We start from the raw sequence: 57,671 nt of genomic DNA, 5'->3' as shown, positions 1-57,671 counted from the left end.
GCCCAAAAGCGGCACCACGTTGTTGTTCATTAGAAAGATATGAAACATAGGCATTTAAGATCACAGAAAGACCGCAAAAACCGAGTAAAATTCGCGCGAAAATAAACAGGTATAAATGCTGGGCGCTCGCCATGAGCAGTATTGAAATACAGAAACCTGCCAGAGAAAGTAACAAGGCTTTTTTATGGCCGAATGTGTCGGATAGGTGACCCACAATCGGTGCGGTAAATAAACTGCCAATAGCCGGAGCCGCGAGTGCCAAACCTGCCCAGATAGTGGGAGCACTCATATGCGCCGTCAGTTTTTCCATATAGAGCGGCATGATCGGAATCAGCACCATGAGCCCGAAAGTGGAAAAAAACTGACAGAGCAAAATAATGAAATGATCTAGGCGAGATGAGCGCATGATTTAGATATCCATGGTCTCATAGCTAGAAACAGATAAGCTGTGATAAGGATTTGGCGTACTTCCGATTTTACTTGGCATGCCTGTTGAGTCGCTTTCTTGCGCAAGTAAAGGCGTAAGTAGCTGTTTGAATGGCCAAGTCGTATTGTCAAAAAGATAGGTTTGAATTTGCGATTTTGTTTGTTCTGAAATGGGTTGGGTTTCTACAAAATCTTGAATAATGTCTTGAACCATCTCCCAAAAATCGCTTTCTGTACGATCCGTATATTTCAAGGTAGCTAAAGCAATCGGGTAGAGGTTAATTTGAATCCCTAAGGTAATGAAGTAATTAAATAAGTCTTCATTTTTAGTAAAGATAAGATTGTTCGGTGTGCTGGTATCGATGGTATAAATCGGAGGGGTAAAACCACTTTCTTCAATGGCTGTGGTACATATTCTTAAGGTATCGTGGTCACGTAAAATAAAGCATTTAAACTTATTATTTTCATAACACACCATGGTGTTTTGCCCGTGGCATTCAGGCATGATGCCTTTCGCCCAAAGCGTTAAGAATGTTTGAATAAAATGAACACTTAAGTCTTTTAGTAATGACCATTTGTCACCTTCAACGCCTAAAGCTTCCCAAGGGTCAACATAGGTACAGCTTAAAGCTGACATAGTGATTGGAGTAACGTTTTGGTCTCTGCAAATATCCGGTAAATGTCGGACTTGGCAACCGATTACACCTAAATTTTTTACAATCGGCTCTTGTTTACCGAGCACCCACCAATGTGTTTCATTACTCAAAAAGAGGCGATTTTTTATTAAAGCAGTTTCATTAATGACGTCATTTAGAAAATCATAAGCCGTATGTCCATTCATTAAATAACGGCCTGGCATAGAGCGGATTGCGCCTAATGTTTTGGCATTGGTTGAGAGTTTTAAATGTAGATTCGGGTTTGCGTTGTGAATAAGCGTTCTTAATGAAGAAGTCGGTAAACCAATTGTCGTGACATGGTTTAGGTCAATACCGTCGTACTTATTTTCATCAAACTTTAAATAGCGATGTTGAGTCTCTAACAAAGGTAGGGCTAAGTAATCATCTGAAAGCTGAGCCATTTTGTCAGAAATAAGACGTTCCTCAACTTCTGATAACAGAAGCTCTTTGTGAGGAATCGACTTCATATTGTTGATCACGTCATCTTTCTTAAATGCCCACCAATACACCTCAATTTCTTTTTGAGTTGTGAGTGGGGCAAGTTCACCTTTTGAGTGAGCGAACGGATGAAATGGACGATCAGCTACCAGTGATAGCAATTCACTGGTCATTAAAGGTGAAGAAAATGAAAGGGCTGACTGTAAAATTTGAGGAATTTTTTCAGCCGTTACTAAGTTATCTAGCCAATAATTAATCGCTTTTTGATGGTGTGGTGAAGGCCACCAAGTTGCTTGGGTTAAATAGTTAAAAACTTCAGAAATAGAAATTTTAGAAGTTGTATTGCTCAATAGGTTATGAAGCAAAACTTCGGGTTGGGTAACATAGAAAGGATTTACACCATCTACTTTTAAACAGCTGAAATAGAGTTCCAACTCATCATTGAGAGTAATTGCCAGATAAGGCTTTTTATAGGAAATATGATCTCTAAAATCTCCATAATTCTCCATGTAGAGTGCATCTATCGTTTTTTGTAGTTGTGCTGTGTAAATCCGATCTAACATTTTAGTTATTCCTATTCTTATAAAAGCGGTAGAACCGTGCCAACGTTTTGTTCTTGTGCAGCATTGAAGAACCATTTAGCGCAGACAATGTCATCAATCGCCATGCCCATTGGGTTGAGCAAAATGATTTCATCTTCGCGTTCGCGGCCGTTTTTATGACCAATAATGATGTCGCCAAGTTCAGCATGTAGTTTTTCACGGCTGAATAAGCCATCCTCTACCAGCACGTTGATGACTTTCTTCTCTCGGTTTGATTGGTCCCAGTCATCTACAATCACTTTGTCGACTTTTAAGAAGACTTCAGGCTCGATATCCATAATTGAAATATTTGAAACAAAGCAGCCTTTTTTAAGCCACTCAAATGGAATGTAAGGTTTATCTGAGACTGTGCAGGTAATAAGGACGTCAGCTTGCTGAATCGCAGACTTAGCACTGTCATGAATTTCAATTTCTAGATGTGGATATTCTGATAAGAACAATGCTTTGAGTTTTTCAGCTGCTTCAGGGTTTACATCAAATAAATGTACTTTTTTCACTTGAGCATATTGTTCAAGCACAGTTTTAATTTGCATTTGAGCAATTGGACCGCAGCCAATTACAGTAATGTCTGAAAAGTCTTTTTTCGCTAGATATTTAATCGAAACACCAGTAATTGCTGCAGTTCGCATGGCACTGATGAGGCTGCCTTCCATCACTGCAACTGGATAATTTGTTTCTGAGTCATTTAAAACAATCAGTGCGCTGGCACGCGGAATATTGAATTTTTTAGGGTTATGTTGTCTTGAACCAATCCATTTGATTCCAGCAATCGGGTCGTTGCCGCCTAAATAACAAGGCATTGCGATAATACGGTCGGCAATATGGTCTGCACCTTGCCAGCGAAGATAAGGTTTTAAAGGTTGAACAAACTGTTTATTTGCATGCAGAGTTAAACCTTCAGTAATCGCTTCAATAAATGAATTACTATGATTTGCGCCAAGATTTAATAAATCTGATTGACTTAAGTAGCGAAGGGTAGCCAAATTGCTCATGAATATTTCCTAAGGAGAAGGTTAAACAGCATTTTGTAAAGTAAGGTTTTCTTGACGTCGTACGTTTCGATTGAAGTGACGCTTCTTGATCATTTCGAACCATTCATCTTCATAAACAAGATCGAGATAACGATCGCCGCGATCGGGCAACAGTGTTAAGACGCACGATCCATCAGGAATGGTTGGAATCAGTTTTTTGATGGCTGAAATTGATGAGCCACTTGAACCGCCAGCAAAGATTCCTTCGTGTTCAAGAAGTTCTCTGCAACCGAGTGCCGACTCATAGTCATCTACATAAATGACATCATCAATTTCATCGGGGGAGAGTAGCGGTGGGACAGTACTTGCCCCAATCCCGGGAATTTCGCGTGGACCAGATGTACCACCGAACAACACAGAGCCGACGATATCGACTGCGATCACTTTTAATTCTGGAAATCTTTCTTTAAGGCGACGAGATACGCCCATAATCGTGCCAGAGGTACTTGCCCCAATCACGAGGTAGTCAATCTTGCGATCAATTTGATTTAGGATTTCTTCTGCTTCTCCAAAATAATGGCTTTTCCAGTTATTTGGGTTTGCATACTGATTAATCCAAACAGCATTTGGAAGCTGTTGGCAGAGTCGTTTTACAGTGTCAATTCTGGTTTTTAAATAACCGCCGTTTTGATCTTTTTCAGAGACCATTTCGATATTGGCCTTGTAGAGCTTCAACATTTGTAAGTTTGCTGAGGCAATTTTCGGGTCAATAACGGCAGTAAATTTTAATCCATATATTTTGCAAGCCATTGCAAGCGCAATCGCTAAGTTCCCTGATGAACTTTCAACAATATGACTATCTTTATTAATCACTCCAGATTTCAGGCCTTCCTGTAGCATGAATAATGCCGGACGGTCTTTAATACTTCCTCCTGGGTTTAACAATTCCATTTTCGCAATCACTGAGATCGATTGATGCGTGAATAGCCTTGATAATTGTAGTAGTGGCGTTTTACCTATGCAGTCGAGAATATTTTCATGGATCATGGTAGATCTTCTCAGGTTTTTATGTGGTGTGAATGATAATGATTATTAATTTAATTATTATTACCATTTGTGCCATGATTGTTGCGGTTTGTAACTAAAAACAGGAGGGACTTAGAGGATTTTTCACTAATTTTTTTTATCTAATTATTTGAATCGTAATATTTAAGTTTTACAAAAGGATTAATAAATAAATCTTTTTAAATATAATGACATAGGCAATAAATTACTTTAGAACTAAAAAAATTAATTTAATTAAGACAGATGCGAGAAATTCTTTTGAAGAAATAAAATGAAATTTATGACCTCATCCGCGTAATTGATGCATCACTATTCTGTCTTGAGCATGGGTAGATTTAAGGCTTAAAGAAGAGATAAATATTTAAAGACTGACTTAAGATGCTTTGAATAATGAACTGAAATTGATCAAGTGGCAGTTATTGATATGAAAATGTCTGAAAATGATACGCTTAGATAGATATGATCATTTCCATAAGCGCTATATTTTCAATGGATCAGTTGAGCCTAGAAAATATAGTAATGCGTGTTTCGCATTTTGTCTTATGGGTCTTTCAAGCTGTCTTTGTCATAAAAGACAGCTTTTTTTATGGCGATTTGATAAGTAGAAAAGTTATGAACGATAGCGTTGTTTAGCTTGTTCATAAGCCTCAAGATTAATGCATTGAGCACCCAAGCTTGTGATTTGTGCTTGGTCGAGTTGAAGTTCATCCCATTTTTGCATTTGCTCGAGCAGCCAATAAAAGTCTTCTACTTTTGGAAGTGCACTTTCTTTTACTAAATGACGGACAATATCCTGAATCATATAGTATTTGTCGACATGTACTTCTTCTGAACAATGGAAGCGCACAATTCCAAACTCAACTAATAATTTTAAAATTGGAGCAAAATCGTCTAACTCACTCAATTCTTGTTGGGCTTTCATAATTGCCGTGGTGAGTGCAACTAGTGTTTGTGGATGCTGTTCAGCCCATTCTTGAGTTACGGCTAGAACCTTATCAGCCACACGAGGAATAATGTTTTGACTTGAGCAAATCATTTTACTTAAGCCTAAAAGCTCGCCTTGAGTATTCCAAGGTTCTCCTACACAAAAACCATCAATCACATGTTTGTCCAATGCTTCGACCATATAAGGTGGCGGTAATGTTTTAAGCTGGATAGATTGTGCAAGTTCAGGGTTTGCTAAAGCGAGCCACTCTCTTAAACAATAATGGTGAATAGAATGCTTAAATACATGTGCTAAGGAAAGAGAATGTCCTTGTTCAAGATAGCTTGCCACTTTTTGCGCTGTTACTTGGGCCGTATCATTTTTTTGAATTGAAAGTTGATGAGTAAGTTTTTGACTTAAGCTAATGAAAGCACGGTTTTCACTTAAAACCAGTGATGTTTGCAGTGGCGTGCCAATTTGATCTGTGCCGACAGCCGCCGCAGGTAACATTGCAGATAAGCAATGCGCTGCATCTAATAGACCAAAAGCAAGACGGTCTCGAAGACTTGCCCAAGATGCTTCTTTAACTAAAGTGACATCTAAACCCACCTCTTCAAAGAAGCCTCTTTGTTTTGCCCAAAGCAATGCAAGACAATCAAGCAAAGGAATATAGCCGAGTTGTAATTGAGTCTTTTCTAATGTGCTCATTTATTCATCCTTTAGTTGATTGTTGAGTAATTTTTGGGCATCAAGTAACCGCCGTGCCATTTCTCCAATCGTTATACGGTGACTCATGGCATTTTTTCTGAGAAGTTGGAAAGCTGTATCTTCCGGCAGACCGTGGAGTTGCATGAGTAACACTTTGGCCTTTTCAACATCTTTACGATCAGCCAGTTTTGTTTGAGCCTCTTTTAAATCACCTTCGAGTTTTTTGTGTTTTTTATATTGCTCAATCGAGATTTCTAAAATGGTATGTAAGCGGGCAGGATCTATGCCATCTACAATATAAGCTGTTACTCCCGCATCGATGGCTTGTTTGATGGTGTCTTTATCTGAATTTTTAGTGAACAGGACAGTCGGTAGATCATAGCTACTCACACAACTTTCAATAATGTCACGATGAGGATGATCCATATCGAGCAAGATCACATCGGCTTGTAAATGCTCGAGACGAAAAATATTTAAATGGTCCAAAGTAAGGCAAGCGACCACTTCAAAATCATTTTCAAGCAGACTTTTTCTTATATAGTCTGCTCGCGCATGATCATCATCAATAAGGGCTATTTTGAGTTTTGGCATAAGTTCAGAAAATCAGGCTAAGAAAATGCGCCAATTCGACGCGTTTTTTGTTATGAGGTTTTAAGCAAGATTAGTGCCATCCAAAACTAAACAAAAAATCCAGTTTAAGTGGTATTTCAGCGAGCTAAAGAATTAATGTGGTCAGTCTTGGTGCAAAAACACGATTCATTTTGTGGCAAGACATATTTTTATCTTAACCATTTAAGTGTACAGCGATGGGGCAAATAGAATAAGACATTATTTTTATAAGATAGCTAGGTGAATTATATCTATTTGAAATTAAATATAAAAAAATTAATAAATTAAATTTATATAAGAATTGGCATGCAAAATGCTTACTTAATTACAGGTCGAAGACGACCATAAGTTTTAAAGACGGCCAACGATGTCCGTTCTGATCGAATTTGTGAGTGCAACTGTGCACACAAAGAATTTACGTTCAGTCGGAGTGAAGGCCATGTCTTTATTTTTATTGCATAAAAAAGTTACATCTGAATTATCTAATTTTTCAGTTCCAGCGATGCGAGCCTTCTCTATGAGGGGGCTCGCTTTTTTTATTTCTTTTTATGACTTTGCTGTGCATTGGGTGTCATTAATGAGTGGGAAAAATGGATTCCAAGCAGCTACATGCTTTGTGAGATTGATTCGCTTCTCTGTAGAACACAAGGCAAAAAAACAACGTCTATTTGAGAACGCAATAACGCAGCTTAAAAGCAACGTGATTTGAGGAGAAACACTATGAAATTGGTAATGATTGGTCATGGTATGGTGGGCCACAAATTCATCGAAGCCATTTTAGAAAAAGCAGATGATGAACTGGAAATCACGATTCTCGCGGAAGAACCTCGTATCGCGTATGACCGTGTACATTTGACAGAATATTTCTCTGGGAAATCAGCAAAAGATTTATCTTTAGCACGTTTTGACTTTGCTGATGCTCATGGCATTGACTTACGTCTAAATACAAAAGCAACTGCAATTGATACAGCTGCACAAACAGTCACAACCAATCATGGTGATGTCATCAGCTATGACAAATTGGTGTTGGCAACTGGTTCGTATGCATTCGTTCCACCAATTCCGGGTAATGACCGTGAAAACTGCTTCGTTTACCGTACGATTGAAGACTTAGACGCGATTCGTGCAGCGAGTCTTAATGCAAAAACAGGTGTAGTCATTGGTGGTGGTTTACTTGGACTTGAAGCTGCAAAAGCTTTACGTGATTTAGATCTAGAAACGCACGTTGTTGAGTTTGCGCCACGTTTAATGGCAGTTCAAATTGATGATTTGGGCGGTAAAGTTTTACGCCGTAAAATTGAAGACCTTGGTGTAAAAGTTCATACACAAAAAGCGACACAATCTATCGAATGTGGCAACAGCACTACACATGTAATGAAATTTGCAGATGGTAGCGAGCTTGAAGCAGATGTCATTTTATTCTCTGCGGGGATCCGTCCACGTGATGAACTTGCACGTAACAGTGGTCTCGCGATTGGTGAGCGTGGCGGTATTGTCATTAATGATTACTGCCAAACTTCAGATAACAATATTTATGCCATTGGTGAATGTGCGCTTTGGCAAAATAAAATTTATGGTTTGGTTGCACCGGGCTATGACATGGCGCGTATTGCAGCAAAACACATTTTAGATGAAGAGTGTAATTGCTTCGCTGGTGCAGACATGAGCACCAAGTTGAAGTTGATGGGGGTGGACGTTGCTTCTGTAGGTGATGCACATGCCATGACTCCGGGAGCATTAAGCTATTTCTATGCAGATGAGCATGCACTGGTTTATAAAAAGATTGTTGTAAATGCAGATAAAACCAAATTGCTGGGCGCGGTTTTGGTGGGCGATGCGAAAGAGTACAATGACCTTTTACAAATGATGTTAAACGGTCTGGCTTTACCTGAAGTACCTGAAAGCTTGATCATGCCGGGCTTTGAACAATCAGCAGGTAAGTCTGGTGGTAGCGGAGTCGATTTGCTGCCAGACAGCGCGACCATTTGTTCATGTAATAACGTATCAAAAGCGGACATCTGCCAAGCAATTAGCGATGGTTCGACCTCTTTAGGTGCATTAAAGAAATGCACCAAAGCAGCAACAGCATGTGGTGGCTGTGCACCATTAGTGACACAAGTGTTGAAGTCAGAGTTGCAACGTCAAGGTGTGACTGTAAATAACCACATTTGCGAACACTTCCCGTACTCGCGTCAAGAGTTGTATCACTTGGTTCGTGTCAATGAAATCAAAACTTTTGATGATTTGATTCATCAACATGGTCATGGTCTAGGATGCGATATATGTAAACCTGCTGCCGCAAATATTCTGGCATCTTGCTGGAATGATTTCGTACTTGAGCCAAGTCATGCAGGCTTACAAGACAGTAATGACTACTATTTGGGTAACATCCAAAAAGACGGTTCTTACTCGGTTGTACCGCGTATGGCAGGTGGTGAGGTGACTCCAGATGGTTTAATCGCGATTGGTCAAATTGCGAAGAAATATAACTTGTACACCAAAATTACTGGCGGTCAACGTGTTGACATGTTCGGGGCGCAAGTTCATGAGCTTCCATTCATTTGGGAAGAGCTGAATGCTGCTGGTTTCGAGTCTGGTCATGCTTACGGTAAATCATTGCGTACCGTGAAATCATGTGTGGGAAGTACTTGGTGCCGTTACGGTGTAGACAACTCGGTTGGTTTAGCGATTGAGCTTGAAAACCGCTACAAAGGTTTACGTTCACCACATAAATTAAAAATGGCAGTGTCTGGCTGTACTCGTGAGTGTGCGGAAGCGCAAGGTAAAGACGTGGGTATTATCGCGACCGAAAAAGGTTGGAACCTTTATGTCTGTGGTAACGGTGGTATGAAACCACGTCATGCAGAGTTACTTGCATCTGACCTTGATAAAGCAACGCTCATCCGTTACATCGACCGTTTCTATATGTTCTACATCCAAACAGCAGACCGTTTACAACGTACGAGTGTATGGCGCGACAACATGGAAGGCGGCTTAGATTACCTTAAATCTGTAGTGGTGGATGATTCACTTGGTTTGGCTGCCGAGCTTGAGCGCCGTATGGAACACATCATTGGCACATATCAAGACGAATGGCGTACTGCGGTGGAAAATCCTGAAGTTCGTAAACGCTTCCAAACGTATATCAATGCAGGAGCAAATGAACAGGCCGATCCACACATTCAATTTACAACTGAACGTGGTCAAATTCGCCCATTAACTGAAGCTGAACGTTCAGAAGACCGTATTCCAATGGTTGAAGCATAAAGGAGAGTTTCTATGAATATTGTACAAGACAAAAATATGCTTCCTGATGATCAATGGATTGATGTGTGTGCACTCGATGATTTAACCCCAAACACTGGCGCGGGTGCGCTAGTGGGTGGACAAGCGGTAGCAATTTTTCGTGTAGGACATGAAAAACGTGTTTACGTGCTGAGTAATAAAGATCCGTTTAGCCAAGCGAATGTGATGAGCCGCGGCATTATTGGAGATTTACAAGGCGAACGCGTCGTTGCATCGCCAATCTATAAACAACATTTTAGTTTGGCAACGGGCCGTTGTTTAGAAGATAAAGACCAAAAATTGGCGGTTTACCCGAGCAAAATTGTTGATGGCCGTGTTTGGGTCAATGCGGTGCCGCAAAAAACTTATATTACCAATACAGGTGTATCACAAGACAAACTTAAACTGGTGCTGATCGGAAATGGTTTGGCAGGGATGCGTTGTCTAGAAGATTTACTTGATATGGCGCCAGATCGTTATGAAGTTACGGTGATTGGTGAAGAACCATGGGGGAACTATAACCGTATTATGTTGTCTCCGGTTTTATCGGGTGAAAAAACCATTGAAGACATTATGTTGCATCCACCAAAGTGGTATGACGATAAAGGCATTAAATTTATTGCCGGTGATAAAGCCGTAAAAATTGATCGCCCACGTAAAGTGGTTTACACCGAAAAAGGTCAGACAGTTGATTATGATCGTTTGATTCTGGCAACAGGTTCGGCGCCATTTATTCCACCAGTTCAAGGTGTTGACTTAAAGGGTGTGTTAACTTTCCGCGATATTTATGACGTCAACACCATGATTGAATACTGCGATTCAAAAACCAATGCAGTGGTGATTGGTGGCGGTTTACTCGGTTTAGAAGCGGCGTATGGTTTAAAACAACGCGGTATGAATGTCACAGTATTGCATTTGATGGACCGTATTATGGAACGTCAACTTGATGGACGTGCGAGTCAATTACTTCGTCATAGCATTGAGCAAAAAGGCATTCATATTATTACCGAAGCCAATACAGAGGCGTTAATTGGTGATGAAAATGGTCATGTCAAACAAATCCGTTTGAAAGATGGCACGGTCTTAGATGCTGACCTTGTGGTATTTGCTGTGGGCATTCGTCCAAATATTGCTTTGGCACAAAGTGCTGGTTTACGTTGCAATCGCGGTGTATTGGTGAATGACACCATGCAAACGTTTGATCCAAGTATTTACGCGGTGGGTGAATGTATCGAACACCGTGGTCAAACTTTTGGTTTGGTTGAGCCACTATGGGGGCAAGCTTTTATTTGCGCGACCCATCTGGCTGAACACGGCAGCTTAACTTTTAAAGCACCCACTGTGCCGACTCAGTTAAAAGTCAGTGGTGTCGATGTATTCTCGGCTGGTAATTTTGAGCCGAAAGATGATTATGAAGACATTATCCTGAACGATGAAAAACGCCAGATTTATAAGCGTATTATCATTCAAAGCGATCGAGTAATCGGTGCAGTATTGTTTGGTGATACTGAAGATGGCATGTGGTATGCAGAGTTAATTGCAGACCAAACACCTGTTTCTTCATTTAGAAATAAGCTGCTATTTGGTCGAGATTTTGCATTAAAAAATGCAGGCTAAATAGGGAAAGGAGCAGTTATGAATAGTATTCCAAGCGTTGAAATCGATAGCTCCGACCATGTTGCAGTTGCAAAAAACACTAAAACAACATGTCCATATTGCGGTGTAGGTTGTGGTGTTAGCGTAAACGTCCAACAAAAACCGCAAGGACCTCTAGTACAAGTTGAGGGGGATGCCGAGCATCCTTCCAACTTTGGACGCTTATGTATTAAAGGTAGCCTACTCGCGGATACTTTAGGGTTAGAAACACGTGTTTTACAACCAATGATGGGGCGCAAAGCTGATCGGGTAGTAACGACATGGGATGCGGCAATCAATAAACTTGCCGATAAATTCCAATCTTGTATCGATCAATATGGTCGTGACAGCATTGCATTTTATGTTTCAGGTCAGCTTTTGACTGAAGACTATTATGTGGTGAATAAGTTTGTAAAAGGCTATTTAGGCACTGCAAATATCGATACCAACTCACGCCTTTGCATGTCATCTGCGGTGGCAGGTCACAAACGTAGTTTCGGTGAAGATATTGTGCCTGCAAGTTATGAAGATTTTGAACATGCAGACATGGTGGTTTTGGTTGGTTCCAATACCGCATGGTGCCATCCTGTGCTGTATCAGCGGATTATGCAGGCTAAAAGCCACAATCCCGATATGTTTGTTGTAGTGATTGATCCACGTTTTACCAGTACTTGTGAGCAAGCGGATTTACATTTACCGATTTTACCGGGCCAAGATGTCGCATTGTTTAACGGTCTATTCCAATATCTATATCAAAATGGTCATGCCGATCAGGCTTTTGTTGATGTTTATACCGAAGGTCTGCAAGATGTTTTGGCAAGCAGCCAGCCAGAAACTGATATTCAATATGTGGCAAAGCGTACGGGAATTGCACTCGATAAATTACAGCAGTTCTTTGAGAAATTTGCGCAGACTGAAAAGGTAATCACGCTATTTTCAATGGGTGTGAATCAATCAAGTCAGGGCGTAAATAAGGCCAACAGCATTATTAATTGTCACTTACTAACAGGCAAAATTGGTAAGCTCGGCGCCGCACCATTTTCAATGACAGGCCAACCCAATGCGATGGGTGGTCGAGAAGTGGGTGGCTTAGCCAATATGCTAGCGGCACACATGGACTTAGATAATCCATCACATCAAAAAGTAGTGCAAACTTTTTGGGATAGCCCATTTATTGCAAATCAAGCGGGCTTAAAAGCAGTTGATTTATTTAATGCGGTTGAAGCTGGAAAAATTAAAGCGATCTGGATTATGGCAACCAATCCGGTGGTGAGTTTGCCAGATGCCGATCAAGTTAAACGTGCTTTAGAGAAGTGCGAGTTAGTCGTCGTGTCAGATATCTGTGCCGATACCGATACTACAGCTTACGCCGATATTTTGCTTCCAGCTTTAGGTTGGGGTGAAAAAGATGGCACAGTGACGAACTCTGAGCGCCGTATTTCACGTCAACGTGCTTTCTTACCTGCACCGGGTGAAGCAAAGGCGGATTGGTGGTCAGTGAGTCAAGTTGCGAAAAAATTAGGCTTTAAAGGTTTTGACTTTGCGAGTGCAAGTGACATCTTCAATGAGCATGCTGCGCTATCTGCACAAGACAATGCAGACATGGATATGCGAGAAGAGAGTAATAATTTTCGTTATTTCAACCTGAAAGGTTTAATGAACCTAACTAATGCTGAGTACGATGCTCTACAACCAATGCAATGGCCAGTATGGGATAAAACCCAAGACGCTAAAGCCGTTCAACAACTGTTTGGCAATGGCCAGTTTAGTCATAAAAATGCCAAGGCAAAATTGATTCCGACTGTTGCGATTGATCCGGTACATGCAGTTTCAGAAGATTATCCGCTCATTTTGAACACGGGACGTATTCGTGATCAATGGCACACCATGACGCGTACTGGTTTGTCACCAAATTTGACCAGTCACCGCGCTGAACCATTCTGTGAGATTCATCCAAATGATGCCTTAAAGTTTGGTGTACGTGATCAAGGTTTAGTAGAAGTTCGTTCGAAATGGGGCAGTTGTGTACTACGTGTGACCTTCTCATCGGGTGTCCGTCGTGGGCAAATTTTTGCACCGATTCACTGGACTGAACAGGTTGCATCCGACGCCCGCATTGGTAAAGTCGTTAATCCAGAAGTTGATGCAATTTCAGGTGAACCTGAGTTCAAACATACGCCTGTAATCATTCAGCCGTTCTATACCACTTGGCAGGGCGTGCTCTATATTCGTGAAGGATATGATTCGCATATTCAAGAATCGCTACATCACTGTGCATGGTGGACCAAAGTCAAAATGGTGAAAACCAATCGTTATGAACTTGCAGACCGCCAAACTTTTCATGATACTCAAAAGAATCTGAAAAGCTTTTTACCATTTGCCGATGAAACCTTTGAATGGTTAAGCATAGAAGATATCTCTTCACAACTGAGCCATAGCGTTATTTTGAAAGATGGCATTGTAATTGCAAGTCTATATATTGCACCGCCAGATTTATTGCCAGACCGTGATTGGGTAGCGAGTCTGTTTAAACGAGAACGTTTGAGCGCCTTGCACCGAAAAGCTTTACTAGCGGGTATGCCAATGTCGGCTACTAATAATGATGGGCCTTTAGTGTGTAGTTGTTTTAAAGTAGGTAAGAATAAAATTATCGACGTCATAAAAACACAAAACATTACCCATGAAAAACAGGTTACTGCATGTTTAAAAGCAGGTGGGAACTGTGGTTCATGTTTACCTGAGATTCGTGGCTTGATTAAAGCTTGCCAACAAGAGGTGGAAGTGTGAATAAGGGATATCCCGTAACTGATCTGGTCATTTTGGCGGGTGGACAAGCCCGCCGTATGAATGGTTTAAATAAGCTGTTGCAGCAATTTGATGGCGATACGCAACTATCCAAAATTCATCAAAAACTAAAGTCATCTGTATCTGAAATTTGGGTAAATAGTCATCGTGATTATTCGATTTATCAAAGTATTGTGCCTGATATTAAGTGTTTTCAAGATGATGCTTCTGGTTTTTTCGGCCCGCTTATGGGTATGAAAAGCGCATGGTCACATGTAAAAGCAGATTATGTTTTGTGTGTTCCCTGTGATGTGACGTATATACCTACGCAAGTCGTTGCGAAATTACATAGCGCACTACGCAAAAATAAACAAGCTCAGGCAGCCTATGTTTCAATTAATGGAGATGCTTTATATCCATTTTGCTTATTAAAGCGTGAAAGCCTGATTACGGTACGAGAGCAAATTGACAAACAACGATTAAGTTTGAAAGAGTGCTTTAAACTTTTACATGCACAAGTCGCCGTATTTCAAAAACAAAACTTATTTTTTCATAGCATTAACTCTCTGGATGAGCTTCAACAATATAAACAAATCAATGCTTTTAAAGAGATATTTACCGCGAGTTAAACATTAGATTCTATTAATTTACAAACTAAAGTGATGTTATAAACAAATTTAAAATGATGCGTTCTTGACTATCTAATATATAAGTTCTATTTTGGAACCTGTTGTTTTAATTCTAGCTAGATGTATAAAAATAAACGGAGCCAGAAAAATGATGGACGCAGCTCAGCAAAGTAAAACAGATGTAACCGCATGTATCTTATGTTCTAGAAACTGCGGTTTGAGCGTAGAAATTAAAGATAATCAGTTTGTCAAAATTAAAGGCAATCCTGAACATCCATTTTCTCAAGGCTACATTTGCCAAAAAGCCGCAAGATTACAGCACTACCAGCAACACGCAGATCGTTTGACCACACCTTTAAAACGCCAACCAAATGGTTCATTTAAAGAAATTAGTTGGGATGTGGCGATACAAGAAATTGCTGATCGATTAGTGCAGATTAGAGATGATTTTGGCGGAACTGCTTTTGCTTCGGTTGGGGGCGGTGGTCAAGGCAATCATCTTGGTGCAGCGTATGGTCGACAACTTTTGCTGGCCATGAAAAGTTATTATGCATACAACTCACTTGCCCAAGAAAAAACGGGTGATTTCTGGCTGAATGGTCGTTTGTTCGGTAGTCAGGCTTGCCATACCACAGAAGATGTTGAACATGCCGACTATGTACTTTTCATTGGAACAAATCCTTTTCAGGCCCATGGCATTCCCAACGCCCGAGACACGCTAAAACATATTAAGAAAGATCCGAACCGAACTATGGTGGTGTTTGACCCGCGTGTTACCGAAACAGCCAAACAAGCAGATATCCATGTGCAATTAAAACCAGGGACAGATGCTTTTTTAATGTCAGCCATGATTGCGATCATTATTAAAGAAAAGCTTTATGACGAAGCATTTATTGAGCAGCATACGCACGGTTTTGAAGACGTAAAAACAGCATTTAGTCGAGTTCCAATTGAAGACTATATTGCTAAAGCTGATGTTCCAGTCGATTTGATTTACCAAGTCGTTCGAGATTTTGCCAAGGCGAAAAAAGGCTGTATACGTATTGATTTAGGCATTCAACATACTTTAAATACTACATTAAACGGATATTTAGAAAAACTACTGTACTTACTGACTGGAAACTTTGGAAAGCAAGGTACCAATAATCTGCATACTATGTTTATTCCAATCTTAAGCGATACAGATGAAAGAAAGCCGAAATATCGACGTAGTGTTTACCATAAAATGTTCCCGATTTCCGGGTTTTTCCCGCCTAATATTTTACCCGATGAAATCTTAAAAGCAGGGGAAAAGCGAATTCGCGCAGTTTTTGTAGATAGCTGTAATCCGTTATTAACTTATCCTGATACACCAGCTTATGAGGAAGCATTTAAAGCATTAGATTTGTTGGTGGTAGTTGATGTTGCGATGACAGAAACCGCGAGACTCGCCGACTATATTTTGCCTGCTCATACTCAGTTTGAAAAATGGGAATTTACTGGTTTTAACTTGGAATTTCCTAAGAATGGTTTTCACCTGCGTCATCCCGTATTGGCTGCTCAAGCAAACACTTTACCGGAAGCCGAAATTTATACTCGATTACTTGAAGCCATGCAGGTGATTCCAAAACGCTTTCCAATTTTAGAAAAAATAGTTTCAGTCGACTCGAAAAAAATAGCTTATTTACCGTATTTGTCGGCATTGGGACTCACTTTTGCACGACACAAAAAATATATTCCTTTTGCAGCTTCAATTATCTATCGTACTTTAGGTAAGCAGTTAGAAAAATCAGCTGGTTCAGTAGCTTTTTTATTGCCGCTGTCTATTCAATATGCTGTGTTACACACCAAAGCGGTACGTCGTGCAGGTTATAAGGGTAATCCGTTAACACAAGGTGTCAAACTATTTGAGCAAATATTAAAGCAACGTTCAGGTATGGTTTTATCGCAACATGAATATGACGAAGTCTGGAAACTGGTGGCTTATAAAGATAAGAAAATACGTCTAGCGATTCCCGAGATGTTAAGTGAGCTCGCAAGCTTGAAAAGCCATAACGTTAATATAGAAGAGTTTCCTTTTATCCTCTTATCAGGTGAGCGACGTAGTTATAACGCCAACCAAATTTACCGTGACCCAGCATGGCGAAAAGTAGATGCTGAAGGAGCTTTACGAATTCTTCCTGAAGATGCAGAAGCCTTAAGTGTAGCTGTGGGTGATCAAATCAAATGTATCTCACAACATGGAGAAATTCAGGTTACTGTAGATTTTGATGAGGGAATGCGAAAAGGAGTTGTTTCGCTTCCACATGGTTATGGCATGCGCTTTCAAGGTGGGGAACCTATTGGACCACAATTAAACATGCTCATTTCTGGTGAGCATTGTGACCCTTTATCTAAAACACCGTACCATAAATATGTACCCATCCGTTTAGAAAAGTGCTAGAAATAAAGTAGGGCATATAAAAGGTTGACGCCGCACTGATTTTGTAAAGCTTTAAAGTTTGAACTAAAACGATACGGCCGAAATTTCAAATACAACCCAAAAAGTTATGGATGATAAATAGAATTGGAACAAATTTTGCAATAAAGATCAAAGCACTACTAAGGCGCAATTTTAAAAGTTTAATTGCTCTTAATGAGTGCTTGCAATATTTGAACTGTTCTCGATATGAGTGCAAATAATGAAACAATATCACTCTGAAACTGCGCCAATGCTTTTGCAAGATCAATATGGGCGTATCAAGCGAAAGTTACGTATTTCAGTAACTGATCGCTGTAATTTTAAGTGTGTGTATTGCATGCCTGAACATCCTGAATGGCTAAATAAACAAGATTTGCTTAGTTTTGAGGCGCTCTTTCAGTTTTGCAGTTTTATGGTGCAACAAGGTATTGAAAGCATCCGTATTACGGGTGGTGAACCATTAATGCGTCAAGGTATTGTTCATTTCGTTCGCGATTTACAAGCTTTAAAAGCATTAGGTTTAAAACGTATTTCAATGACCACCAATGGACATTATCTTGCAAAATACGCTCAGCAATTAAAAGATGCTGGTCTAGATGATTTAAATATTAGTCTAGATAGCCTAGATCCGATTCAATTTAAAGAGCTCACTAAGAAAAAGTTAGAACCAGTTCTTGAGGGTATTCAAGCTGCAAAAGATGCAGGGCTACCTTTTAAAATTAACTGCGTGTTAATGAAAGATAAAAATGAGGATCAAATCCTACCGATGGTGAAATGGTCTATCGCCAATCATATTCCGCTACGTTTTATTGAATTCATGCCACTTGATGGTGATGCACTTTGGTCAAATAAAGATGTGGTGAGTGAAGCCGAAATTTTACAGGCGTTGCAACCACATTATTCAGTACAAGTGATTGAGCAGCAACATGAGCCAGCACGCCAATATCTACTTAACAATAGTTACGCGCTAGGCATCATTTCTACCATTACTCACTCATTTTGCCACCAATGTGACCGTATACGACTAACGGCACAAGGTGAACTCTATAACTGTCTCTTTGCCCCGCAGGGTTTAAATATTAAGCCACAGCTTCAAACGCTGGTAAGTAAACAACGTACACCGGAATACGACATGTATATCCAAAATTTAAAGAATTTGCTCCATCCTTATATTTGGCATAAAGCTAAAGGCTTTCATGCCTTACAACATCAACAAACCCGTAAAATCAGTATGCATATGCTTGGGGGATAAATGCAGCAATCTATCCAAATTAAAATCGAATCATTTGGTGCAATTGAAAAATTGCTTCCACAAAATCTTTCGTTAGTTTTCCCCACCGATATTTTAGTTAAAGATGTCTTAAATGAAATTGTTTCGTTGCATCCAGAATGTACACAGGCCATGGAAAAATGTGCATGCGCTATTGGCGATAATGTCATAACAAGACAATCGGCCTTAAGTGAGCCGTGTACTTTGGTTTTATTATCACCAGTTGCAGGAGGCTAAGCTATGCGAGATTTTGCACGTATTCAAGAGCAGGTTTTAAGCTTAGATACTTTTGATCCTATTGAATCTTTTCCAGAATGCGGTGGAATTGATATTTTTATGGGTACAGTTCGTAATCACCATGAAGGTAAAGCGGTTAAGGCGTTGAAATATACCTCTTATAAACCGCTTTCTGAAAAAATGATACGTGAAATTGAACTGGAAATTGAGAAAAAGTATCAGGTATCTTATGTGCGAGTGGTTCATCGGATTGGGCATCTAGATGTCGGTGAAACAGCAATCATTGCAATTGCTTATGCAGCCCATCGCCGTGAAGCTTTTCAAGCATGCGAAGAAGCGGTTGAGCGAGTAAAACATGAAGTGCCGGTGTTTAAAGAAGAGTTCTTTGCAGATGGTACGAGTCACTATGTAGAGGGTTGTTGTATTCGTAAGGATGCACCGCACGAACACAAACATCACCATCATGCCGGCCATGAACACTCACACTGAAATAAGCAAGACTAGGATAAATAATGAAAAACGTAGGAATGAAGCCGGAGAGTTATCGTGTTGCTGAAGCACAAGCAATTTTATATGCACCACCGCACTGTATTGAATTATTAAGACAGGGGAATACCGAAAAAGGGGATGCGTTAAAAACTGCACGTGTTGCAGGGATTTTGGCAGCAAAACGAACTGATGAGCTGATTCCTTTGTGTCATCCACTGCCGATTTATCGTGCAGATGTTGAATATGAACTAGAACATGATTTTGTAAAGATTATTACCGTGGTGGAAACCATTGGTCCAACTGGCGTAGAAATGGAAGCCTTAACGGCTGCAAGTCTTGCAGGGTTAACCATTTACGACATGTTAAAACCGCATTGTGAACCAGAAGAACTCTGGATGGATCAATGTAAATTGCTTAAGAAAAAAGGTGGCAAATCACACTTTAAGCGAGTTCTTCGTCAGCCTGTTTCGGCTGCGGTTATTGTGTTGTCGGACACCGTAGCAGCAGGTAGAAAGCCCGATACTGCCGGAAAATCTGTGGTTGAAACTTTAACAGAAGCAGGATTCGATCCAATCCATTACCAAATTTTGCCAGATGAAGCGGATACTTTAAAAAACTTAGTGCTTGAGTTGAGCAAATCATATGCTTGCATTATGACGGTTGGTGGGACAGGAATTGGTAAGCGTGACATTACAGTTGATACGCTAGAACCACTTTTAGAACGAAAGCTAGATGGCTTAATGGAAGCTGCTCGTTCATTTGGACAAAAACGCACGCCATACGCTGCAATGTCGCGTGGAGTAGCTGGTTTTATTGATCGTTCTTTAGTGGTGACTTTACCGGGAAGCCGTGGTGGAGCAAGCGAATCAATGGCTGCTATTTTACCTGCCTTAGTCCATATTTTTGATGTTTGCCGTGATCTACCACATCCGGGAGGCTATGAGTAATGACTGGTTGTGGTGCAGAACGTGGATTGATTAGCGTAGATGAAGCAATTGAGCTGATTAGTAACCGACCTAAAAAATTAGGTTCAATTCAGCAACCTCTTCAAAATAGCCTAAGTGGGTATCTTGCTAAAGAAATTTATTCAGAAATTAACCTACCAAGCTTTTCTCAAAGTGCTGTGGATGGCTATGCACTTTGTTGTCATGCCGAAGATTTAAATAATCAAAAGTTTCAGGTTACTGGTGAGATTCGTGCTGGAAGCGAAAGTCATGACATTTTGAGTGAAGGTCAAGCAATTCGTATATTTACGGGCGGCAAAATTCCTGAAGGGACAACGCATGTAGCTCGGCAAGAAATCGTATCGGTTGTTTCGCCTCAAGAAATTTCGTTAACTGAACATATTCGTCCTCAAGCTGATATTCGTTTTACTGGCGAAGAAATCCAGCAAGGGCAGTTACTTGCGCAAGTTGGACAATTTTTGAATATTGGAAGTTTGGCTGCCTTAAGTATGGCGGGTGTACAAACGGTTGACGTTTACCGTGCGCCGAAAGTAGCTGTTTTGATCACGGGTGATGAAGTTGCCGAAAAAGCAGAAGATCTAGCTGAAGGTAAAATCTTTGATGCAAATGGCCCATTACTAAAAGCTTGGTTTGAAGATTATGGTTTAGATATTGAACTCATTCATGTGGCAGATGAGGCAGAGCAAGTCACGCATTACTTTAATGAGTTAAAAGATAGCCATGATGTCATTATAACGACAGGTGGAGTCTCTGTAGGTGATTATGACTTTGTTCGGCCATGTGCTTTTGAAGTTGGTTTTGAACAGATTTTTTGGAAAGTAAAACAAAAGCCGGGCAAGCCACTTTTTTTTGCTGAATATTCTCATCCAGAAACAGATCACTACTGTTATTTACTGGGATTACCGGGTAATCCGGCTGCGGTCTATGTATCAATGCAAATTTACGGTAAAGCATTGCTTGATACTTTACAGGGAAACTCGGCAGGGCCGGAGTGGTTTAGTGCAATTTTAGATCATGATTTAAAAGAAGATGCGCGTGAACGTTTTCTAAGAATGCATGCTTATTTTGACAATGGACAACTTAAAGTTAAAAGTCTGACAAAACAGCAATCACACATGCTCAGTAATTTAATGCAGGCCAATTGTCTGGTGCGAATCCCAGCAAGTGTGAAACTAGAAGCAGGTCATATTTTGAAGGGTGTATTCATCTCAAATTAATGATGAATAATAATAGATATAACTCACTATACAATTGGGTGAGTTATATTTGTTAAGTGAATTTATATAATAGCTTTCTATTTTTTTATAATAAAAATTCTTTTATAAAGTTGATAAGAAGTTATTTTTATAATGAATCTTGCATAACTCGTAGTAAGTGGTTTAGGGTATAAACAATAGGGCCATTAGGCTAGGAAATATCGAGGAACGCATAAAGATGAAATGGGATGACATCGGTGATCAACCTTGTTCGGTTGCTCGTATGCTATCAGTGATTGGCGATCGATGGACGATGCTAATATTACGTAATGCTTTTATGGGAATACGCCGTTTTGACGATTTTCAAAAGTCATTAGGTGTCACTCGTCATGTCCTTTCGGATCGTTTAAAGCGGTTGGTTGAATATGAAATTTTAGTCAAATCTCCTTATTTTGATCGTCAGGAACGCTTTGAATATAAATTGACTGATAAAGGTTTTGAACTTTATCCAATTATTTTATCTATGGCGAATTGGGCTGATAAATGGATGGATCAAGGTTTAGGCAAACCTTTAGAATATCGTCATAAAACTTGTGGTCATAAATTTGAACCAGTCATGGTATGTTCGGTTTGCCGTGAACCTTTACATGCAAAACAAGTTCAGGTTTCAGCTGGGCCGGGCTACTTTGCATATATGCAGCAAAAACAGAAACAAGCTTAATTTCTCTTATTGCCAACTAAGGCTCTTGTTGAATTGCATCAGCCAGAGTCTTATAGATATGGTCATGATTTGACTGTGTTACATTAAAGCGTATGAATTGACCAGCATTGGAAGCTTGGCTAAACGCGTTTCCTGGCGCAAGAATAACCTGATGATTAATACAATATTTTGCAATTTCTGAAGCTTCAACTCCCTTTGGCAAATGACACCAAACAAAAATTCCAGCTTGAGGCTTAATCCATGGTTTTATACCCAAAGGTTCTAACTGAGTAATGGTATCGTGCATCGCTTTTGCTAATCGGACCTTTAATAATTCTATATGTTTACGATAAGAACCATCTGTTAAAGCACTTAATAAAACTTCAGCTGATACACCATTGTGAGAAAAGCTTGTGGCAATTTTCAGGTCGGTGAGCTGATCAATCCATTCTGGTTTAGCAATGATATAACCACAACGAATAGATGCCGATAAAGTTTTAGAAAAACTCCCAATAAAAATGACACGTGAAAGATTATCCAAAGCAGCAAGCCGAGGAGCAGGGCTATATTCAAAGTCTGAGAAAATATCATCCTCAACAACAATCAAATTTGATTGTTCAATAAGTTTTAATAATTGATGCGCCGTAGAAAGAGAAAGTACTGCACCAGTCGGATTATGAATTCCTGAGTTGGTGATATAAAGGCGTGGATTATAAGTTTCAATTGCTTCTTTAAATGCCTCTAAGTCAGGACCTGTTGGTGTGTAGGGAATACCAATAACTTTGACTTGATGGACTTTAAGTAATGCATGAAAGTTGAAATAACAAGGATCATCAATAAGAACGACATCATTCGGCTTTAATAAAAATCGGCAAACCAAATCAATTGCTTGAGTTCCAGAGTCTGTTAAAAGCACTTGATTAAGATTTGCATTGATACCTTTTGCTTGAGCACGTCTTGCCAGTAAATCACGTAGAGCTGGTAATCCTAATGGCGTTGAATAACCCATCAAACAATCATCTGGGCTTCTTGCAGCCGACCTTAATGCTTTACGAATACTATCTAATGGCATCCAGTCATCAGGTAACCAACCGCAGCCGGGTTTAAAAACATCTGATTTTGCTTCTAAAGATTGACGTGAAATCCATAATGGATCGACTGAGCGATCTAATTTAGGACCTAATTCGCTTAAAGAAAGAGGGGCAAGCGGACCAACAATATAAAAACCAGATCCAGTTCTTGATTCGATTTTGCCTAGAGCAATTAATCTTTCATAGGCTTCTACAACCGTTGATACAGAAAATCCAAGGTTATTTGCTAACTTACGAACGGAGGGTAAGCGTGCTCCAGGCATTAAAGACCGATTTTTTATTTGTTGCTCAATCTCAGAAATGACAATTTCAATTTTGGTTTTGTTCTGTTTCACTGGCTTACAATCCGAACTGTACTGGTTATTAATGCATTACAGTTCTTTTGAATTGTACTGCTTTGTATCTGGTTTATTCACCTTAGCACAGCTTAAATTCTTCGTATAGTGACGGAGAAAATTATGAATAGGTTTATGAATGGCTGGGTGAATGGTTTTATTGGCGTGGCTATTTTTGCGGGATCACTACCAGCAACACGTGTAGCCGTAATGGGGTTCGAACCGGGTTTTCTAACTGCGGCACGTGCGGCAATTGCAGGTATTTTAGGCCTTATTCTTATTTTGGTTTTAAAACAAAAAAAACCAGCCAAGCAAGATTGGTGGCCTCTTGCCATCGTCTCTTTAGGCGTGGTGATAGGTTTTCCTCTATTTACAGCGCTTGCTCTCCAATACATGAATGCGGCTCATTCAATCGTTTTTGTTAGCCTTTTACCTCTCGCAACTGCAATATTTGCTGTACTGAGAGGCGGAGAAAAACCCAATCAATTTTTCTGGATATTCGCAATCTTGGGGAGCGCGGTTGTATTTGCTTATATGTTCTTCATCTCTGGTGATACCTCACTTGGGATAGGAGACTTTTATATGTTGATGGCAATTATTTTATGTGGTTTTGGCTATGCAGAAGGCGGTGTACTTTCAAGAAAAATAGGGGGGTGGCAGGTCATTTGTTGGGCGCTAATTTTATCATTACCGTTTATGCTATTTCTGACAATTTTCTATATGCCGGCTTCATTTCAGAGCGTATCTACATCAGCTTTAGTAGGTCTTATTTATGTGTCTTTATTTAGTATGCTGATAGGTTTTTTCTTTTGGTACAAAGGGCTTGCTCAAGGAGGAATTGCTGCTATTAGCCAACTACAACTCTTACAACCTTTAATGGGATTAGGTATTGCTGCGGTCTTGTTACACGAACAAGTAAGTTGGTCAATGTTGGTGGTTACAGCAGCAACGATTTTATGCGTCGCTGCCGCCAAAAAGTTTACCTAATTTTATAAGCAATTTGCTGGTTTAGGGATCCCTGCTAAACGACTTAAGTGACGCGCCACTAAACCAGTATTGAATTGTTGCTGTAAAACTGCATTATTAATATCTGGACTAACCATTTTCATTAAAAATTTAATCAGCGGGCGAGTTGCTGGAGAGTGTCCAAACTGTTGATAAAACTGACGTACAGCTGCTAAAACTTCAAAATGCCAATCGGTGAGTTCGAGATCAAGTGACTTGGCAAGTTCTTGCGCAACTTCAGGATTCCAGATTGTGTAATCAACCAAATGACCATCTTGGTCTAATTCTAAATTCATGAAACCAGCCTAAATATATTATTTAAGAGAAATACAACGATTAAATGTTAAAACCAGATCTGCAAATTGATCATATTCCAATACATTTAGCTGAACTAAAGTATCCGTATCGATTAAATCCTTTTCGATGCTTAAACATGAAACAGATTCAAATGGTTGAATCATTTCAGCAGAAAGGTGTGCAACTGAATCACCCATAAAAACAATTTGGTCACCTACCTGAAAAAGATTGCGTAATTCATCAATAATTTTCGGCGTAGAATGGTAAGAAGATTGCACAAGATAAAGTGTTGACGGATTCATTAAACTTACACCTTAATCTACCAATATAGAACATGATCAAAAGATTGAATAAACTCAGCATTCAACTGAACGAATTCAATTTCTTGTTTGGTTTTTTGTACAAGAGGATGCTGCTGATTTTTACTTTCAATCAGAATAGGGCTCAAGTCGTAGAACTCAAAACTTTCGACCATATTTGAGGCCACTTTGAAAGCCTGACAAAATTGATCAAAGCTCAAATCATTTTGCAGAAGACTAAGAGCTGCATCTTTCAATAATACTTTGACTGGTGAGCCAAAGGTTGCTAAAACCATAGTAGCAGAAAGGCTTTCATTGATTTGAAGACTGGTTAAATTGGCTTGGCTTAAAATGACGAGTACAGATTTCACACAATATACCTTTTAAAAGCAACAATCTAAGCAAACAAAGTAACTTAAAATTGAATAAGACGAGATGCTGACTGTACTGCATCAGCAAGTTCACCTAACCCGACAAGTTCAAAGTCTTTGGCAAGGTTGTGATGAGTAAGGTGATGACGACTGGCATTTTCTGCATCTGTAATACCACGAGCGAGGGCAGCACTCACACAAACAGGAAGACGAATCGCAAGCTTTTGCCATTCATGCGTTAAATTACGCTGGTCGTCAGGAACCCATTGAAAATCATTAGCAACCTGCACGCCATCTTGGTAAAAGAATACACGGAAGTCTTCATTTTTACTTTTGAGTGCCTGAGCAAGTCCTAACGCATGCCAAGCATGAATGGAAGTAGGAGCAGAGGTAATTAGTAGTAATGTACTCATTGAGAATTCACTATGGTCATACGTCTAAATGGGCGTAGATACATTAAGAGAAAGGTAAGTATACAATGATTTTAGTGACAGGTGGTTTAGGCTTTATCGGTTCACACATTGCGTTGAGTCTAATGGCTCAAGGGCAAGAGGTGGTAATCGTCGATAATTTGGCTAATTCAACCTTGCAAACTTTGGAGCGGCTAGAATTTATTTCTGGTATGTACGTTCCATTTGTCAAACTTGATGTACGCAATACACCAGCGCTGAATAAGGTGTTTGAGCAATATTCAATTGATGCAGTTATTCATACTGCCGGATTCAAATCAATTGAAGAATCTAACCTTAAACCTCTTGAATATTATAATGATAATGTTAGTTGTATCATGAGCTTGCTTCGTGCCATGCAACGTACGGGTGTTCGTCACTTCATTCATCTGTCTAGCCTTGCAGCTTATGGGAAATCTGGCTTGCAGTTGAGTGAAACAGAAGAATTTAATTATGCTTATCCTAATCCCTACATTAAGTCTCAACAGATGATTGAAGAAATTATCCGTGATACTTATAAAATTGACCATGAGTGGAAAATTGCGATCTTACGATTGTCTAATATCGTAGGTGCATTTGAACATGGGGTACTCGGAGAGTATGTCGCTCAGCTCCCTAAAAATATTGTTCCGCTTGCGATGCAAGTCGCAGCAATGCAACGTGATTTAATTGAATTACAAGATCAAGCTGAAACGTCAGATCATACGACTGAACGTAGTTTTCTACATGTTTTAGATTTATGTGAAGCTGTCATTGCGAGCTTACATTGGCTACGTGAACAAACGCATTGTTGTGAGGCATTTAATATTGCACATGACCAAGTTCATTCAATTCGTCAATTACTCGATGAAATTTCACAAGTTACTAAAGCTGAAGTTCCTACACAATCAGCAATTTATAAACATGTCGAGTTAGATCAAGTTGGGGCTAATATTGAGAAAGCAAAAACCTTATTGCAATGGACACCGAAGCGCCCATTAAAACAAATGATCGAAGATGAATGGCGCTTCTATCAAAATACTTTAAATGGAAGATGAGATAATGATTCTTATTTACAATACTGGTATGCTTGAGTACGATATTCAAAATTAACTAGCCAGAGCAAACACTTGCTTCAGCCCGTGAGTTCTTTATTGAGATAACCGAGGTTTCTATGCAAACACGAATTGAACATGACACTATGGGTGAGATTGAAGTTCCAAATGAAGCATTGTGGGGGGCACAGACTCAACGCAGCTTACAGAACTTTAAAATCGGGCAGGAACGATTACCCCGTGCCATGATTCGAGCGATGGGTTTGGTAAAAAAGGCTGCTGCAATAACCAATGCTGAACTTGAACAACTACCACAAGATTTGAGTCAATATATTGTGGGTGCTGCTGAAGAGGTAATTGATGGCAAGTGGGATTCCCAATTTCCTTTAGTTGTCTGGCAGACAGGTTCTGGTACGCAAAGTAACATGAACTGCAATGAAGTGATTGCCAATATTGCAAACCAGAAATTAGGACAAGCCTTAGGTGCCCAAAAACCAGTACATCCAAATGATCACGTTAATCGTGCTCAATCAACAAACGACTCCTTTCCAACGGCCATTCACGTGGCAGCAAGTTTGCAAATTAATGAATTACTCATCCCTGCTGTAGAGCAGCTCAAAGCGACTTTGCAAAAAAAGTCAGATGAGTTTCAGGATATTGTCAAAATTGGCCGTACCCATTTGCAAGATGCTACTCCATTAACCTTAGGTCAAGAATTTAGTGGCTATGTATCACAGCTTGAGCATGGATTGGTTCGACTACAACAAGCTTTGAGTGGTTTATATGAGTTGCCATTAGGTGGCACAGCGGTAGGTACAGGATTAAATGCACATCCTGACTATGCAGTAAAAGCAGCAGCTCAGCTTGCATTACTCACAGGTTTACCTTTTGTAACCGCGCCTAATAAATTTGAAGCACTAGCAGGACGGGACGCCGCTGTTTTTGCATCAGGTGCATTAAAAACTTTGGCTGTAAGCTTAAACAAAATTGCGAATGATATTCGTTGGCTGGCAAGTGGACCTCGTTGTGGTTTTGGTGAAATCCGTATTCCAGAAAATGAGCCTGGTTCAAGCATTATGCCTGGGAAAGTAAACCCAACACAAAGTGAAGCAATGACCATGGTTGTTGCGCAAGTGCTTGGAAATGATACGACCATTAACGTAGCAGGTGCTTCAGGTAACTTTGAATTAAACGTCTTTATGCCAGTGATTGCTTATAACTTATTGCAATCTATTCAGTTACTTGGTGATGCATGTAATAGCTTTAATGATCACTGCGCGGTGGGAATTGAGCCTAATCGCGATAAGATTGATCACTTCTTGCATAATTCTCTGATGCTAGTTACAGCTTTAAATCCAGTAATCGGCTATGAAAATTCTGCAAAAGTTGCAAAGACTGCTTATAAAGAAAATAAAACGTTGAAGCAGGTCGCTGTTGAGCTTGGTTTGGTTACAGCGGAACAATTTGACGAAGTAGTTAAACCTGAAAAGATGGTTTCACCAAATAGTAAGTAATCTATGTAAAAATAACCATATTTTTAGAAACTCAATCAATAAAAAGGCACTTTTGAGCTATTTCAAAAGTGCTTTTTATTTTAGTAATTCGAAATACTTAACTCCTATGAAAACTTACTTTTTAATAATCGTATAATTCAGAATAAAATATCAATCGTTCTCATAGTGTAAAAAAATTGAGAAATATAGTGAGAGGAAGCTATGTTTAGAAATCTTTGGAACATTTTCGGCTTCTCGTATTTCTTTTGAATATTTTTTAACTCAGCTCAATTTATTACTTTTGTGTTAAAAATTGCTTTTAATCATAAAATTTGCCTTAAAATCCATGGTTTTACTAATTACATTCTGGTTTTTCTATGGGAAATTTAACAATTTTAGGTGAGGCATTAGAAAGTGCAGAAATCTTGAAAAACGTTCAATATCATATTAAAGACAACAGATTACCTATATCATTAAAAGATGATTTGAATAAGCAAATTATTGAAGTTGAAAAATATTTTGGAGAAGATGATTTTGAAAAACTAGAAGTTAAGAAAAATAAAATCAATATATGGACAGGAGTTCTTGCGGTTCCAATATTGATTTATTGTATTGCATTATTCTTAAGTCGATATGTACATAACTTTGGTATCAATATTGATGTAGATGTCTTAAATCATATGTTGTTCGATAATATATTTAAATATATTTGGATTGTCATAATTTATGCAGTCATATTCTTTGGATTGATTGGATACTTTTATATACTTAATAACCAAAGCAAAAAATTAATTGAAAAGAATGTGAATAAACTTCTTAGCTAAATATGTTTAAAATCTTTAAGCATACAATATGCTGTGCACTCTATTATCTGTATATACAGATAAATCATTAATAAAAGTGTACGCGCTAATATTTATATAAAAGCCCTCAAATGAGGGCTCTTTTGGGGTGGAAGGATTTAGCTTGTATCTTGAAATTAGAAAATATCAAAGTAAGCCGTCTATGTATTCCCAACCATGAGATTTCATAGCTTCAAACTTCTTTTTTAGCTCTTCTTTTTCGTACTCATGTATATCGCGTGCTAAAAGAACATGATATGAGTTAGATTCTGGTTCTATAGTCACTTCAATAATCTCTACTGGTTCAATCACTCCACTCTCAGTTAAACCAGAGTCTATAAAACACATTCCTTTTACAGGAATAACAGTACAATCATATTCCTTAGAAATAAAATAATTATTTGCTGAAGCGGAATACGTACGTGATGCTCTAACTTTCATGTGTACCTCCTTCTCAAGCATAAAAAGGGAATGTTTTAGTCTGGCGTGCTTCCACAGTTATTTCTGTTTAATTTATATAGTGATTTTATTTTTTACTTCAATATTCTAATTATAGATTTTTTATTAGCATAAAATGCTGTTAGCTATAATTTACAAGTAAGGTATTAAAAAACTTATGAATCAAAAGACACTTTCAGTTGTTTTAATTCCTGGTTATATGCTTGATGAATCTCTCTGGAATGAACTCATAGATGAAATGCCTAAAGAGTGGAATATATCTCGAGCTACTTTAAAAGAAGGAAAAACAATAAAAGAAATTGCTCAAAAAATTGTTGAAAATGCGCCGGAAAGCTTTGTACTGATTGGATTCTCACTTGGAGGATATATCGCCAGATCTATAGTGGAGCAATTTCCTGAAAAAGTTAAGGCGCTTGTTTTAATAGCGTCTTCACTACGCTCAGATACAGAAGAGCAGAAAAATCAAAAGTTAACTGCAATTAAACTTAACTCTAGGAAAAATTTCCATGGGCTAAGCTCAATATCGATTGAAAAAACACTTCATCCATCAAATGTGCAGAATCGTACTCTTGTAAAAAGAATCCAAGAGATGGGGAAAGCTTTAGGTTATGAAGAATTCGTTAAACAATCTATGTTAGATAGAAGTTCTTATGATATGAGCAAAATCACATGTCCAACTTTAATTATTTCTGGCGCTGATGACCAACTGCGCTCTAAGGAAGAAGCCATAGAATTATTAGATCAATTGCGACATGCAAAGCTTGAGATAATTAAAAATACTGGTCATATGATTCCGATGGAACAGCCAAAAGCATTGGTTACAGTGATTTTAACTTGGTTAAGTACTTATCTTTCATGAGGGCCTAACTTTTGTTTTCTTCGTCAGAATCTTAATAATCCTGAAAACTTGATTACCAAGTTTGATCTTTTGGTGAATGGTTGCATGATCAAGCTGATCCCATAACTCAAATGGAAAAAACTCTGAACTATGATCAAATATCCATAACCATTGGTAGCTATTGTTAAGGGTACTCTTATCAAAACGAACATCTTGAACTTTAATAATCTTAAACTGTTTATGATGTTCGTCTTGAAGAATAACTTCATGATTCTCCATTAGACATCCATACATTAAAGATAATTTTCAATTGTACTAAAATTAATAGTGTCTAATTAGCTTGTTAGGTTGGCATTAATTTACAAAAGATTTCGGGTTGTTAAAGTTTGTCATTTTCAAAAAGAAAATAATCTTTACTTTTGAAATACAAGGTTTTAAATAGCTTACATTGTAAGAAGAGAGGGTAGATGTCAGAATGGACATTAAAATCTATCTTCGAGTATCGCTATGAGTTTAATAGGCTTTATGTATGCAAGTAAAACCAATAGTGAACATAGTCAAATAAAACAAGATTTAATTGATATTCTCACAGAAGCTGTCAAATTCAATTCACATAATGATATTACAGGAGTGCTTTACTATGGTAATGGATACTTCTTGCAGTATTTGGAAGGTGAGAAAGAACAGGTCGAATCGCTATTTTATAAATTAATTTTGAAAGATTCGAGACATCAGAACTGTGAAATCATCTTTTCAGAACCATCCGAACAACGGCTATTTAAACATTGGAGTATGAAATTTGCTCCCATTAACACGAAAATAAAAGAGTTCTTTCATTATCATCATGTTGATGAGTTTAATCCTTATCTGCTTAACACTACCTCTATTCCGTCTTTTATTGAACTGCTTGTAGATCAGCCAAATTATAAAGTTGATCAATATCAAGGTTAACCGAAACCAAGAATTACAACGGATTTTTGATGTTCTATTTAAAGTTAAGCTCTCTTCGGAGAGCTTTTTATCACAAAGACTGAAACTTTCACTAATTAATGGCGAATTGGCGTTGAATAAGCCGTCATAATTGTTAAAATGCCCACCTTGTCCTGTTTTTATATTGTTTTTTGTTTTGCATGTATTTCGCAAAGTTAGAGATAAAATTATTAAAAACAGCTGCTTAGTTAAGGATTTTTGAATGCTCTCTATTTATTTAACAGATACCCAGCAACACGTGCAATTTAATGATTATCCTAGTGATCAGCCGGTTAAGTTTCTGTTAAATCTTAAAAAGATTTTCCCAAGTACAGCGGATTTATTATTACCAGTTTTACCTGAAGATAATGATCTAGAAAACGTAACGTGGGAATCAACCTCAAAAGATTTTGAAGTTTTTAAAAAGCTATTAGCGGGATGGGGCGTTATTGAGCTTCGTTTAAACGCAATTACTGCTTACAAAGATAAAAACTTTGCAAATGAGTTAGTGAAACAAGCACAGGTAAAACGTAAGAAAACAGCCCAAAAGAACCATCAGCTTTCTTTAGTTGCTTTGGATTATATTTTTATGCACGAAGTTCATGCATTGATTGATGCTGAACTGGTCACTATTGGTGAGAAATTCTACTTACCAACCTTGCGTGAGCAATGGAAGGGTACGGTTTCAGACCAAGTGCTCAACGGAAAACTCTAATTTAAGTGTAAAAGGTGAATTTATAAAAATTCACCTTTTTTATTTTCTAATTAAATCAGTGCCTTATAATTTTAAGATTGCTTATACAAAAGTTTACAAGAAAAGAATGCGTTTTTTTCAATGTGGCAGATACATTGCTTATATAAATACAAAATTATTGCGGGAGAGAGGTTCATTAAGAACCCGCCGAAGGAGCAACAAGCCCGGAAACTCTCAGGCAAAAGGACTGTAATAATTAAAAAATCTGGAGAGAAGCTTAGATTTATAAGAATGGAAAACAATAACTTATAAATTATAAACTCACCGAAGGGGAAGATCTAAACGTTAAAAGGTAACGTTGGGGTCAAAACTCTCAGGTACCAATGACAGATGGGCTGTACTGATGAAATGTTTTTGCATTTCTGAGGAGTCTGTTATGCCACATGTTATTGTGATAGGTGCGGGAATCACAGGGGTTACCTCTGCTTATGAATTATCGCAACTGGGTTATCAAGTCACAGTGATTGATCGACATTTATATCCTGCAATGGAAACATCATTTGCCAATGGAGGGCAATTATCGGCTTGTAACGCCGAAGTATGGAACCAAAAAGCCACCGTGATTAAAGGCTTTAAATGGATGAGACAAAAAGATGCTCCTCTATTGTTGAACCCTTCATTTAGTCTGCATAAGTATAGTTGGCTAGTTGAATTTCTATCACATATTAAAAACTATGAAGCGAATACGATTGAGACGGTCCGTTTGGCATTACTCGCTCGTAAGCGTTTGTTTGAAGTTGCTGAAAAAGAGCAGCTTGAGTTTGATTTGGAGAAACGTGGAATCCTCCATATGTATCACAGTAAGGCTGACTACGAGATTGCTAAACAAGTTAATAACGTATTGAACAAAGGTACATTGGAACGCTATTCGGTTTCACCTGATGAAATGAAAACAATAGAGCCATCTTTGACAGGTGACTATTTCGGCGGCTATTACACGCCAAGTGATGCGACGGGTGATATTCATAAATATTCAACCTCTTTGGCTGAGAAGACTAAAGAATATGGCGTTCAATATAAGTTCGGCCTAGAAGTTATGGATATTAAGTGCGGCGCAGATAAAGTAGTCGTAACTTGTCAACCAAGTGCTGAGCATCCTTATCTGGTTGAGTCCGATAACATTCAGCTAGAAGGTGATGTACTTGTTGTTTGTGGTGGTGTAGGGAGTTATCAACTTGCCGATATGATTGGTGAGCGAGTAAATGTGTATCCAGTAAAAGGTTATTCAATTACCGTGCAATTAAAAGATGAGCACAGCGTAAAGAATGCTCCTTGGGTGAGTTTACTAGATGAAAGTGCAAAAATTGTGACTTCTCGTTTAGGTAAAGATCGACTGCGTGTGGCAGGGACTGCTGAGTTTAATGGCTATAACCGCGACATACGGGCTGATCGTATTCAACCATTAGTGAATTGGGTTAATCGTAACTTTGATATTTCAACTGAGCATGTGGTGCCTTGGGCAGGGTTAAGACCAATGATGCCGAATATGCTGCCTGTTGTTAAGCAATCTAAACAACCTCGTGTTTTTTATAATACAGGGCATGGGCATTTAGGTTGGACTTTGTCTGCGGCAACCGCAGTTTTAGTCGGTCAGGATATTGCTCAAAAATATCCAGCGTAGAAAGTAAAAAGCCAGTGTTCAAACACTGGCTTTTATTTTAAGCGTTAATCATATAGGCGGTAGATTCCGCTAAAACGTTCACAGCCTTTTTGCTGAGTTTTCACATTAAGTAAAGCTTTTTGAAAATTAAACTGATATTTACAGTTGTGCTCATTGTCTAAAATTTCACTTTTTTGTTCAGGTGAACTATAGGCCATCAATGAGATCGTTTGAGTTTCTTTGCGGTTATTTGGATTGCGGTATGCTATCCCTTCAATCTTAATTTTATCTTTCGCGAGCTGATGGACTTGAATGTGTACAGGCTGAGCTGCTATATGTCCATTTTCAAACTTAAGATAATGCTGGGTAAGCGTTTGCTTAAGTGAAGCATAAAAATTTAAGTCATCAGTACGTAAATCAAACTGTTGTTGAATACATGTATTACTCTTGCATTGCTGAGTATGTTTAGACCATAACTTTTGTGTATCCTGTAAAAGCTGTAAGGGGGCATCAGTAACTAAATATGCAGAAAGATATTTATTATTGAGTTGCTTTCTGGATTCACTAAATGTTTTTGAACAGATTTTAAGCTCAGCTCCAGTATTGGAACAGTCTATTGATTCTGCAAAGACAAGAGGTGAACATAAACAACTCAGTGTCACGACAAAACTTAATCTTTTCAATTGATTCATATCAGTATTAGACAGCATGATCGCTTATACTTTCAGTCTACTTTGCTAGGTGTACTATAGCGAAACAGAACGGCTGAATACAAGATTTCTTAAGTTTTTATGGAAGGTAATAATTTATATGGTTGCTCAGATTCGTATTGGACAAGGAATGGATGTACATGCCTTTGAAGAGGGGAACTTCGTTACATTGGCGGGTATTCAAATTCCACATACACATGGTTTGAAAGCACATTCTGACGGTGACGTTGTACTTCATGCGCTATGTGATGCTTTATTAGGTGCTTTAGCGCTTGGAGATATTGGACAACATTTTCCTGATACTGACCCAGAATACAAAGGCGCAGATAGCCGAGTATTGTTAAAGCATGTTTATCAATTGATCTTAGATCGTGGTTATCAGTTAAATAATGCCGATATTACGGTGGCTTGCGAACGTCCAAAATTAGCTAAGCATAATCTGGAAATGCGTCAAAGCATTGCTGACGTTCTAAATGTAGATATTAATCAAATTAGTATTAAAGCAACGACAACCGAAAAACTCGGGTTTACCGGTCGTCAAGAAGGAATTTTGGCTACAGCGACGGTTTTAATTTCTCATCACACCAAGTGATCTGCCTGTTGTAAAGACTGTTGAAGTTCTAAAGTTGCCTTACGGCCTTGTAGCTGTAAGGTAATATTATGAATGAGTCCAGTCCAAGTCTCATTAGGTTCCCAAATTTCGTGCAATAAATCCTGAGAAGTCGGCATATCCATATTCATATAAAACTGTCTATAGACATACATCAGGCAACTTACGCGTTTATTTTTGGCGCAATGTATCCAAATAATTTCATTTTGCACTAAATGATCAATCAAATCTAAAACTAATAAGCACTGCTCAGCAGAAGGCATCTCCCAATCAATTGGAATATGAATATAATTTAAACCAAGGTCTAAACAAATACGGTCTTCATTTTCAAGATGATTTGAAGCATTAGTTAAAGCAAGGTTAATGACTGTGCTACAACCAAACTCTTTAATCAATTTTAGTTGTTCAGCAGAAGGCTGGGCCGAGCTAAATAAATGTTCATGAATAATCGAAAATGCGGGAATTTGAGATAATGATTGTTCAAGGGTTGTCATGATCGCACTCTACAAGAGTAGGCTTAGCTTATTGTGTAGAATGTTATACACGATTCTAGAGAATAGTTAAAATACAGCCTGCTTATATATTCGGCAACGTTATCAAATTTTTAAAAATAATTAACTGGAAGAGTACAAGTCTTATAAAATAAAAAACAGCATCATAAAGATGCTGTTTTTTAAACTCAAAATTTAAGCTTTCTTTAAATTTTCATTTAATAAAAATTCGACTAAAGCTTTTTGAGCATGGAGACGGTTTTCTGCTTCATCCCATACGACTGCATTTTTATAATCGAGCATGGTTTCAGAAATTTCTTCGCCGCGATGAGCAGGTAAGCAGTGCATGAATAAACAATCTGGGTGAGCAAGGCTCATTAATTTTTCGTTAACCTGAAAATCAGCAAAGGCTTTTTCACGAAGTTTTTGCTCTTCTTCTTGGCCCATACTTGCCCATACATCAGTCACAATAAGGTCAGCATTTACTGCTGCATCTTCTGCATTGTCATAAAGCTCAACGCAATGACCAAACTCGGCTAAAAATTCAGGTTTAGGTTCATATCCTTTTGGCGATGCAATTTTGAGTTTGAAACCCATCATGTGTGCAGCTTCAATATATGAATTACACATATTATTACCATCACCAATCCAAGCAACGGTTTTGCCTTCAATGCTGCCGCGGTGTTCAATATAAGTTTGTAAGTCAGCAAGTAACTGGCATGGATGATGATCATCAGTTAAGCCGTTAATTACAGGAACTTTTGAATAAGATGCAAAACGTTCAACAATGTCATGACCGAAAGTACGAATCATCACAATATCAAGCATACTTGAAATTACACGTGCTGAATCTTCGATTGGTTCACCACGGCCTAATTGTGTGTCACGAGGCGATAAAAAAATCGCACTACCGCCAAATTGGTTAATACCTGCTTCAAAAGAGATACGTGTACGCGTACTTGATTTCTCAAAAATCATTCCCAATACTTTACCAACAAAAGGCTGGTAGACCTTATTGTCATGTTGCATTTTTTTAAGCTCGCTTGCGCGTTCTAAAATGCGATTAAGTTCTAGAGTGGATAGATCACGTAAAGTTAGGAAATGTCTTAGAGCCATGTAGCTACTCCATAATAATCGTTTTGAAATATAACAATTATCTGTTGTTGGCTGGGTGGATGTGGGAAAAAAGAAGTCTACTATACTATAAGCATTTTAAAATGCAAAAGAATTAGACTTTATGATGGCCTTTTAAGAAAATATCTACACAATATTCAATATAATCAAAAGCTTCTTTCTCATCTGGAAGAGCTGGCATACCCATAATCATACGCCATTCAATATCTCGTAAAATCCCAAAATACATGAGTGAAGAATAATACGGAGAATTACAGGTAATTTCGCCTGATTTATCCGCAAACTCTAATGCTTGAGTAAGTGTATTTTGTAAATTATGTACCCATTTGTCATATAAGTATTGTATGAGGACAGTGTTACATTCGGTCTGTTCAATAATAAGTCTTAAAAATGTAACATGTTCGGGCTGAATAATATGAATATATACACGATTAAGTGTTTGAATCAGATATTCTCTTAAAGTGCTTTTCTCTGGTTGGAATGGAATGCAAATGTCTTTAAAAAACATTTCACGTTTATGATCACATATAGCCGTAAAAAGTCCTTCTTTATTGCCAAAATATTTATAAATAGAAGCCTTAGAGCCACCTGCATGATTAACAATATCATCGAGAGATACAGCATCATATCCTTTCTCTAGGAACAGCTCGGTCGCGCTTAACAATAGAGCTAAACGACGTTCAATACCGCGGCGTGTTTGAGGTTTCTCACATGCAAGGTGATGTGAATCCAGGACTGAATCATGCATAAAATTTAATAACAACAACTGACTTTGCTTATCTAGTATAGCAAAACTATCTTTAGTGATGGTCATAACCATTTTTTTAGATCATATGCTGAACAGTAAGTGGCTAATTCAAAAAATAAACTAATAGAAAATATAAGTTTAGTGTAGGTTGTAGAAGGGTTTAATGATGTAACCTTATGTTTGCATTATATTTTAATCAAAAATCTGATTGAAAAACAAAGCGGCTAAGAATGACTTAACCGCTTTGAAGTTAAATAATGAGATTTCTAGGCTTCAGTTTGAGTAACCTTGTGCTCATCTTCTTCGTCATCATCTGCAGAATCCATTCCAAGTTCCTTTAACTTGCGTGTTAAGGTGTTGCGACCCCAACCTAATAATTCCGCTGCGTGACGTTTGCGTCCACGTGTTTGTTGCAAGGCTGCGTTAATCAATGTGCGTTCAAACATTGGTGTGGCAATATCCAAAATTTTCATTTCACCATTTTTAAGCTTTTGAATAGCCCATTGATTTAGTAGTTCATCCCAATGATGTAGAGAAATACGTTCAAATGAAGGTGCTGGTTGACTAGAATCACTATTCTTTTGCAATGGAACTTGTTTGAGCTCAGAAGGTAAATCTTCCGGATAAACTTCGCGGCCCGTAATCATTACAGTTAGCCAGCGGCAAGTATTCTCAAGTTGTCGTACGTTACCTGGCCATGGTAACTGTTGCATATAGTCTGTCGTCTCGGTACGTAAGATTTTTGGACTTACGCCAAGCTCTTTACCTGCACGCGCAAGGAAATGCTGCGCAAGCATTGGGATATCTTCACTACGGTGGGCAAGCTTAGGAATGTGAATACGAATCACATTTAAGCGGTGATATAAGTCTTCACGGAAGCGACCTTCATTTACCAGTTTCTCTAGATCCTGATGCGTTGCCGCAACAATTCGAACATCTACTTTAACGGGAATGTGTCCGCCTACACGATAGAACTCACCGTCAGCGAGTACGCGAAGCAATCGAGTCTGAGTTTCAAATGGCATATCACCAATTTCATCAAGGAACAGTGTTCCGCCATTTGCCTGTTCAAAGCGGCCTTGATGCTGAGTATTTGCCCCTGTGAAAGCGCCTTTTTCATGACCAAATAACTCGGTTTCAATCAAGTCTTTTGGTATCGCAGCCATATTTAAAGCAATAAAAGGCTTGGCACGGCGTGGGGAGTGCTTGTGTAAAGCATGAGCAACTAATTCTTTACCCGTACCCGATTCACCATTAATTAAAACAGTAATATGAGATTGCGATAAACGGCCGATAGCACGGAAAACCTCCTGCATTGCCGGAGATTCACCAATAATTTCTGTTGATTGAAGAGGTGAGGCTGTTTTTGTAGCTTCTTGCTGTTGTAGTTTATTAATATGCAGGATCGCACGATTGACTAAAGCTAAAGCTTCATCAATATCAAAAGGCTTTGGTAAATATTCAAACGCGCCTGTTTGATAGCTTGATACAGCAGACTCTAAGTCAGAATGTGCTGTCATAATAATGACAGGTAAATCTGGATGAGTGTTTTTGACTTTAGATAAAAAAGTTAAACCATCAATTCCAGGCATGCGGATGTCAGTTAAGATGACATCGGGAGCATCATGGTGCAAACGTTCAAGCGCAGTTTGAGCTTCTTCAAAATTGGTAACATCAAAACCTTCCTCTTTAAAGGTCTTTTCCAATACCCATCGCATGGCGCGATCATCATCAATAACCCATATTTTATTTCGCGACACGGTCTGACTCCCAAGGTAAATATAAGCTAAAAATTGTTTTTCCAGGAACAGATTGGCATTCAATCATTCCGTTATGTTGATGCATAATATTCTGTGCAATACTCAGGCCAAGCCCAGTACCTTTTGCTCGTCCAGTAACCAATGGATAGAATACTGACTCCAAAATACTTTCAGGAATGCCTGGTCCATTGTCTTCTATGTCGACTCGCACTGTAGATCGATTTAGTACACCGTTAATTGTGACAAGACGTTGTATACGTGTACGTAGAATTAACTCCGGTTCGTGATCTATAAAAAATGCTTTGTTTTCTGTTATGGCTTGAATTGCATTTACACTAATGTTGAGCATGACTTGTATTAACTGATCACGATCGGCATTAACATCGGGTAAAGACAAATCATAATCCCGTATAATTTTAATTTTCTTCTTTGTCTGGTTGGCGATAAGTGAACGCACTCGCTCCAAAGGCTCGTGTACGTTAACATTTTCATAACTTGGGAGTTGTCTAGAACCCAACATAGTATCTGCCAAGTTAGTTAAACGATCTACTTCATTAATAATGACATCTGTAAATTCAGCATAACTCTTATCGTTTAAACTGCGAGCGAGTAATTGAGTTGCACCACGAATACCTGCCAGTGGGTTCTTAATTTCGTGAGCAACGCCACGTACAAGCTGTCTGGCCACCTGATGTTGTTGTACCAGATTTTCTTCTTTAGAAATCTTTAACATACGATCAATCGGGTTGAGCTCAATCAAGAGTAATGGATGATAACTCTTACCTGCATTCAATTGAGACACCGTGTAATCAACATGAAGGTCTTTAAAGTTGACATTAATAACCGCTTCTCGACGAGTATAAGGTTGACCCGTTTTAATAGTGTTTAATAACGCTTCATGTGTATTAAAAGTATCATCTGGTGCATGAAGTAAATTCAAAACCGGCTGTCCTGAAGCTCGAAGCAAACTAATGTCAAATAGTGCTTCGCAGGCAGAATTTAAGTAAAAAATATTCAAGTTACTATCGATCAATAAAATCGCAGTAGTTAAATTGTCTACCAATAGGCGATAGTCGATAGGGTTGTGTTGATCCATTAGCGAATCGTTCCTGTCTTAAAATAGCGCAATGGCATCTTCATTGGTTATCGGATTTTCACCGTTATAGAACATGAACGATGCAAAATATACGCCAACTTTGTTTATGGGTTATTTTAAAGTTTTAAAGTATTTAAAAACGCGCTGAAATCGGTCTTTATATCGGTTGATCAAAACTGATGGCTTGAATATAGATAATAACATGATCCAACTTGGTGCAAAGGTGAGTTTTGGTGCAAATGTTGGTCGTATTTTGGTGCATTACACAAAGAGTAGGCTTTCCACCTATGCTTGAGACAAGAAAAGACATACAATACGCGCATTCAAGTGGAGCGCAGATTCATGAAGACCCCCAAAGTCGGTTTTGTTTCTTTAGGTTGTCCTAAGGCATTGGTAGATTCTGAACGAATTTTAACTCAGTTAAAGACTGAAGGTTATCAAGTTGCATCAGATTATGATGGTGCTGATTTAGTTGTTGTTAATACCTGTGGTTTTATCGAATCTGCGGTACAAGAGTCGCTAGATGCAATTGGCGAGGCCATGAGTGAAAATGGTCGAGTAATCGTTACTGGATGCTTAGGTAAAGACGAAGACAAAATTCGTCAAATGCATCCAAACGTTTTAAAGGTTACTGGTGCAGCAGCTTATCAAGATGTAATGGAAGCTGTACATGAATATGTACCAGCACCACCTAAACACAACCCGTTTGTTGATTTGGTTCCTGAACAAGGAATTCGCTTAACACCAAAACATTATGCCTATTTAAAAATATCTGAAGGATGTAACCATCGTTGTACCTTCTGTATTATCCCAAGTATGCGTGGCGATCTAGTATCGCGTCCAGTTGGAAGTGTACTGGAAGAAGCTGCTGCGCTTAAAAGAGCAGGTGTTAAAGAAATTTTGGTTATTTCGCAAGATACATCAGCTTATGGTGTAGATACCAAGTACAAACTTGATTTCTGGAATGGCCAGCCTGTTAAAACAAAATTCTTTGATATGTGTGAAGCACTAGGCCAACTTGGTATCTGGGTGCGCTTACATTATGTTTATCCATACCCACATGTTGATGCGGTTATTGACTTAATGGCACAAGGTAAAATTCTGCCATATCTTGATATTCCATTCCAACATGCAAGCCCGCGTATTCTTAAGTTAATGAAGCGTCCGGCTCACAGTGAAAATACACTCGAAAAAATTAAATTGTGGCGTGAAAAATGCCCGGATCTTGTGATTCGTTCTACATTTGTAGTGGGTTTCCCAGGCGAAACTGAAGAAGATTTTCAAATATTGCTCGATTGGTTAGTTGAAGCTGAACTTGATCGTGTTGGCTGCTTTACCTACTCACCAGTAGAAGGCGCTACGGCAAATGATTTACCCGATCATGTGCCTGAAGAAATTAAGCAAGAGCGTTACGAGCGCTTTATGCAAGTGCAGCAACAAATTTCTGCTGCTAAGTTGCAAAAACGTATTGGTCAAACGATGACTGTGTTAGTCGATAGTTTGGAAGATGAATATCCTGTTGCTGTTGCACGTTCTTATGCCGATGCTCCGGAAATTGACGGTAATGTCTTTGTAGAAGATATCGATAAGAGCATTATTCAACTAGGCGATATGTTGGAAGTCGAAATCACCGATGCGGATGAATACGACTTATTTGCAAAGTTAATTAAAATTAAGTCGGTTTAATCGATAACGATTCAAAAAAAGCATTCAGTTTAAGAGGTTTTGGAGCAAACTCATGGCGGAAACAATTAGCCCCCGTTATTCACGCATTTTATTAAAACTATCTGGTGAAGCATTATCAGGTAACAAAGACATGGGTATTGATGCCCAAGTTCTTGACCAAATGTCCCTTTCAATTGCTCACTTAGTTGGCTTGGGTGTGCAAGTGGGTATCGTTGTTGGTGGCGGTAACTTGTATCGTGGTAGTCAGTTGCAAAAGGATGGCTTGGTTGGTCGTGTAACAGGCGATCAAATGGGTATGCTTGCAACTGTAATGAACGGTTTGGCTATGCGTGATGCATTAGTTCGCCGTAATATCAGAACTCGCCTTATGTCTGCATTACCAATTGGTACAGTAGTGGAGTCTTATTCAAGTCGTGATGCGATTCGTCACTTGAGTCAAGGTGAAGTTTGTGTTTTTGTTGCTGGTACAGGAAATCCATTCTTTACGACTGATACGGCAGCTTGCTTACGCGGAATTGAAATTGAAGCAAATTTAATTCTAAAAGCGACCAAAGTAGATGGCGTATATAATAAAGATCCAAGTAAATACGAAGATGCAGTTAAATATGATCATTTAACCTTTGATCAAGTATTAGACGAAAAACTTGGTGTTATGGATTTGACAGCTATTTGTTTATGTCGTGACCATAATGTGCCATTACAAGTTTTTGATATGAATAAATCAGGCGCGCTATTGTCAGTAGTCATGGGCGAAAAAGAAGGTACACGCGTTACTAAATAATGTACGTGTTGACGAAAGCTCTTTATACTAGCGCTAAATTAAATTTGTTAAAACATCCTTGAATAAATAAGTAAGGTAGATCATATGATTAACGATCTGAAAAAAGACAGCGAACAGCGTATGTTGAAAACTCTTGAGTCTTTGGAACTAGGGTTTGCTAAAGTTCGTACCGGCCGTGCACACCCATCAATCTTAAATGGGGTAATGGTTCCTTACTACGGTTCTGATGTGCCTTTAAATCAAGTGGCAAACGTTGGGGTTGAAGATTCTCGTACACTTCTTGTTCAGCCATTTGAACGTACAATGGTTTCAGCTATTGATAAGGCAATTCGTGAGAGTGATCTTGGTTTAAACCCGATTACTGCGGATGCAATTCGTGTACCTTTACCTGCATTAACTGAAGAAACACGTCGTGATATGCAAAAAATTGCGCGTAGCGAAGCTGAAAATGCAAAAGTTGCAATTCGTAATATTCGTCGTGATGTATTAGGTGATATCAAAGCATTATTAAAAGAGAAAGAAATCTCTGAAGATGATGAGCGCCGTGCAGGTGATGATATCCAGAAAATCACTGACAAATATGTTGCAGAAGTAGACAAGCGTCTTGCAGCGAAAGAAGCAGAATTGATGAAGGTCTAAATTTTATGACCGATTCAGAAGAGTATCATCTTCCTAAGCATGTTGCCATCATCATGGATGGCAACAACCGCTTTGCAAAAAAAAATCAAATGCAAAAAGGTGATGGGCATCGAGAGGGTAAAAATGTTCTTGATCCTATCGTTGAACATTGTAAAAAAACAGGTATTCGTGCTTTAACGGTGTTTGCATTTTCAAGCGAAAACTGGAATCGACCACAATTTGAAGTCGATCTGCTTATGAAGCTTCTTGAAGAAACTATTCATGAGCAAATACCTCGCATGAAGAAATTTAATATTGCTTTGCGTTTCATCGGTGATCGTTCCAGATTACCGTCACACCTAGTTGTCTTAATGGAAGATGCAGAGCAACAGACAGCACACCATAACACTATGACCTTAACTATTGCTGTGAGCTATGGCGGGATGTGGGATATTGCAAATGCAGCAAAACAAGTTGCTGAAGCGGTTTCCCGTGGTGAATTTGGTGCTGATCAAATAAATGTTGATTTGTTCGAAAAATATGTCAGTCTAAACGATCTGCCAGCTGTGGACTTATTGATCCGTACAGGTGGAGATTATCGCATATCTAATTTCTTGTTATGGCAAGCAGCATATGCTGAACTGTATTTTACTGATACTTTATGGCCAGAATTTACAGTACAAGAATTCGATCATGCATTGAATGTTTTTTCAGGGCGTGAGCGTCGTTTTGGCAAAACATCTGAACAAATTCAGCAAGAGAAAATAGAGAACTTATAATGTTAGAGCGGATTGTTACCGCATTGGTACTTGTCGCAGTTGTTTTAGGCTGTATGTTTGCTACGCAATCACATTATCCAATGTTGGTTCTTATGATTGTAGCAGCAGGGGTTGCGGGGTATGAATGGTATAAATTAATGCCCCATGAAACTGTAAATGCTGTAAAGCCAAAAGCTTGGTGCTACGGTCTGCTTGTTGCATTCGTTTCGGGCGTTGCTCTATTTTTCCATGATATTGCATTACTTTTGTGGTCAGCTTCAATTTTGACTTGGCTTGTAAGCGTTTATTGGGTCAAATCTTTTCCTGAATTTGATGGGTGGTATAACGCTACTCTATATGTAATTGGCATTATTTTAGTTTGTGCTGCGGTAACTTCAATTTTTGTTGTTTGGCAAAGTTCGCCATGGTGGTTAATGTATCTGTTCTTACTCGTGTGGGGTGCAGATAGTGGTGCTTACTTTGTTGGTCGTAAATTTGGTAAAAGAAAATTAGCTCCAACCGTTAGTCCGAACAAATCAGTAGAAGGCTTGTATGGTGGTATTGTCACGACCATACTGGTAATGTTGGTTGTGCAATATCAGTATCTAAATTTAACTTTAATTCAGCAAATTCTGTTTCTTATCTTGTCACTGAATACAGTATTCGGTTCAGTGTTGGGTGATTTATTTGAGTCAATGATTAAACGTCGTGCTGGTATTAAAGATTCTGGACGTGTACTACCTGGTCATGGTGGTGTTTTAGATCGTATTGATTCTTTACTTGCTGCAGCCCCGATCTTTGCAACGGGAATGTATATATTAAAACTTATTGGTGTAGATTTATAAATGACACAATCTGTTTGCATATTGGGTGTAACCGGTTCCATTGGGCAAAGTACCTTAAAAATTTTAAATCAACATCCTGATAAGTATTCAGTATTTGCAATTTCAGCTCATAGTCGAATTTCTGAATTGGTTGACATATGTAAACAATTCCAACCAAAAGTTGTAGTTGTTCCAAAGCAAAAAGTTGACGAATTAGCAGCTTTATTTGTAAAGAGTGAATTACAAAATATTGAAATTTTGACTGATCAGGAAGGGCTGGTAAGTATCGCATCTCATCCAGATGTTGATGTAGTTATGGCTGCAATTGTTGGAGCAGCTGGTTTATTACCAACATTAGCGGCTGTAAAAGCTGGTAAACGCGTATTGCTTGCTAATAAAGAAGCTTTGGTCATGTCTGGTGAAATCATGATGCAAGCAGCACGTGATCATCAGGCATTATTATTACCGGTAGATTCAGAACACAACGCTATTTTTCAGTCATTACCTCATAATTATTTAGAGGCTGAAAGAAATGGACAACCGCAACAGGGCGTATCAAGAATCTTATTGACCGCTTCAGGTGGACCATTTTTAAACCATTCGTTAGAACAGTTAGAAAAAGTTACTCCTGCGCAGGCTTGTAAGCATCCCAACTGGTCTATGGGACAGAAAATCTCAGTTGACTCAGCTACTCTTATGAATAAAGGGTTAGAGTTGATCGAGGCGTGTCATTTGTTTTCAATATCTGAACATTTTGTTACAGTTGTTGTTCATCCACAAAGTATTATTCATTCTATGGTGCAATATGTTGACGGTTCAACATTGGCTCAAATGGGTAATCCAGACATGTGTACACCGATTGCCCATGCATTAGCATGGCCAGAACGTTTACAGACTAATGTTCCTGCTTTAGATTTATTTGAGTATTCTCAGCTTAATTTTCAAGCACCGGATATCCAGAAATTTCCAGCACTGGATTTAGCCCGTCAGGCAATGCGTTCAGGAGGGCTGGCACCTACTATTTTAAATGCTGCAAATGAGGTTGCCGTTGCTGCATTTTTAAACCAACAGATTGGATTTACAAATATCCCACAAGTGGTAGAGCATACTTTGCAAAAATTGGAAAACTCAGTTGCTGATAATATCGAGTCTATTTTGAATAAAGATGAAGTAGCACGACATGTAGCACAGCAGTATATATCAAGTATAGGAGGCTGAAATGAGCGCATTATTTATGATTGCAGCAGCAGCTCTCTTGCTCGGTCCATTAATTGCAATTCATGAGTTCGGTCACTATTGGGTGGCACGAAAACTTGGTGTTAAGGTTCTAGTTTATTCTATTGGTTTTGGTCCGACATTACTTAAATGGACCTCAAAAAAATCTGGAATTAAGTACCAACTTTCAGCTTTGCCTCTAGGCGGTTATGTAAAAATGCTCGATGAGCGCGAAGGTAATGTTGCAGAGCAAGATTTACCTTATGCATTTAACCGTCAAAAACCATGGAAGCGTATAGCAATTGTTGCGGCTGGGCCTTTAATTAACTTGATTTTTGCTGTTTTACTTTTTTGGATTTTATTTTTACCAGCACAGGAACAACTAAATACAAGAGTGGGTAAGGTTGTACCCAACTCGCCAGCTGCTACAGCTCAACTACAAGTAGGTGACAAGATTATTGCTGTTGATGGAAAGGAAACGCAAACTTGGGAAAAACTTAACTTTGCTTTGATTGATCGTGTAGGTGAAACTGGTAGCTTGAATATCGATGTAGATCGTGCAGGTACTGAGAAAAATATTGTTTTACCCATTAAAGATTTTTTAAAAAACCAAAATGAATCAGCTTTAGATGTATTAGGCTTTTCACCTTATCGTCCTGTTATTCCCGCTGTTGTAACTGAGTTGACTGCAGATGGAGCAGCAATTCGACAAGGAATAAAAGTCGGTGATCGTATTGTATCCATTAATGGTCAAGCGATGAAAGATTGGTTTGATGTTGTGGAAGTTGTGCAACATTCACCAGAAAAATTACTAAGTATTGATGTGTTGCGTAATGGTCAACTCGTTCATTTGCAAGTCATGCCTCAAGGAAAGCGTGACAATATGGGGCAAGTGAGCGGTGTCTTAGGCGTAAAAAGTGATGCAGGAAAAATTATAATTCCTGACGAATATAAGCAAACAATTCAATATACTCCAATACAAGCTTTCCAGATGTCGCTAGATAAGACTGGCCAAATCTCTAGCATGATATTGAGTTCGATAGTAAAAATGGTTAAGGGTTTAATTGGTTTAGAGAATCTTTCTGGACCAATTACAATCGCGAAAGTAGCGGGACAAAGTGCAGAAATGGGATGGCAGACTTTCATCTCATTTATGGCTTTAATGAGTGTAAGTCTTGGAATTTTAAATTTATTACCAATTCCAATGCTAGATGGTGGACATCTCGTTTATTACATTATTGAGGCTATTCGTGGTAAGCCTGTTTCTGAACAAATACAAATGTTTGGTCTAAAAATTGGTATGGTACTGCTCGGTAGTATGATGCTTTTAGCTTTATTTAACGATTTTATGCGTTTGTAAACGTATATGGATTTATAACTTACTGGAAAAACTGGCATGCGGCACACACATTTTTTAATGCCTTTGGCACTTGTTAGCGCTATGGCAGCGGTACAACAAGCATATGCAGCTGATGATTTCGTTGTTCGAGATATTCGTATAGATGGTTTGGTCCGTCTTACTCCTGCAAATGTTTCTACCATGTTGCCAATCAACAGTGGCGATCGCGTTAATGAACCGATGATCGCAGAAGCAATTCGAACATTGTATGCCACTGGACTTTTTGACGATATTAAAGCATCAAGAGATAACGATACTTTAGTTTTCAATGTCGTAGAGCGCCCGATTATTTCAAAACTTGAATTTAAGGGTAACAAACTTATTCCTAAAGAGGCTTTAGAGCAAGGCCTCAAAAAAATGGGCATTGCTGAAGGCGAAGTTTTTAAGAAGTCAGCTTTACAAACAATTGAAACTGAATTAGAGCAGCAATATACTCAGCAAGGCCGTTATGATGCTGATGTAACTGTTGATACTATAGCTCGCCCAAATAACCGTGTTGAACTTAAATTAAATTTTAATGAAGGTACGGCAGCTAAAGTTTTTAATATCAATATTATTGGTAATACTGTTTTTAAAGACAGTGAAATTAAACAAGCTTTCGCAGTTAAAGAAAGTGGTTGGGCTTCAGTTGTAACCCGTAATGACCGTTATGCTAGAGAGAAAATGGCAGCGAGCCTTGAAGCTTTGCGCGCTATGTATCTGAATAAAGGTTATATCAATTTTCATATCAATAACTCACAGCTTAATATTAGTGAAGATAAAAAGAATATCTTTATTGAAGTTGCTGTTGAGGAAGGTAGCCAGTTTAAATTTGGTCAAACCAAGTTTTTAGGTGACGCACTTTATAAACCTGAAGAACTGCAAGCTTTGAAAATTTATAAAGATGGGGATACCTATTCTCAAGAAAAAGTAAATGCTGTTAAGCAATTGTTATTGCGTAAATATGGTAATGCTGGTTATTACTTTGCAGATGTAAATGTCGTTCCGCAAATTAATAATGAAACGGGTGTTGTTGACTTGAACTATTATGTAAACCCAGGTCAGCAAGTAACCGTACGTCGTATTAACTTTACAGGTAATAGTAAAACTGCCGATGAAGTATTGCGTCGTGAAATGCGTCAAATGGAAGGCGCTTTAGCGAGTAATGAAAAAATTGATTTGTCCAAGGTTCGTTTAGAGCGTACTGGATTCTTCAAAACAGTTGATATTAAACCAGCTCGTATTCCAAATTCACCAGATCAGGTGGATTTAAACGTAAATGTTGAAGAGCAACACTCGGGAACTACAACATTAGCGGTAGGTTACTCACAAAGTGGTGGTATCACATTCCAGGCAGGTTTGAGTCAAACTAACTTTATGGGAACGGGTAATCGTGTTTCGATCGATTTATCTCGCTCTGAAACTCAAGACTACTATAACTTAAGTGTTACTGACCCTTACTTCACTATTGATGGTGTAAGCCGCGGTTATAATGTTTATTACCGTAAAACAAAGTTAAATGATGACTATAACGTTAATAATTACGTTACCGATAGTTTCGGTGGTAGTTTAAGTTTTGGTTACCCAATTGATGAAAACCAAAGCCTAAGTGCCTCTTTAGGTATTGATAATACTAAAGTAACGACTGGTCCTTATGTCTCTACTTATGTGCGTGATTATTTGTTAGCAAATGGTGGTAAAGCAACAAGTAAGGGTTCATATTGTCCAACCTTAAATGGTGAGTCGCAGTATGATACTGAGAAGGGGGAATGTAAGGTCCCAGAAGAACAATATGATAATGCGTTTGATGGTGAGTTCTTTACATATAACTTAAATTTAGGTTGGTCATACAATACTTTAAACCGTCCTATTTTCCCTACTTCAGGTATGTCACATCGTGTAGGTCTTGAAATTGGTTTGCCAGGTAGTGATGTTGACTATCAAAAAGCAACTTATGATGCACAGGCATTTTGGCCAATTAGTAATACTGGTTTCGTATTGCGTGGTTACGGTAAACTTGGCTATGGTAATGATTTACCATTCTATAAAAACTTCTATGCAGGTGGTTATGGTTCTGTTCGGGGTTATGATAACAGTACCTTGGGTCCTAAGTATGCAAGTGTAAACTTACAAGAAACCAAGCAAAATGACGGTTCTCCAGAAGAGGTGGGGGGTAATGCTTTAGTACAATTTGGTACTGAATTAGCTTTACCGTTACCTTTCAAAGGGGACTGGACTCGCCAAGTACGACCAGTCATTTTTGCTGAAGGTGGTCAAGTATTTGATACTAAGTGTGATGTTGGCTCTTATTCTATGATTATGAATGGGCAGCAAATAGCAGATGCTAAAAAATACTGTGAAGATAACTACGGTTTTGATTTAGGTAATATGCGTTATAGCGTAGGTGTTGGTTTTACATGGATCACTATGATTGGGCCATTATCTCTTAGCTATGCATTCCCGTTAAATGATAAGCCTGGTGACGAAACTAAAGAGATTCAGTTTGAAATCGGTCGTACTTTCTAAGTACGACTTGACTAAACAATGAAATAAGGACACAAATTAAGATGAAAAAATTAAATATATTAATGTTAGGGTTAGGCCTTACAATTTCTGCTATGACTAATGCTGCTGGTTATGGTGTTATTGATCTTGCTAAAGTTGTTGAAAGTAGTACTTATTTAAAACAACAAAATGCAAGTTTAAATCAATCTGTTAAACCAACAACAACTCGTCTTGAGCAGTTGGGTAAAGAGTTAGAAGGCCTTCAGCGTCAAGCCCAAACTCAAGGGCAAAAAATGAAAGAAGATGATATTAAGAAGCTTCAAACTCAATATCAGTCAAAATTAAATGAATTTAATTCGACTCAACAAGGTTTGCAGTCTAAAGTTCAAACTAGTTTGCAAGGAATGAACTCAACTTTTGAGACTCGTGTGAAGCAAGCAGCTGAACAATTACGAAAAGAAAATAATCTTGACTTCATTTTGAATAAAAATTCGACCGTTGCCTATGACGCTAAATATGATTTAACTGATAAAATGATACAAAAGGTTAATTCAATGAAATAAATTAATGAAAGTGCAACATTATCGTTTAGATGAACTAGCTCACCTAGTTAATGGTGAGTTAGTCGGTGCGGGTAGTCTTCAATTTATAAATCTGGCAAGTTTAGAAAATGCTGAACCTTCTCATATTACTTTCGTAAATGGCGAAAAGTATATCGATCAAGCAAAGACTAGCCGTGCGGGTGCGTACATTGTTACAAGCTCTATTAAAGAACAGCTTACTGATAAACAAAATTTTATTATTGTTGATAATCCATATTTGGCTTTTGCCATCCTTACCCATGCTTTTGATAAAAAGATCACATCAATAGGTATTGAAAGTACTGCTCAAATTCATCCTTCTGCAATTATTTCTGAAAAAGCATATATTGGCCATTACGTTGTAATTGGTGAAAATTGTGTAGTAGGTGAGAACACGATTATTCAGTCTCATACTCGTCTGGATGATAATGTAGAAATTGGCAAGGATTGTTTTATCGATTCTCATGTCACTATTACTGGCGGTTCTAAATTACTTGATCGTGTTCGAGTTCATGCAAGTACTGTGATTGGTAGTGAAGGCTTTGGATTTGCACCATATCAAGGTAAATGGCATCGTATCGCACAATTAGGTTCAGTTATTATTGGTAATGATGTCCGTATTGGATCAAATTGTAGTATTGATCGAGGGGCACTAGATAATACGATTTTGGAAGATGGGGTAATTATTGATAATCTTGTGCAAATCGCACATAACGTTCATATTGGTTCCAATACAGCTATTGCTGCTAAATGTGGAATTGCTGGAAGCACTAAAATTGGCAAAAACTGTATTCTTGCAGGAGCCTGTGGTGTGTCTGGTCACCTTTCAATCACTGATAATGTGACTTTAACTGGAATGTCAATGGTCACAAAAAATATTTCTGAAGCTGGTACCTATTCTTCAGGAATTGGATTATTTGAAAATAGTCATTGGAAAAAGACAATTGTGCGCTTGCGACAATTAGCAGATGTGCCATTGACCCAAATCACTAAACGACTTGATCATATACAAGCTCAAATAGAGTCTCTTGAATCAACTTTTAATTTGCGTAAATAGAATATTATGACCGAGTCAACTACACCTAAATTTGCCATCCCTGAATTACCAATGCAGATTCAAACGATTCGTCAATATTTGCCGCATCGTTATCCTTTCTTATTGGTTGATCGTGTGACTGAAGTTACTGACAATAGTATTGTTGGTTATAAAAATGTTTCTATCAATGAAGAGTTCCTACAAGGACATTTCCCAGAATATCCAATTATGCCGGGTGTTCTAATTGTAGAAGCATTAGCTCAAGTTTCGGGCGTTCTAGGTTTTATTATGAACAATGAGACGCCAAAACCAGGTTCTTTATTCCTCTTTGCTGGTGCAGAAAAGGTAAGATTTAAAAAACAAGTAGTTGCTGGCGACCAACTTGTATTAAAATCTGAATTAGTAATGCAAAAACGCGGTATCTATAAATATAACTGTACGGCTACCGTTGACGGTATTGTAGCAACAACCGCTGAAATTATGATTTCACACCAAAAAACAGAGCAGGCATGAGCAATCACGATTTAATTCATTCTACGGCCATTATTGATCCATCTGCAGTGATTGCCCCGGATGTCCAGATAGGACCTTATTGTATTATTGGTCCAAATGTGACAATTGGCGCTGGTACTAAATTACATTCACATGTTGTAGTTGGTGGTTTTACCAAAATTGGTCAAAATAATGAGATTTTCCAGTTTGCAAGTGTTGGTGAAATTTGCCAAGACTTGAAATATCAAGGTGAAGAAACTTGGTTAGAGATTGGAGATCATAATTTAATTCGTGAGCATTGCAGTTTACATAGAGGAACTGTACAAGATAATGCTTTAACTAAAATAGGTAGTCATAACTTATTGATGGTTAATACGCATATTGCACATGACTGTATTGTTGGTGATCATAATATTTTCGCAAATAATGTTGGTGTTGCTGGACACGTCCATATTGGTGATCATGTCATTATTGGTGGTAATTCGGGAATTCATCAATTCTGTAAAATCGATTCTTACAGTATGGTTGGTGGAGCATCTTTAATTTTAAAAGATGTGCCAGCGTATGTTATGGCATCTGGTAATCCAGCACATGCGTTTGGTATTAATATAGAAGGTATGCGCCGAAAGGGTTGGTCTAAGGATACAATTCAAGGCCTTAGAGAAGCTTATAAATTGATTTTTAAATCAGGCCTGACTTCTGTTCAAGCTGTTGAGCAGATTAAAAATGATATTCTTCCGAATGTTCCAGAAGCTCAATTATTAATTGACTCTGTTGAGCAATCAGAACGTGGTATTGTGCGTTAAGCCGAGATATTCAAAAAAAGACACCGCAATCTGCGGTGTCTTTTTTTCTTAAAAACTTTTATTTGTTAAAAAATTTGGCTTCTTCAGATTTTGGATACTGACTTAAAATTTTAGCTTTATATTGGTTTGCTGATACAGTGTTTTTATCAACATCTTTGGCAATACTGTAGAGTTGATAAAGCGCGCGAGGAGCTTTACTAGAATTTGGGTATTGCGTAGCGACTACATTATAGTTCTTTTTAGCTTCATTATAATTTACCGGATCAGTTGCTAAATTAAACTCGGCTAACCAAAAATAGGCATTGCCTGTATAAACGCTATTAGGATGATTTTTGATAAAGTTTTGCATTGGAGCAATCGCTTTTTTCGCTCCACCTTGTTTGTAGGCATCTAAAGCGACAGTATAAGCTGCTTTTTCAAGTTCTACAGGGTTCGATTGATTTTGCGTAGCAGGCGATGAAGCTGGTTGTGTTACTTGCGTTTGTGAAGGGAAAGTAACTTGACTTGCAGCAGTTGTAGTAGTACTAGCTGCTTTATTGTCGGTAGGAGGAGCTTCTGAGCTTCCGGTAGCTGTAGCATCACTATTTGCTGTATTGTCTGGTGCTGCACTTTCTGGATCTACTTTTTGATTTAGTAATTCCAAACGCTGGTCTAAATCAGTATAGCGATTAGATAAATCTTTTTTCAGTTGTTCAATATCATTCGATTGTTCTTCTAACTGTCCGCGTAAGGTACGTATATCATTTTCTAATTGTTGGTTTTTTTGCATCAATTCCCAATTTAAATTACTAGGGACTGAAGCGTTATTCGATGAAGTGTTAGTTGAACTACCACCACTTTGACTTAAACCGCGCGATTGAATTGGAATATTGGCATAGAGAGAAGTAGTGCTCATTAAGGCAATAAATAATAAAGAATGCTTCATCAATCGCATGAGTATAGGTCCATAATTTTATGTAAAAGCTAACTTGAGAAGGGAATATGTAAACTATTCACATTAGCTATCTAAGGTTTTAATTGATCATTGCAATTAAAACAGCTAACAATATAAATGCAAGAATAGTTTACAATCTTCAAGCATATTTTATTCAAAATAAGTATCAAGAAAGAATATAAGATAAGAGATTCTAGGAATTTATATGTTTTTGACGATGAATTAATCAATTGAAACATAAACTTGCTTAAAATTGAGAAGAAGGCTTGCAACTCTTTTAAAAATCTCTATACTCTGTTTTGCAATGGTAGCCCCGCTGGTGGCTTCGCAATTGTACTCTGTGAACCCCGCCAGGACCGGAAGGTAGCAACGGTAGCAGATCTATGATGTGCCGAAGTTTTGCTAGTGGGGTTGCCACCATCTTCTAATCCGATCTCCGTTGGATTGCCTTCATAATTACATCTAAATCAAATCCTCTATATTGTAAAAACCTCATCTGTTTTGCTTTAAGTTTAGGATCTTTTTCTACTTCTTCACCAAACTTTTTCACTTTAAGTTGATAAGCCTGTTCCACCCAATCAATATTATGAATTTCATCTGCAATTAAATCATTTTCGATTTGTTTAGTTTTTAAAGCTTGTTTGATGCGTTTTGGCCCTTTGCCTTTACGAATTTGGCTAGCCAATGTTAGTTCTGCAACGCGTTGGTCACTTTGATAATTTTGCTCAGATAACTCTTCAACAAGTTGCTTAACCTCTTCAGGTTTTTGTGCATAACGATTCAATTTCTCGATAAGTTCTGCTTTCGAATAATCTCGACGAGTCAATAACGCAAAAGCATATGAGCGCAAACGTTGACCTGTTAGCAAAGCGCGTTGTTGGGGCTGTTCTTCTGTTCTTTTGAACATATTTAATATTTCCTTGTAAAAAACGCCCCGAAGGGCGTTTTAAGACTTATTAGCGGTAATTAAGACTCTAATAGAAGATCTTCTTCTTCATCTTCCACTTGTACAGCACCATTAGTACCCGTAGTTAGCAGTTGTTCACGGATAATCTTTTCAATTTCTCCAGCCATTTGAGGATTTTCTTCAAAGTGGCGGATAACATTGTTTTTACCTTGGCCAATTTTATTGCCTTGATATGAATACCAAGCGCCTGCTTTTTGCACGATATCTTGTTGTACAGCTAAATCTACAAGTTCGCCAAGCTGGTTTGTACCTTTACCGTATAGGATTTGGAAAATAGCTTCTTTAAAGGGAGGAGCCATTTTGTTTTTAACAACTTTAACTCGAGTTTCAGAGCCGATGATTTCATCACCTTCTTTGACCTGACCAATACGGCGGATATCTAAACGTACAGAAGCATAGAACTTCAATGCGTTACCACCAGTCGTAGTCTCAGGGCTACCAAACATTACACCAATTTTCATACGGATCTGGTTAATGAAAATAACCATACAGTTCGAGCGTTTAGCGTTACCCGTAATTTTACGTAATGCCTGACTCATTAAGCGAGCTTGTAAGCCCATGTGAGAGTCACCCATTTCGCCTTCAATTTCTGCTTTAGGAGTAAGAGCAGCAACTGAGTCGACAACGATTAAATCAATTGCACCAGAGCGAACTAGCATGTCTGCAATCTCGAGTGCTTGTTCACCGTTATCTGGTTGCGATACAAGTAGATTATCAATGTCCACGCCCAGCTTACGTGCATATTGTGGATCTAATGCGTGTTCTGCATCGATAAATGCACAAGTACCACCAGCTTTTTGACATTGTGCAATCGCTTGGAGAGTCATTGTGGTTTTACCAGAAGATTCTGGACCATAAATTTCAACGATACGACCTTTCGGTAAACCGCCAATCCCCAATGCAATATCTAAAGTCAAAGAACCTGTAGATACAGCTTCAACTGCTTGAACAGTGTTGTCACCGAGACGCATCACCGTATTTTTGCCAAATTGCTTCTCAATTTGACTTAGCGCGGCTTGTAATGCTTTGCTTTTATTCTCATCCATCTCAAAAACCTCAATACTCTAAGTTCATCACGTTTAACCCAAGTGGATGTATTGAATCTCAACTTGTTTCACAGGGCTAATAGTGACAGATTTTTTCTATAGCTTCTATGTGTTGTCTGTGTGTGTGCGACACAACTCGACGTTTTTATTCATCACCATACGACCAGTGTTGATCATTGTCCTGTTTAAACCGATTAATCTGTCTACGATCCTTTTTACTCGGTCTATGATCAGGTCGAGCAAGATTATGCAATTTTCGTTGGGATGCAATCAACTCCCGTCTAGCAATACTTACTTCTGTTTCTTCATAAAGTTGCTGGGCAACCGGTGCTGGACCACGTGTGTTCGAAAGCGCTTTTACGACAACGGTTTTTTTATCAAAACCTTGTTGAATAATAAGTTCCATTCCAACACGAATTTCTTTGGAAACTTTTACACGCTCATTATTGTGATGTACTTTACCTCCTTCGATTGCTGCTTTAGCAATTGAACGAGTTTTAAAAAAACGAGCAGCCCATAGCCATTTGTCGATACGCATGGTCTCTACAGCATCGTTTTCAAGCGATTTTGACATCATTATCCTTTCTATCAATTTGATTCAATATAGACAGCAATTCTGTAAGTCGATCTAGTGCTTTATATTCTAAATCTTCATACTTTCTTACATCCTTTAGACTTGAGGGCTGCAAGATAGTAAACAAGTGCTTGATACCAAATTTTTCAGCTGTTTTGAGTACAGGACCTGTATCATCAATAAAAATGGTTGCTTCTGGGTCGAAAGGGTGTAATTTTTGGAGCTCTTGCCAAAAATGAATATCTTCTTTTGCATAACCAATTTGTTCACTCGATACGGTTATGTCAAAGAAGTGTTCAATTGCAACATTATCGAGCTTTAACCGTAAGCTTGCACGATCGGCATTTGTAACTAACCAACAACTATATCCTTGTTCTTTCAGTTCCTGCAGAAGCTCAATACAACCAGACCGAGCTTGAATTTTTGTCTGAAATTCTTGCTGTAATTTGAGTACATCAACGCCTGCAGTTTTGGTCCAATAAGCTGATGAATACCAAACAAGCGTATGTCTATATGATTGATAAAACTGATATAGTGTTTTTTGGCTCTGGTCGAGTGGAAGTTGATGTATCTCTGCATGTCGCTTAGGAAGACATTCATTCCAGATGAAATCATCAAAAGCGAGATCTAATAGCGTACCATCCATGTCAAACATTATGATTTTAGACATATTTAAATATCTCCAAAATCATTTAAAGCAAATTTTTTAAGAAACATCTACCATATATCCTTTTTAAAATCATTAATTAAAGAAACTTCGAGATATAAAATTAATTTAAAACTCCACCCATTAATTCTTTCAAAAGGTGTTTTGATTAATGTGATGGGTAGGGAGGATAAATGATTTGAAAATTATAGCGTGTAATTTTGCAAACAAAAAACAATAATAAATGCTTTTTAATAGAAAACTTTTCCTGTGTTTAAAGAGAGGTGGTCCCACATGTTTGAACAACTAAAAGCTTATTTATAAGTGATACTCTGCTCTAGTTAAGCTACCTTATTTTGTTGTGGTAGCTGGTCATAGTAAAACTCAT

General features: G+C 38.3%; 57 protein-coding genes, 1 other RNA gene, 1 pseudogene and 1 riboswitch (1 of these 60 running past the window's edge). Of the genes and pseudogenes, 35 read left to right on the top strand and 24 right to left on the bottom strand.

The genetic code is table 11. The annotated features are described in order from the left end of the window. From WBW42_RS16150 to sbnA, 4 genes are all read right to left on the bottom strand, one after another. Positions 1-406, bottom strand: partial view of an MFS transporter gene (locus WBW42_RS16150; RefSeq protein WP_032070660.1) — the 5' end (the start) only. It extends 800 nt beyond the left edge of the window; only the first 406 of its 1,206 coding nucleotides appear in the window; it begins with the start codon at positions 404-406; the stop codon falls past the left edge of the window. Between the two features lie 3 nt (positions 407-409). After that, a complete protein-coding gene (locus WBW42_RS16145) occupies positions 410-2,050 on the bottom strand; it encodes an IucA/IucC family protein (RefSeq protein WP_080777062.1) in 1,641 nt (546 codons plus the stop codon). Positions 2,051-2,121: 71 nt separating this feature from the next. Then, positions 2,122-3,135, bottom strand: a complete 1,014-nt coding sequence (gene sbnB, locus WBW42_RS16140) for a 2,3-diaminopropionate biosynthesis protein SbnB (RefSeq protein ID WP_032055863.1) — start codon at positions 3,133-3,135, stop codon at positions 2,122-2,124. Positions 3,136-3,156: 21 nt separating this feature from the next. Next, positions 3,157-4,161, bottom strand: coding sequence for a 2,3-diaminopropionate biosynthesis protein SbnA (sbnA, locus tag WBW42_RS16135; RefSeq protein ID WP_005803491.1), 1,005 nt, complete (start codon positions 4,159-4,161; stop codon positions 3,157-3,159). 507 nt (positions 4,162-4,668) lie between these two features. On the opposite strand from sbnA, the pseudogene WBW42_RS16130 reads away from it, so the two are divergent. After that, a pseudogene (locus WBW42_RS16130) lies at positions 4,669-4,784 on the top strand (hypothetical protein). 5 nt (positions 4,785-4,789) lie between these two features. Here the strand turns inward: WBW42_RS16130 and WBW42_RS16125 are convergent. After that, positions 4,790-5,812: an ABC transporter substrate-binding protein gene (locus WBW42_RS16125; RefSeq protein ID WP_032055864.1), complete on the bottom strand. Its 1,023-nt coding sequence runs from the start codon at positions 5,810-5,812 to the stop codon at positions 4,790-4,792. Continuing rightward, a complete protein-coding gene (locus WBW42_RS16120) occupies positions 5,813-6,403 on the bottom strand; it encodes an ANTAR domain-containing response regulator (protein ID WP_002115726.1) in 591 nt (196 codons plus the stop codon). It abuts the gene before it with no gap. A gap of 457 nt (positions 6,404-6,860) precedes the next feature. Between WBW42_RS16120 and WBW42_RS16115 the strand changes: the two genes are divergently transcribed. The 12 genes from WBW42_RS16115 (at position 6,861) to WBW42_RS16060 (ending at position 22,072) form a co-directional block, all read left to right on the top strand. Then, a complete protein-coding gene (locus WBW42_RS16115) occupies positions 6,861-7,130 on the top strand; it encodes a hypothetical protein (protein ID WP_002115692.1) in 270 nt (89 codons plus the stop codon). A gap of 11 nt (positions 7,131-7,141) precedes the next feature. Then, positions 7,142-9,688 (top strand): nitrite reductase large subunit NirB, encoded by a 2,547-nt coding sequence (nirB, locus tag WBW42_RS16110; RefSeq protein ID WP_017385976.1) that lies wholly within the window; start codon positions 7,142-7,144, stop codon positions 9,686-9,688. A gap of 12 nt (positions 9,689-9,700) precedes the next feature. Then, positions 9,701-11,323 (top strand): nitrite reductase small subunit NirD, encoded by a 1,623-nt coding sequence (gene nirD / locus WBW42_RS16105; RefSeq protein WP_032055866.1) that lies wholly within the window; start codon positions 9,701-9,703, stop codon positions 11,321-11,323. An 18-nt stretch (positions 11,324-11,341) separates the two neighbouring features. Continuing rightward, positions 11,342-14,128: a nitrate reductase gene (locus WBW42_RS16100; protein ID WP_032055868.1), complete on the top strand. Its 2,787-nt coding sequence runs from the start codon at positions 11,342-11,344 to the stop codon at positions 14,126-14,128. Continuing rightward, a complete protein-coding gene (gene mobA, locus WBW42_RS16095; RefSeq protein ID WP_032055869.1) occupies positions 14,125-14,754 on the top strand; it encodes a molybdenum cofactor guanylyltransferase in 630 nt (209 codons plus the stop codon). Before WBW42_RS16100 ends, mobA begins: the two co-directional genes overlap by 4 nt. Positions 14,755-14,902: 148 nt before the next feature. Continuing rightward, positions 14,903-17,176, top strand: a complete 2,274-nt coding sequence (locus WBW42_RS16090; protein WP_163114368.1) for a molybdopterin-dependent oxidoreductase — start codon at positions 14,903-14,905, stop codon at positions 17,174-17,176. Positions 17,177-17,405: 229 nt separating this feature from the next. Continuing rightward, positions 17,406-18,446, top strand: a complete 1,041-nt coding sequence (moaA, locus tag WBW42_RS16085) for a GTP 3',8-cyclase MoaA (protein ID WP_080777057.1) — start codon at positions 17,406-17,408, stop codon at positions 18,444-18,446. Continuing rightward, the gene (locus WBW42_RS16080) at positions 18,447-18,701 is read left to right on the top strand and encodes a MoaD/ThiS family protein (protein WP_032055875.1); all 255 of its coding nucleotides are present in this window, start codon (positions 18,447-18,449) and stop codon (positions 18,699-18,701) included. 3 nt (positions 18,702-18,704) lie between these two features. Next, positions 18,705-19,190, top strand: a complete 486-nt coding sequence (locus WBW42_RS16075; RefSeq protein ID WP_032055877.1) for a molybdenum cofactor biosynthesis protein MoaE — start codon at positions 18,705-18,707, stop codon at positions 19,188-19,190. 23 nt (positions 19,191-19,213) lie between these two features. Then, positions 19,214-20,137, top strand: coding sequence for a bifunctional molybdenum cofactor biosynthesis protein MoaC/MoaB (gene moaCB / locus WBW42_RS16070; RefSeq protein WP_000799986.1), 924 nt, complete (start codon positions 19,214-19,216; stop codon positions 20,135-20,137). Then, entirely contained in the window at positions 20,137-21,372 is a 1,236-nt protein-coding gene (locus tag WBW42_RS16065; protein WP_032055880.1) for a molybdopterin molybdotransferase MoeA, read from the top strand. Before moaCB ends, WBW42_RS16065 begins: the two co-directional genes overlap by 1 nt. A gap of 217 nt (positions 21,373-21,589) precedes the next feature. Then, entirely contained in the window at positions 21,590-22,072 is a 483-nt protein-coding gene (locus WBW42_RS16060; protein WP_002115697.1) for a winged helix-turn-helix transcriptional regulator, read from the top strand. Positions 22,073-22,088: 16 nt separating this feature from the next. Here the strand turns inward: WBW42_RS16060 and WBW42_RS16055 are convergent, their stop codons facing one another. Continuing rightward, positions 22,089-23,477, bottom strand: a complete 1,389-nt coding sequence (locus tag WBW42_RS16055; protein ID WP_032070664.1) for an aminotransferase-like domain-containing protein — start codon at positions 23,475-23,477, stop codon at positions 22,089-22,091. Between the two features lie 123 nt (positions 23,478-23,600). Between WBW42_RS16055 and WBW42_RS16050 the strand changes: the two genes are divergently transcribed. Continuing rightward, positions 23,601-24,464 carry a DMT family transporter gene (locus tag WBW42_RS16050; RefSeq protein WP_025465973.1) on the top strand — a complete coding sequence of 288 codons (864 nt, stop codon included), beginning with the start codon at positions 23,601-23,603 and terminating at the stop codon, positions 24,462-24,464. A 2-nt stretch (positions 24,465-24,466) separates the two neighbouring features. On the opposite strand, the gene WBW42_RS16045 is transcribed toward WBW42_RS16050, so the two are convergent. Genes WBW42_RS16045 through tusD form a run of 4 tightly spaced genes read right to left on the bottom strand, consistent with a single transcriptional unit; the run spans position 24,467 to position 25,862 of the window. Continuing rightward, positions 24,467-24,778 carry a TusE/DsrC/DsvC family sulfur relay protein gene (locus WBW42_RS16045; protein ID WP_032055884.1) on the bottom strand — a complete coding sequence of 104 codons (312 nt, stop codon included), beginning with the start codon at positions 24,776-24,778 and terminating at the stop codon, positions 24,467-24,469. Positions 24,779-24,796: 18 nt separating this feature from the next. After that, complete coding sequence (locus tag WBW42_RS16040; RefSeq protein ID WP_032055886.1) at positions 24,797-25,081, bottom strand: hypothetical protein; 285 nt, start codon at positions 25,079-25,081, stop codon at positions 24,797-24,799. Positions 25,082-25,098: 17 nt separating this feature from the next. Continuing rightward, on the bottom strand, positions 25,099-25,449 hold the full coding sequence (locus WBW42_RS16035; protein ID WP_032055888.1) for a hypothetical protein: 351 nt from the start codon (positions 25,447-25,449) through the stop codon (positions 25,099-25,101). A gap of 44 nt (positions 25,450-25,493) precedes the next feature. Beyond that, complete coding sequence (gene tusD / locus WBW42_RS16030) at positions 25,494-25,862, bottom strand: sulfurtransferase complex subunit TusD (RefSeq protein ID WP_002115623.1); 369 nt, start codon at positions 25,860-25,862, stop codon at positions 25,494-25,496. A gap of 65 nt (positions 25,863-25,927) precedes the next feature. On the opposite strand from tusD, the gene galE reads away from it, so the two are divergent. The 3 genes from galE (at position 25,928) to WBW42_RS16015 (ending at position 29,249) form a co-directional block, all read left to right on the top strand. Beyond that, entirely contained in the window at positions 25,928-26,935 is a 1,008-nt protein-coding gene (gene galE / locus WBW42_RS16025) for a UDP-glucose 4-epimerase GalE (protein ID WP_014207002.1), read from the top strand. Between the two features lie 116 nt (positions 26,936-27,051). Next, positions 27,052-28,446: a class II fumarate hydratase gene (gene fumC, locus WBW42_RS16020; protein WP_005068873.1), complete on the top strand. Its 1,395-nt coding sequence runs from the start codon at positions 27,052-27,054 to the stop codon at positions 28,444-28,446. Between the two features lie 356 nt (positions 28,447-28,802). Then, positions 28,803-29,249 (top strand): DUF6097 family protein, encoded by a 447-nt coding sequence (locus tag WBW42_RS16015; RefSeq protein WP_017385987.1) that lies wholly within the window; start codon positions 28,803-28,805, stop codon positions 29,247-29,249. A gap of 165 nt (positions 29,250-29,414) precedes the next feature. Here the strand turns inward: WBW42_RS16015 and WBW42_RS16010 are convergent, their stop codons facing one another. Next, on the bottom strand, positions 29,415-29,708 hold the full coding sequence (locus WBW42_RS16010; protein ID WP_002115649.1) for a hypothetical protein: 294 nt from the start codon (positions 29,706-29,708) through the stop codon (positions 29,415-29,417). Positions 29,709-29,883: 175 nt separating this feature from the next. Between WBW42_RS16010 and WBW42_RS16005 the strand changes: the two genes are divergently transcribed. After that, complete coding sequence (locus WBW42_RS16005; protein ID WP_032055891.1) at positions 29,884-30,585, top strand: alpha/beta fold hydrolase; 702 nt, start codon at positions 29,884-29,886, stop codon at positions 30,583-30,585. Here the strand turns inward: WBW42_RS16005 and WBW42_RS16000 are convergent. Next, positions 30,580-30,843, bottom strand: a complete 264-nt coding sequence (locus WBW42_RS16000; RefSeq protein ID WP_032055893.1) for a hypothetical protein — start codon at positions 30,841-30,843, stop codon at positions 30,580-30,582. The two genes, WBW42_RS16005 and WBW42_RS16000, sit on opposite strands and share 6 nt — an antisense overlap. A 228-nt stretch (positions 30,844-31,071) precedes the next feature. Here WBW42_RS16000 and WBW42_RS15995 point away from each other — a divergent pair, with 228 nt between their 5' ends. The 3 genes from WBW42_RS15995 (at position 31,072) to WBW42_RS15985 (ending at position 33,908) form a co-directional block, all read left to right on the top strand. Further along, complete coding sequence (locus WBW42_RS15995) at positions 31,072-31,515, top strand: BLUF domain-containing protein (RefSeq protein ID WP_032055894.1); 444 nt, start codon at positions 31,072-31,074, stop codon at positions 31,513-31,515. 241 nt (positions 31,516-31,756) lie between these two features. After that, positions 31,757-32,248, top strand: coding sequence for a hypothetical protein (locus WBW42_RS15990; RefSeq protein ID WP_002115670.1), 492 nt, complete (start codon positions 31,757-31,759; stop codon positions 32,246-32,248). Positions 32,249-32,398: 150 nt separating this feature from the next. Continuing rightward, positions 32,399-32,487: riboswitch (glycine riboswitch) on the top strand. A gap of 176 nt (positions 32,488-32,663) precedes the next feature. Next, positions 32,664-33,908, top strand: a complete 1,245-nt coding sequence (locus WBW42_RS15985) for a D-amino acid dehydrogenase (RefSeq protein WP_032055896.1) — start codon at positions 32,664-32,666, stop codon at positions 33,906-33,908. A 44-nt stretch (positions 33,909-33,952) separates the two neighbouring features. Here WBW42_RS15985 and WBW42_RS15980 read toward each other — a convergent pair whose 3' ends face one another. Then, the gene (locus WBW42_RS15980) at positions 33,953-34,597 is read right to left on the bottom strand and encodes an A1S_1983 family putative colistin resistance protein (protein WP_016140721.1); all 645 of its coding nucleotides are present in this window, start codon (positions 34,595-34,597) and stop codon (positions 33,953-33,955) included. A gap of 100 nt (positions 34,598-34,697) precedes the next feature. On the opposite strand from WBW42_RS15980, the gene ispF reads away from it, so the two are divergent. Next, entirely contained in the window at positions 34,698-35,189 is a 492-nt protein-coding gene (ispF, locus tag WBW42_RS15975) for a 2-C-methyl-D-erythritol 2,4-cyclodiphosphate synthase (RefSeq protein ID WP_005068887.1), read from the top strand. Here ispF and WBW42_RS15970 read toward each other — a convergent pair. From WBW42_RS15970 to glnL, 5 genes are all read right to left on the bottom strand, one after another. Next, positions 35,177-35,701, bottom strand: coding sequence for a protein tyrosine phosphatase family protein (locus tag WBW42_RS15970; protein WP_032055898.1), 525 nt, complete (start codon positions 35,699-35,701; stop codon positions 35,177-35,179). The two genes, ispF and WBW42_RS15970, sit on opposite strands and share 13 nt — an antisense overlap. A 192-nt stretch (positions 35,702-35,893) precedes the next feature. Next, a complete protein-coding gene (gene argF, locus WBW42_RS15965; protein WP_005068890.1) occupies positions 35,894-36,814 on the bottom strand; it encodes an ornithine carbamoyltransferase in 921 nt (306 codons plus the stop codon). Between the two features lie 112 nt (positions 36,815-36,926). Then, entirely contained in the window at positions 36,927-37,580 is a 654-nt protein-coding gene (locus tag WBW42_RS15960) for a TetR/AcrR family transcriptional regulator (protein ID WP_284105392.1), read from the bottom strand. Between the two features lie 266 nt (positions 37,581-37,846). Further along, positions 37,847-39,340 carry a nitrogen regulation protein NR(I) gene (glnG, locus tag WBW42_RS15955; protein ID WP_002115702.1) on the bottom strand — a complete coding sequence of 498 codons (1,494 nt, stop codon included), beginning with the start codon at positions 39,338-39,340 and terminating at the stop codon, positions 37,847-37,849. After that, on the bottom strand, positions 39,327-40,436 hold the full coding sequence (glnL, locus tag WBW42_RS15950) for a nitrogen regulation protein NR(II) (protein ID WP_002115631.1): 1,110 nt from the start codon (positions 40,434-40,436) through the stop codon (positions 39,327-39,329). The genes glnG and glnL overlap by 14 nt, the downstream gene beginning before the upstream one ends. 342 nt (positions 40,437-40,778) lie before the next feature. Between glnL and rimO the strand changes: the two genes are divergently transcribed. The 12 genes from rimO (at position 40,779) to lpxA (ending at position 53,116) form a co-directional block, all read left to right on the top strand. Next, on the top strand, positions 40,779-42,122 hold the full coding sequence (gene rimO, locus WBW42_RS15945) for a 30S ribosomal protein S12 methylthiotransferase RimO (RefSeq protein ID WP_032055900.1): 1,344 nt from the start codon (positions 40,779-40,781) through the stop codon (positions 42,120-42,122). A gap of 52 nt (positions 42,123-42,174) precedes the next feature. Then, complete coding sequence (gene pyrH, locus WBW42_RS15940; protein ID WP_000852257.1) at positions 42,175-42,903, top strand: UMP kinase; 729 nt, start codon at positions 42,175-42,177, stop codon at positions 42,901-42,903. 84 nt (positions 42,904-42,987) lie between these two features. Further along, positions 42,988-43,542, top strand: a complete 555-nt coding sequence (gene frr / locus WBW42_RS15935) for a ribosome recycling factor (protein ID WP_002115638.1) — start codon at positions 42,988-42,990, stop codon at positions 43,540-43,542. 5 nt (positions 43,543-43,547) lie between these two features. After that, on the top strand, positions 43,548-44,300 hold the full coding sequence (gene uppS, locus WBW42_RS15930) for a polyprenyl diphosphate synthase (RefSeq protein WP_032055904.1): 753 nt from the start codon (positions 43,548-43,550) through the stop codon (positions 44,298-44,300). Further along, positions 44,300-45,124 (top strand): phosphatidate cytidylyltransferase, encoded by an 825-nt coding sequence (locus tag WBW42_RS15925; protein WP_032055906.1) that lies wholly within the window; start codon positions 44,300-44,302, stop codon positions 45,122-45,124. The genes uppS and WBW42_RS15925 overlap by 1 nt, the downstream gene beginning before the upstream one ends. Further along, positions 45,125-46,321 carry a 1-deoxy-D-xylulose-5-phosphate reductoisomerase gene (gene ispC / locus WBW42_RS15920; protein ID WP_032055909.1) on the top strand — a complete coding sequence of 399 codons (1,197 nt, stop codon included), beginning with the start codon at positions 45,125-45,127 and terminating at the stop codon, positions 46,319-46,321. A 1-nt stretch (position 46,322) separates the two neighbouring features. Then, positions 46,323-47,678, top strand: coding sequence for an RIP metalloprotease RseP (gene rseP, locus WBW42_RS15915; protein ID WP_032055911.1), 1,356 nt, complete (start codon positions 46,323-46,325; stop codon positions 47,676-47,678). Positions 47,679-47,714: 36 nt separating this feature from the next. Continuing rightward, positions 47,715-50,222 (top strand): outer membrane protein assembly factor BamA, encoded by a 2,508-nt coding sequence (bamA, locus tag WBW42_RS15910; RefSeq protein ID WP_005068904.1) that lies wholly within the window; start codon positions 47,715-47,717, stop codon positions 50,220-50,222. A gap of 41 nt (positions 50,223-50,263) precedes the next feature. Further along, positions 50,264-50,764 (top strand): OmpH/Skp family outer membrane protein, encoded by a 501-nt coding sequence (locus tag WBW42_RS15905; protein ID WP_002115728.1) that lies wholly within the window; start codon positions 50,264-50,266, stop codon positions 50,762-50,764. Positions 50,765-50,768: 4 nt separating this feature from the next. After that, on the top strand, positions 50,769-51,839 hold the full coding sequence (gene lpxD, locus WBW42_RS15900; protein WP_002115634.1) for a UDP-3-O-(3-hydroxymyristoyl)glucosamine N-acyltransferase: 1,071 nt from the start codon (positions 50,769-50,771) through the stop codon (positions 51,837-51,839). A gap of 6 nt (positions 51,840-51,845) precedes the next feature. Next, positions 51,846-52,331 (top strand): 3-hydroxyacyl-ACP dehydratase FabZ, encoded by a 486-nt coding sequence (gene fabZ / locus WBW42_RS15895; protein WP_002115603.1) that lies wholly within the window; start codon positions 51,846-51,848, stop codon positions 52,329-52,331. Continuing rightward, positions 52,328-53,116: an acyl-ACP--UDP-N-acetylglucosamine O-acyltransferase gene (lpxA, locus tag WBW42_RS15890; RefSeq protein ID WP_005068909.1), complete on the top strand. Its 789-nt coding sequence runs from the start codon at positions 52,328-52,330 to the stop codon at positions 53,114-53,116. The genes fabZ and lpxA overlap by 4 nt, the downstream gene beginning before the upstream one ends. A gap of 58 nt (positions 53,117-53,174) precedes the next feature. Here lpxA and WBW42_RS15885 read toward each other — a convergent pair whose 3' ends face one another. Next, complete coding sequence (locus WBW42_RS15885) at positions 53,175-54,050, bottom strand: YbgF trimerization domain-containing protein (protein WP_032055914.1); 876 nt, start codon at positions 54,048-54,050, stop codon at positions 53,175-53,177. A gap of 314 nt (positions 54,051-54,364) precedes the next feature. Here WBW42_RS15885 and ffs point away from each other — a divergent pair. Further along, positions 54,365-54,461, top strand: an RNA gene (gene ffs / locus WBW42_RS15880) — signal recognition particle sRNA small type. Between the two features lie 13 nt (positions 54,462-54,474). Here the strand turns inward: ffs and WBW42_RS15875 are convergent. From WBW42_RS15875 to WBW42_RS15860, 4 genes are all read right to left on the bottom strand, one after another. Further along, positions 54,475-54,957, bottom strand: a complete 483-nt coding sequence (locus WBW42_RS15875) for a regulatory protein RecX (RefSeq protein ID WP_032055916.1) — start codon at positions 54,955-54,957, stop codon at positions 54,475-54,477. Positions 54,958-55,016: 59 nt separating this feature from the next. Next, positions 55,017-56,063: a recombinase RecA gene (gene recA, locus WBW42_RS15870; protein ID WP_002115680.1), complete on the bottom strand. Its 1,047-nt coding sequence runs from the start codon at positions 56,061-56,063 to the stop codon at positions 55,017-55,019. Between the two features lie 145 nt (positions 56,064-56,208). Further along, a complete protein-coding gene (locus WBW42_RS15865; protein ID WP_005068915.1) occupies positions 56,209-56,637 on the bottom strand; it encodes an RNA-binding S4 domain-containing protein in 429 nt (142 codons plus the stop codon). Further along, the gene (locus WBW42_RS15860) at positions 56,621-57,307 is read right to left on the bottom strand and encodes an HAD-IA family hydrolase (RefSeq protein WP_032055918.1); all 687 of its coding nucleotides are present in this window, start codon (positions 57,305-57,307) and stop codon (positions 56,621-56,623) included. The genes WBW42_RS15865 and WBW42_RS15860 overlap by 17 nt, the downstream gene beginning before the upstream one ends. Between the last annotated feature and the right edge of the window lie 364 nt (positions 57,308-57,671).

The sequence above is a fragment of the Acinetobacter sp. LT1 genome, assembly GCF_059800965.1.
Note: the sequence above shows the minus strand (reverse complement) of the source record. Positions and strands in the feature narration are given on the sequence as shown.

Bases quoted from the DNA above. Each gene is read 5' to 3' on its own strand.
- WBW42_RS16120 (WP_002115726.1), bottom strand. From the start codon at position 6,403: ATGCCAAAACTCAAAATAGCCCTTATTGATGATGATCATGCGCGAGCA.
- moaCB (WP_000799986.1), top strand. From the start codon at position 19,214: ATGAAAAACGTAGGAATGAAGCCGGAGAGTTATCGTGTTGCTGAAGCA.
- WBW42_RS16060 (WP_002115697.1), top strand. From the start codon at position 21,590: ATGAAATGGGATGACATCGGTGATCAACCTTGTTCGGTTGCTCGTATG.
- WBW42_RS16115 (WP_002115692.1), top strand. From the start codon at position 6,861: ATGTCTTTATTTTTATTGCATAAAAAAGTTACATCTGAATTATCTAAT.
- WBW42_RS16000 (WP_032055893.1), bottom strand. From the start codon at position 30,843: ATGGAGAATCATGAAGTTATTCTTCAAGACGAACATCATAAACAGTTT.
- recA (WP_002115680.1), bottom strand. From the start codon at position 56,063: ATGGATGAGAATAAAAGCAAAGCATTACAAGCCGCGCTAAGTCAAATT.
- bamA (WP_005068904.1), top strand. From the start codon at position 47,715: ATGCGGCACACACATTTTTTAATGCCTTTGGCACTTGTTAGCGCTATG.
- ispC (WP_032055909.1), top strand. From the start codon at position 45,125: ATGACACAATCTGTTTGCATATTGGGTGTAACCGGTTCCATTGGGCAA.
- WBW42_RS15990 (WP_002115670.1), top strand. From the start codon at position 31,757: ATGCTCTCTATTTATTTAACAGATACCCAGCAACACGTGCAATTTAAT.
- WBW42_RS15925 (WP_032055906.1), top strand. From the start codon at position 44,300: ATGTTAGAGCGGATTGTTACCGCATTGGTACTTGTCGCAGTTGTTTTA.
- tusD (WP_002115623.1), bottom strand. From the start codon at position 25,862: ATGAGTACATTACTACTAATTACCTCTGCTCCTACTTCCATTCATGCT.
- uppS (WP_032055904.1), top strand. From the start codon at position 43,548: ATGACCGATTCAGAAGAGTATCATCTTCCTAAGCATGTTGCCATCATC.
- WBW42_RS16040 (WP_032055886.1), bottom strand. From the start codon at position 25,081: ATGAATCCGTCAACACTTTATCTTGTGCAATCTTCTTACCATTCTACG.
- lpxA (WP_005068909.1), top strand. From the start codon at position 52,328: ATGAGCAATCACGATTTAATTCATTCTACGGCCATTATTGATCCATCT.
- WBW42_RS16010 (WP_002115649.1), bottom strand. From the start codon at position 29,708: ATGAAAGTTAGAGCATCACGTACGTATTCCGCTTCAGCAAATAATTAT.
- WBW42_RS16065 (WP_032055880.1), top strand. From the start codon at position 20,137: ATGACTGGTTGTGGTGCAGAACGTGGATTGATTAGCGTAGATGAAGCA.
- WBW42_RS16100 (WP_032055868.1), top strand. From the start codon at position 11,342: ATGAATAGTATTCCAAGCGTTGAAATCGATAGCTCCGACCATGTTGCA.
- WBW42_RS16145 (WP_080777062.1), bottom strand. From the start codon at position 2,050: ATGGAGAATTATGGAGATTTTAGAGATCATATTTCCTATAAAAAGCCT.
- WBW42_RS16090 (WP_163114368.1), top strand. From the start codon at position 14,903: ATGATGGACGCAGCTCAGCAAAGTAAAACAGATGTAACCGCATGTATC.
- lpxD (WP_002115634.1), top strand. From the start codon at position 50,769: ATGAAAGTGCAACATTATCGTTTAGATGAACTAGCTCACCTAGTTAAT.
- WBW42_RS15885 (WP_032055914.1), bottom strand. From the start codon at position 54,050: ATGCGATTGATGAAGCATTCTTTATTATTTATTGCCTTAATGAGCACT.
- WBW42_RS16075 (WP_032055877.1), top strand. From the start codon at position 18,705: ATGCGAGATTTTGCACGTATTCAAGAGCAGGTTTTAAGCTTAGATACT.
- WBW42_RS15985 (WP_032055896.1), top strand. From the start codon at position 32,664: ATGCCACATGTTATTGTGATAGGTGCGGGAATCACAGGGGTTACCTCT.
- WBW42_RS16005 (WP_032055891.1), top strand. From the start codon at position 29,884: ATGAATCAAAAGACACTTTCAGTTGTTTTAATTCCTGGTTATATGCTT.
- ispF (WP_005068887.1), top strand. From the start codon at position 34,698: ATGGTTGCTCAGATTCGTATTGGACAAGGAATGGATGTACATGCCTTT.
- fumC (WP_005068873.1), top strand. From the start codon at position 27,052: ATGCAAACACGAATTGAACATGACACTATGGGTGAGATTGAAGTTCCA.
- WBW42_RS16045 (WP_032055884.1), bottom strand. From the start codon at position 24,778: ATGAATTTAGAATTAGACCAAGATGGTCATTTGGTTGATTACACAATC.
- galE (WP_014207002.1), top strand. From the start codon at position 25,928: ATGATTTTAGTGACAGGTGGTTTAGGCTTTATCGGTTCACACATTGCG.
- WBW42_RS16125 (WP_032055864.1), bottom strand. From the start codon at position 5,812: ATGAGCACATTAGAAAAGACTCAATTACAACTCGGCTATATTCCTTTG.
- WBW42_RS15865 (WP_005068915.1), bottom strand. From the start codon at position 56,637: ATGTCAAAATCGCTTGAAAACGATGCTGTAGAGACCATGCGTATCGAC.
- WBW42_RS16080 (WP_032055875.1), top strand. From the start codon at position 18,447: ATGCAGCAATCTATCCAAATTAAAATCGAATCATTTGGTGCAATTGAA.
- glnL (WP_002115631.1), bottom strand. From the start codon at position 40,436: ATGGATCAACACAACCCTATCGACTATCGCCTATTGGTAGACAATTTA.
- WBW42_RS15905 (WP_002115728.1), top strand. From the start codon at position 50,264: ATGAAAAAATTAAATATATTAATGTTAGGGTTAGGCCTTACAATTTCT.
- WBW42_RS15875 (WP_032055916.1), bottom strand. From the start codon at position 54,957: ATGTTCAAAAGAACAGAAGAACAGCCCCAACAACGCGCTTTGCTAACA.
- rseP (WP_032055911.1), top strand. From the start codon at position 46,323: ATGAGCGCATTATTTATGATTGCAGCAGCAGCTCTCTTGCTCGGTCCA.
- WBW42_RS15980 (WP_016140721.1), bottom strand. From the start codon at position 34,597: ATGCTGTCTAATACTGATATGAATCAATTGAAAAGATTAAGTTTTGTC.
- frr (WP_002115638.1), top strand. From the start codon at position 42,988: ATGATTAACGATCTGAAAAAAGACAGCGAACAGCGTATGTTGAAAACT.
- WBW42_RS16015 (WP_017385987.1), top strand. From the start codon at position 28,803: ATGGGAAATTTAACAATTTTAGGTGAGGCATTAGAAAGTGCAGAAATC.
- nirD (WP_032055866.1), top strand. From the start codon at position 9,701: ATGAATATTGTACAAGACAAAAATATGCTTCCTGATGATCAATGGATT.
- WBW42_RS16050 (WP_025465973.1), top strand. From the start codon at position 23,601: ATGAATAGGTTTATGAATGGCTGGGTGAATGGTTTTATTGGCGTGGCT.
- rimO (WP_032055900.1), top strand. From the start codon at position 40,779: ATGAAGACCCCCAAAGTCGGTTTTGTTTCTTTAGGTTGTCCTAAGGCA.
- WBW42_RS15995 (WP_032055894.1), top strand. From the start codon at position 31,072: ATGAGTTTAATAGGCTTTATGTATGCAAGTAAAACCAATAGTGAACAT.
- WBW42_RS15960 (WP_284105392.1), bottom strand. From the start codon at position 37,580: ATGCATGATTCAGTCCTGGATTCACATCACCTTGCATGTGAGAAACCT.
- WBW42_RS15860 (WP_032055918.1), bottom strand. From the start codon at position 57,307: ATGTCTAAAATCATAATGTTTGACATGGATGGTACGCTATTAGATCTC.
- sbnB (WP_032055863.1), bottom strand. From the start codon at position 3,135: ATGAGCAATTTGGCTACCCTTCGCTACTTAAGTCAATCAGATTTATTA.
- argF (WP_005068890.1), bottom strand. From the start codon at position 36,814: ATGGCTCTAAGACATTTCCTAACTTTACGTGATCTATCCACTCTAGAA.
- WBW42_RS15970 (WP_032055898.1), bottom strand. From the start codon at position 35,701: ATGACAACCCTTGAACAATCATTATCTCAAATTCCCGCATTTTCGATT.
- nirB (WP_017385976.1), top strand. From the start codon at position 7,142: ATGAAATTGGTAATGATTGGTCATGGTATGGTGGGCCACAAATTCATC.
- sbnA (WP_005803491.1), bottom strand. From the start codon at position 4,161: ATGATCCATGAAAATATTCTCGACTGCATAGGTAAAACGCCACTACTA.
- fabZ (WP_002115603.1), top strand. From the start codon at position 51,846: ATGACCGAGTCAACTACACCTAAATTTGCCATCCCTGAATTACCAATG.
- pyrH (WP_000852257.1), top strand. From the start codon at position 42,175: ATGGCGGAAACAATTAGCCCCCGTTATTCACGCATTTTATTAAAACTA.